The organism is Kitasatospora cheerisanensis KCTC 2395 (genome assembly GCF_000696185.1).
GTDB classification, from domain to species: domain Bacteria; phylum Actinomycetota; class Actinomycetes; order Streptomycetales; family Streptomycetaceae; genus Kitasatospora; species Kitasatospora cheerisanensis.
In genome coordinates, this window is sequence record NZ_KK853997.1 from 4,652,626 (window position 1) to 4,710,296 (window position 57,671).

Below are 57,671 nucleotides of genomic sequence, written 5' to 3' on the forward strand. Positions count from 1 at the left end.
CCCACCACCCCGGCCGACCTGGCCGGCCTGGACGACGCACAGGTCGCGGCCCTGCTCGCGGCCGAGCTGGATGCGTTCGAAGCGGAGGGGGAGATATGACCGCACCCACCGCCGCCGGCCAACGGCGGCTGCTGGAACAGGCGTTGATCAAACTGCAGGACGCGCGGGCCCGGCTCGCCGCGGCCGAGCAGCGCCGCACCGAACCGCTCGCCGTGGTCGGCGCGGCCGTCCGCGCCCCGGCGGCGTCGAGGACCTCGACGCGCTGTGGCGGCTGCTCGACGCCGGCACCGACGCCGTCACCCCGTGGCTCGACGACCCGGCAGGCCGCCGCGACGGCACCGGCCGCCCGACCGGCCTGATGTCCGGTCAACTGGCCCGCGTCGACGGCTTCGACGCCGCCTTCTTCGGCATCGGCTCCGAGGAGGCCGACCGGATGGACCCCCAGCAGCGCCTGGTGCTGGAGGCCGCCTGGGAGGCCGTCGAGGACGCCGGACTGCCCGTGGAACGCCTCCGCGAACGCAGCACCGGCGTCTTCCTCGGCCTGTACGGCGCCGACTACCTGAACGCCCAGCTCGCCGGCCAGGCCGACATCACCGCCTGGACCGCCCCCGGCGGCGCCCACAGCATCGCCGCCAACCGGCTCTCCTACCTGCTCGACCTGCACGGCCCCAGCCTGGCCGTGGACACCGCCTGCTCCTCCTCGCTGGTCGCCCTGCACCTGGCGGCCCGCGCGCTGCGCGCCGGCGAGTGCGACTTCGCCCTGGTCGGCGGGGTCAACCTGGTCCTCGCCGAGTCGATGATGAACGCCACCGGCAAGGTGCTGCCGCTGGCCACCGGCGGACGCTGCCGCACCTTCGACGCCGCCGCCGACGGCATCGTCCGCTCCGAGGGCTGCGGCATCCTGCTGCTGGAACGGCTGTCCGACGCGCGCGCCCACGGCCGGCGCGTCCGCGGCGTGGTCCGCGGCACCGCCGTCAACCACAACGGCCGCGCCAACGGCCTCACCGCGCCCAGCCCCCGCGCCCAGGGCGAACTGCTGCGCCGCGCCCTCGACGACGCCGCCGCCGACGCCGCCGACGTGCTGTACGTGGAGGCGCACGGCACCGGCACCAGGCTCGGCGACCCGATCGAGGTGGAGGCGCTGCGCGAGGTGTACGGCGCCGGCGAACAGCCGTGCGCGATCGGCTCGGTGAAGACCAACTTCGGTCACCAGGAGGCCGCCGCGGGCATCATCGGCCTGCTCAAGGCCCTGCTGGTGCTCGACCGCGGCCAGGTCCCGCCGCACCTGCACCTGGAGCGGCTCAACCCCGAGATCGACCTCGACGGCAGCCGGCTCACCGTGCCGACGGTGCCGACCGCCCTGCCCGAACGGCCCGGACGGCTGGCCGCCGTCAGCTCCTTCGGCTTCGGCGGCACCAACGCGCACGTCATCCTCGAAGGCCCGCCCGGGCCCGCCGCCCCGCCGGAGCCGCCGCCCGCCCCGCCCGGCCGGCTGCTGCTGCCGCTGTCGGCGCGCAGCGCGCCCGCGCTCGGCCGGCTGGCCGCCGCGTACGCCGAACGGCTGGCCGGCCTGGACGACGCGGCGGCGGCCGAACTCTGCGCCGCCGCCGTCCACGGCCGCAGCCACCACGCCTACCGGATCGCGCCGGCCGGCGCCGACGCGGCCGCGCTGGCCGCCGAACTCGCCGCCGTGTGGCCCGAGTTCCTGCGCCCGCACCCCGCCGGGCACCGGGTCGCGTTCGTGTTCAGCGGCCAGGGCACCCAGTGGGCCGGCATGGGCCGCGACCTGCTGGAGCACGAGCCGGTGGTCCGCGCCGAGGCGGAGCGCTGCGACGCCGTGGTCCGCGAACTGGCCGGCTGGTCGGTGCTGGACGAACTCGCCAAGCCCGAACCGCTCAGCCGCATGCACGAGACCGAGATCGCGCAGGTCTGCATCGCCGTCCTGCAACTCGGCCTGGCCGCGCTCTGGCGCTCCTGGGGCGTCGAGCCCGACGCCGTCGCCGGGCACAGCATGGGCGAGATCGTCGCCGCCTGCGCGGCCGGCGCGCTCGACCGCCGGCAGGCCTTCGAGCTGATGATCGCCCGGGCCCGGATCACCGAGGCCGGCGCGCGTGGCGGGGCGATGAGCGGCATCGCGCTGCCGGTCGCCGAGGTCGCCCCGCTGGTCGCCGAGGCCGGCGGCCGGATCGCCGTGGCCGCCGTCAACGGGCCGCGCTCCACCGTCGTCGCCGGCGACCCCGACAAGGTCACCCTGGTCGAGGCCGCCGCCGCCGAACGCGGCGCCCGCACCCGGCGGCTGCCCGTCGAGTACGCCTTCCACAGCCCGCTGCTGGACGGCTGCGACACCGTCCTCGCCGACCGGATGTGGCAGCTCACGCCGCGGGTCGGCGGCCTGCCGCAGTACTCCACCGTCACCGGCGACCGGGTCCGCGCCGCCGACCTCGGCCCCGCGCACTGGGGGCGCAACCTGCGCGAGCCGGTGCTGTTCGCCGGCGCCGTCGACGCGATGGCCCGCGACGGCGTCACCGTCTTCGTGGAGATCGGCCCGCACCCCGTCCTGCAGCGCGACATGGGCGCGGTGCTGGAGGGCCGCGAGGACCGGCACACCGTGGTCGGCAGCCTGCGCCGCGCCGCCCCCGCCCGCGACGCGCTCGGCGAGGCCCTCGGCGAGCTGTACCGGGCCGGCCTGGCGCTGCGCTGGGACGCGGTGCTCCCGCCGCCCGCCCGGCACGTCCCGCTGCCGCCCTACCCGTGGCAGCGCCGCCGCCACTGGTTCGAGCCGCACCCCGTCGTCGGGACCGCCCCGGCCGGGCCGCGGCCCGCCGCCCGGCCGGACGCCGCGGACACCGCGGACGCCGCGCCGACCGCCCGGCAGTTGGCCGACCGCTCGCCCGCCGAACTGGAGGAGACCCTGGTGCGCTACGTGTGCGCCCGGGTCGCCGCCGCGCTCGGACTCGACGCCGACGCCGACATCCCCGTCGACCGGCCGCTGGACGTCCTCGGCCTCGGCTCGCTGGCCATCGTCGAGCTGAAGAACCGGATCGAACGGGACTTCGCCGTCGCCGTGCCGCTCCAGGCACTGCTGGAGGAGGGCACCCCGCTGGCCCTGGCCCGCACCGTCGCCAAGAGCCTGGCCGCCGACGCCGCCTCCGCGGCCGGCCCCGGGCCCGACGACGACCCGACCACCGGAGAGTGAGACCCCGATGCCCATCGCCCCCGACGACCTGCGCCGGGTCACCGCGGAACCGCTCGGCCGCACCCGTCCGGTGCCCGGCGCCCGGCTCCGGCTGATCTGCTTCCCGCACTCCGGCGCCGCACCGGCCGCGCCGCGCTGGGCCCAGGCCGTCGGCCCCGACATCGAGGTGTGGCACGCCGTGCTGCCCGGCCGGGCCGGCCGCGCCGCCGAGCCGTTCGCCACCCGCTGGGAGCCGCTGGTCACCGAGTTCGCCGACGCCGTGCAGGCCCGCGTCGGCGGCCCGTACGCCCTGTTCGGGCAGAGCCTGGGCGCCATGGTCGCCTTCGAGGTGGCCCGCGAACTCCAGCGCCGCGGGGCGCCGCCCGTCCACCTGATCACCGCGGCGAGCGCCGCCCCCGACGACCGGCTGCCCGTCGAGGTGCCCGCCGACGACCAGGAGCTGATCCGCACCGTCGAGCGCCACTACGCCGGGATCCCGGCCGCCGTGCGGGCCGAACCGGACCTGCTCGCCCACTTCCTGCCGCCGCTGCGCGCCGACCTCGAACTGGCCGCCGCCCACCGGTACGCGGCCGGGCCGCCGCTCGGCTGCCCGGTCACCGCGTTCGCCGGCGACCGCGACCGCACGGTGCCGGCCGCCGCACTCGCCGGCTGGCACGGCCACACCGCCGCCGACTGTGAGATCCACCGTCTGGACGGCGGGCACTTCTGCCTCGGCGACCACGAGGAACAGGTGCTGGCGGTCGTCCGCCGGCGCCTGGGCGCCGCCCGGTAACGACCGATGAGGACAGGGGACACCATGACCGCAGAACTGGGGCACCACCCCGAACTGCGCCACAGCCGCATCATGGGGACCGGCTCGTTCCGCCCGCCCCGGGTGGTCGGCAACGCCGAGATCTGCGAACACATCGACTCCAGCGAGGAGTGGATCCTCGCCCGCTCGGGCATCCGCACCCGCCGCTTCGCCGCCCCCGACGAGACCCTCGCCGTGATGGCCGCCGCCGCCGGCGCGGCGGCCCTCGCCGACGCCGGCCTGACCGCCGCCGAGGTGGACAGCGTCATCGTCGCCACCATGTCGCACCGCCTCGGCACCCCGTCGGTGGCGGCCGAGGTCGCCTCCCGGCTGGGCGTCGACTCGCCCGGCGCGCTGGACATCAGCGCCGCCTGCTCCGGCTTCTGCTACGGCACGGCACTGGCCGGCGACCTGGTCCGGGCCGGCAGCGCCGACCACGTCCTGCTGATCGGCGCCGAGCGGATGACCGACATCGTCGACCCCGCCGACCGCACCGCGGCCTTCCTGTTCGCGGACGGCGCCGGCGCGGTCGTCGTCGGCCCGTCCGGGACGCCCGGCATCGGGCCGGTGGTCTGGGGCTCCGACGGCACGCAGGGCGACGTGATCCGGATGTCCCACGCCGGCGCCCCGGCCGGGCAGGAGCAGAGCGGGACCGCGCCCGCGCTGCGGATGCAGGGCCCCACCGTGTACCGCTGGGCGATCTCCGAGATGGGCGACGTCGGCCGGCAGGCCGTCAAGAACGCCGGCCTGACCATGGCCGACATCGACGTGTTCGTCCCGCACCAGGCCAACCGGCGGATCGTCGACGCGCTCGCCAAGTCCCTGGACCTGCGCGAGGACGCGGTGGTGGCCCGCGACGTCGCCGAGTCCGGCAACACCTCCGCCGCCTCCGTCCCGCTGGCCCTCGACCGGCTGCGCAGCGAGGGGTCGGCCGAGTCCGGCGACCTCGCGCTGCTGATCGGCTTCGGCGCGGGCCTGGCCTACGCCGCCCAGGTGGTCCGGCTTCCCTAGCCGCGCCGCGCCCTCCGCACCCCTCAAGGAGTTGTCTTGGCAGAGCAGTTCGACGTGGTCGTGGTGGGCGCACGGGTGGCGGGCTCCCCGCTGGCCGCCTTGCTCGCCCGGCGCGGAGTGAAGGTCGCCGTGCTGGAGCAGGCGACCTTCCCGCAGCCCACGCTCTCCTCCCACATGCTCCAGGCCGACGCGCTGGCGTTCTTCGCCCGCCTCGGCGTCCTCGACCGGATCCGGGCCACCGGCGCCCCGTTCATGACGCGGACCGACACCCGCCTCGGCGACTTCCGGTTCGTCGCGGACTTCCCGACCTTCCCGGGCTCCGTCGGCGGCGCGGCCTGCATCCGCCGCCAGGTGCTGGACCCGATCCTCGCCGACACCGCGGTCGAGGCCGGCGCGGACGTCCGGATGGGCGCCAAGGTGACCGGCCTGCTGGAGGAGCACGGCCGGGTCGCCGGGGTCCGGTTCGTGCACCGCGGCACCGAGTCCCGGATCCGGGCCCGGCTGGTGGTCGGCGCCGACGGCCGGGAGTCGCTGGTCGCCAAGCACACCGGCGCCCGCCGGTACAACGTCACCCGCAACGAACGCTGGTACTACTGGACCTACTTCGAGGGCGCCGACCCGGCCGCGGCGTCGACCTTCGTCTTCCACCGCTGGGACGACCGGCACATCTTCGCCGGGCCCGCCGACAACGGCCTGTACATCGTCGGGGTGTCGCCGCAGAAGGGCGAGAAGGCGGCGTTCCGCGCCGACCGGCAGGAGTCCCTGCTGGACCACGTGCGCAGCTGCGAGCCGGTCGCCGAGGCCCTCGCCGAGGCCAAGGTCGCCGACAAGATCTACGGCATCCTCCGCTTCGACGGCTACTTCCGGGAGCCCTCCGGCCCCGGCTGGGTGCTGCTCGGCGACTCCGGGCACTTCAAGGACCCGGCCGCCGGCCGCGGCATCGCCGACGCCTTCCACCAGGCCGAACACCTGGCGCCCGCGATCGTCCGGGCGCTGCGCGGCCCCGACTCCGAACTCGACCGGGCGACGGCCGCGTTCGGCCGCTGGCGGGACCGCCAGTACGCCGAGTACTACTGGCTGGCCACCGACCTCGGCCGGGAGGGCGACCTGCCGCCGATCGTCGCCGAGGTCGCCGCGAACCTGTACGCCAAGGGCGAGATAGGCGCGTTCCTCGACCTGTTCAGCCACCGGGCCGGCCCGTCGCAGGCGATCTCGCCGGGCCGGGTGCTCGCCGCGACCGCCCGCCGGCTCGCCAGCCCCGAGAGCGGCCGCGGCGCGTTCGTCCGCGAGCTGGGCGCCACCCTGCGCGAGGAGGTCCGCCGGCGGCGGCGCAGCAGCCGACCGGTCTTCGAACCGCCCGCCGAGCCGGCCGACGCCGGCCGGCGGACCCGGGCCGGCAGCGGCACCGGGCCGACCGAGCGAGGAAGCAGGAGCTCATGACCAGCGCACCGCCGACCACCCTGACCTTCGACCGGACCGTGCCGCGCGCCATCGCCCACCGGCGGGCCGTCGGCGAGGTCTTCGTCACCGACTCCGCCGCGCTCGGCGAGGACGAGTTCCTGCTGGCCTGGCAGATCCCCCGGGCACACAGCCTGTGGGGCGACCGCACCGTGCCCTTCCACGACCCGTTCGCGATCGCCGAGGCCGCCCGGCAGGCCTGCTTCGTGGTGGTCCACCGCCACCTCGGCATCCCGCTCGACCTGCCGTTCAGCCTCCAGCGGTTCAGCTTCCGGGTGGTCTCCGGCCTGGCCCCGCTGCGGGACGGCCAACGAGCCCCGCTGCAGGGCCTGCTGCGCTACCGCACCGTCCGCGAACCGCGCGGCGGCGACCTCGGCAGCATGACCCTCGACGGCGAACTGTCCGTCGACGGCACCCCCGTGATGACCATCGGCGGCGACGTCGTGTTCCTGCCGCGCGGCGACTACGACACCCTGCGGGCCTTCCAGCGGGCCCGCAAGCCGCTCGCCGACATCGCGCCCTGGACGCCGGCCGCGGCCGTCCCGCCCGAGCTGGTCGGGCGGCGCGACGCCCGCAACATCGTGGTCGGCGAACAGACCGCGCAGGGGCGCTGCCCGCTGGTGATCGACCGCAGCCACCCCTCCTACTTCGACCACGACTACGACCACGTGCCGGGCCCGTTCATCGTGGAGGGCTTCCGGCAGGCCGGGCTGCTCGCCGCCGTCCGGGCCGGGCTGCTGCCCTCCCCGGTCGCCGCGTTCACCGCGCTGACCACGACCTTCGCCGACTTCGGCGAGTTCGAGGCGCCGCTGGAGTACTCGGCCGAGCCGACGGCCGGCCCGGACGGCCGGGTCGAGGTCCGGCTGGGCCTGCACCAGTTCGGCGCGGAGCTCGCCGAAGGGCGGATCGAGCTCACCCCGTACCCCTGAGGCCCCCGAGGCCCCGAAGGCCCCGAGGCCGCCCGGGACCGGGGCGGTGCCTCGCCCCCGAAGGAGCGTCACAGTGACAGTCCACCCCGACCAGGCCGGGCGGCAGATCGCCCTGGTCGTCCGGAACCAGATCCACCGCTACGGCATTGAGGGCATGATCCGGGCCGCCACCGGCGCCGCCACGCACACCGTGCGCCGGCTGGGCTTCGGCGGCGAGGACGTGCGCGGCTACCGGGGCGAGCGGCTCGACCTGGTGCTCGCCGCCGCGGCCGACCTGGACCTCGAACCGCTGCGCGAGGCGGTCCGCGCGCTGTGCGCCGACGGTCCCGGCCTGCTGCTGCTGGTCGACGGCCCCGACGCCTGCGACGCGCCGTGGCTGGCCAGCTGCGGCGCGCGGGGCTTCCTCGACTCGACGGACCTGGAACCGTGGACGCTCGCCGACGCGATGGCGGACGTGCTGGCCGGCAAGTTCTTCGTGTCGGCGGCCCTCGCCCAGCGCTTCCTCACCGGCGGCCGCACCGCCGCGCCGGGAGCGCCGCAGCGCGGCCCGGCCGTCCCGCGCTGACCCCGCGGGAGCTGGAGGTGCTGCGGCTGCTCGCGGACGGCCTGAGCAACAAGCAGGTGTCCCGCCGGCTGCTGATCTCCGAGCACGGGGTGAAACGGCTGGTCGGGAACGTGCTGGCCAAGCTGAACTGCCCGAACCGCACGCTCGCGGTGGTCCGGGCGATGGACGACGGCCTGCTGGCGGTCTGACCGCGACGGGCGGAGGGGCGGGTGGCGCGAGGACCGCGCCGCCCGCCCCTCCGTCGTGCCGTCAGCCGGTCAGGGCGGCGACCAGCTCCCGCTTCAGGACCTTGCCGCTGGGGCCGAGCGGGAAGGCGTCCACGAACTCGACCAGCCGCGGGTACTTGTGCGCGGCGATCCGCTCGCGGCACCAGGCGACCAGCTCCGCCCCAGCTCCGGCCCGGGCCGGGCGCCCGCCGCGGTCCGCACCACCGCGCACACCTCCTCGCCCAGCCGGCCGTGCGGCAGGCCGACCACGGCGACCTCGGCGACGGCGGGGTGGCGCATCAGCAGCTCCTCCACCTCGCGCGGGTACACGTTGTAGCCGCCCCGCAGGACCATGTCCTTCTTCCGGTCGACCACCGACAGGTAGCCGTCCTCGTCCTTGACGCCGAGGTCCCCGGAGCGGAACCAGCCGTCCACCAGCACCTCGGCGGTGGCGTCCGGGCGGCCCAGGTAGCCGGCCATCACGCTGTGGCCGCGGATCACGATCTCGCCGACCTCGCCGGCCGGCAGCAGCTCGATCCGGTCGTCCAGGTCGGCGCGGGCGATCTCCGCCTCCATGCCCCACAGCGGCCGGCCGACGGTGCCCGGCCGGGTCGGCCAGGCCCGCTGGTTGTAGGCCACCGAGGTGGCGGTCTCGGTCAGCCCGTAGCCCTCGTAGATCGGGCAGCCGAACACCTCCTGGAACTCCTCCAGGACGCTCACCGGCAGCGCCGACCCGCCGCTGTACACCCGGTCCAGCGGGGGCCGGCGCGGGTCCAGCCGGGCCGCGTCGAGCAGCGCCAGGTACATCGTCGGCACGCCCATCAGCACCGTGCACCGGTGCTCCGCCATCAGCGCCAGCGCCCGGGCCGCGTCGAAGCGCTCCATCAGCACCATGGTGGCGCCGGCCCGGAAGCAGGTCGCCATGCCGCAGATCTGCCCGAAGGAGTGGAACAGCGGCAGGCAGCCCAGCAGCACGTCCTCCGGGCGGAAGTCGAACGGCGACTCCATGCCGACGGTGACGTTCATGGTGAGGTTCAGGTGGGTCAGCATCGCGCCCTTCGGGCGGCCCGTGGTGCCGGAGGTGTACAGCACCAGCGCCACGTCCCCGGGCTCCCGCGGGACCGCCGCGCGGACCGGCTCGGCGCGCTCGGCGAGCACGTCGAGCCGGACCGCGCCGGGCCGCTCCGCGGGCGAGCCGACGGTCAGCAGCGGGACGCCGGCCGCCGCCGCGGCCGGGGCGCCCTCGCCGAGCAGGGCGTCGGCGCACACCAGGGCGGCGCAGCCGGCGTCCCGCAGGACGTACCCGATCTCCTCGGCCTTCAGCAGGGCGTGCACCGGCACCACCGCGGCGCCGGCCGCCAGCGCGCCGAAGTAGGCCGCGGGAAAGGCGAGTTCGTTGCCGATCAGCAGCGCCACCCGGTCGTCGGGCCGGATGCCGGCGCCGGCCAGCGCGGCCGCGAACCGGCGGGCCCGCAGCCACAGCTCCCGGTAGCCGACGGCCTCGGCGCCGAGCACCACCGCCGGGTGGTCGGGGCGCCGGCCGCGGACTCGGCCAGCACCGCCGCCAGGGACAGGGACATGGGGACTCCTCTCGTCGGACGGACGGACGGACGGCCGCCGCCCGGCGGGCCGGGGGCAGTGGGCCGGGTGGTCAGCGGGCGACCGCGGCCGGCTCGCGGGGGAGGCCCAGCTCGGTCCAGATCCCGTCCAGCGCCTCGGCGAACTTCTCCACGTCCGAGGTGGTGTGCGTGGCGGACGGCGCGACCCGGAGGATCTCCTCGCCGGCCCGCACGCTGGGCGCGTTGATCGCCTGCACGTAGATGCCGTGCCGGTCCAGCAGCAGCGCCGACGCCCGCTGGCACTGCAGGTCGTCGCGGACCAGCACCGAGACGATGTGCGACTGCGGCGAGACGAACGGGATGCCGTGGCCGTTCAGCAGCCGGTGCAGCAACCGGGCGTTGGCGGCGAGGCGTTCGCGCTCGGTGTCGCTGGAGCGCAGGTGCTGGACGGCGGCGAGCGCGCCCGCGGCCATCGCCGGCGGCAGCGAGGTGGTGAAGATGAACGGGCGGGAGAAGGAGCGGACCGCCTCCACCAGCGCGGCCGGGCCGGCGATGTAGCCGCCCGCGGTGCCGAAGCCCTTCGCCAGGGTGCCCATCACCACGTCGAAGCCGTCCGCGATGCCCTCCCGGGCGGCGATGCCGGCGCCCTCCGGGCCGTACATGCCGACCGCGTGGACCTCGTCGATGAAGGTGGTCGCCCCGTAGCGGCGGGCCAGTTCGGCGAACTCCGCCAGCGGCGCCACGTCGCCGGACATCGAGTACACCGACTCCAGCACGATCAGCTTCGGCCGCTCCGGGTCGGCGGCGGCGAGCAGCTCCTCCAGGTGGGCGGTGTCGTTGTGACGGAAGATCAGCTTCTCGGCGCCGCTGTGCCGCAGGCCGTCGATGATCGAGGCGTGGTTCAGCGCGTCGGAGAACACCAGGGTGCCGGGCATCCGGCCGGCCAGCACGGTCAGCGCGCCGTCGTTCGCGGTGTAGCCCGAGCTGAAGATCAGCGCCGCCTCCTTCTGGTGCAGCGCGGCGAGCTCCTGCTCCAGCAGGACGTGGTAGTAGTTCGTGCCGCCGATGTTGCGGGAGCCGCCGGAGCCGGCGCCGAACGCGTCGACGGTGTTCTTCATGGCTTCGAGCACGGACGGGTTCTGGCCCATGCCGAGGTAGTCGTTGCTGCACCAGACGCTGATCTCCCGGTCGCCGCCGGGAGCGCCGGTGCGGGCGGTGGCGCTGGGGAACCGGCCGGCCCGCCGGCCGATCTCCAGGAAGGACCGCTTGGCCTGGCCGAGCTGCTCCAGCTCGGCGGTGAAGAAGTCCAGGTGCTGGGTCATCGTGGTCAACTCGCTCTCTGCCGGGCCCGGTCCGGCCCCCGCTCGCGCGCGGGGCCGGACCGGCCGAGGAATGGTCGGTCGATCGATCAGTCGAGCGGGTACCGCTCGCGCAGCACGTTCTTGTCCGGCTTGCCGGAGACGCCGAGCGGCAGTTCGTCGAGGAAGCGGATCTCCTCGGGGGCGTGCACGGGGGTGAGCACCGAGCCGATCCGGGCGCGGATCGCCGCGGCGTCGCGCTGCGCGCCGGGCGCGAGCACCACGGCGGCGTGCACGTGCTCCAGGTTGTCGCGGTCCCGGATGCCGTAGACGGCGACGTCGGCGACACCGGGCAGGGTGGCGATCTCCCGCTCCACCACGGCCGGGTAGATCTTGACGCCGTCGGTCTTCACCACGTCGGCGACCCGGTCCACCAGCGACAGGTAGCCCTGCTCGTCGAGGTGCCCGATGTCGCCGGTGCGGTACCAACCCCCTTGCAGCACCTGGGAGGTGAGCGCCGGGTCGCCCAGGTAGCCGGCCATCAGGTTGGGCGAGCGCACCCACACCTCGCCGACCTCGCCGGCCGGCAGCTCGCCGCCCGACTCCTGGTCGACGACGCGGAGTTCGACCTCCGGGAACGGCCGGCCGACGGTGGTGCGCAGCCGCGGGTCGTCGTGCTCGTGCGGCAGCAGGATGGAGATCCGGCCGGCCTCGGCGCTGCCGTACGCCTGCAGCAGCACCGGGCCGAGCAGCGCCGCGGCCTCCTCCAGCTTGGCCGGGGCGGCCATCACGCCGGTGTAGATCAGCGCCTTCAGGGTGGACAGGTCGGTGCCGCCGGCCTTCACCACCTCCATGGTCCGGTACAGGTGCGGGGTGGCCATGAAGGTCCGGGTGATGCCGTGCCGGGCGATCGCGTCGACCGCCTGCGCGGCGTCGAAGCCCTCGTGCAGCACGACCAGCCCGCCCAGCCGCAGCACCGCGTCGGCGACCGGGCCGACCACGAAGCTCAGCGGGGTGGCGACCAGCACCCGCGGGTCGGGCTCGCCGACCAGCGGCAGGGTGCCGAGGACGGTGCCCTCCCACACCCGGGTAGTGACGCAGACGCCCTTCGGCTTGCCGGTGCTGCCGCTGCTGAACGACAGCAGGGCGAGCTCCTCCGGGTCGCGGACCGGGAGTTCGCCCAGTTCGGCGAGGAGGCCGGCCCGGTCCGCGGCGAGCGGCGCCGCCCCGTCGTCGGAGATCGGCCCGTCCTCGGCGAGGACGAAGCGGCCCGGCGCGCGGTCGGCCAACTGCCGGGCCCGGTCCAGGTTCTCGGCGTCGGTGAACAGCACCTGCGCCGCGGAGTCGAACAGGATCCGCAGCTGCGCGTCCGGCGACAGCACGTACGCGGTGGAACCCGGGTTGGTGCCCCGCACGTAGGTGACGGCGCCGCCGAGCAGGTGCGCGGCGTACCGGACGGTCAGCATCACCGGGCTGTTCGGGGAGACCAGGACCGCCACCGTGCTGCCCGGGCCGACGCCCAGCTTGCGCAGCGCGTGGACGGTGTCGGCCACCCGGCGGGCCAGCCGGCCGGCCGGGACGTCCTGCCCGCGCCAGTGCACGGCGGTGCGGTCCGGGTCGGCGGCCAGGGCCGCCAGGATGGCCAGGGCGTAGCAGTCGTCGGCCGGCCGGGTCACGGAACTTCCCTTGTCTGTCACGGTGTCGTCCATTCCTGATGCGGTGTGATGAGGACTGCTGCGGCCCTCGGCCGACCTCCTCCAGGCTCTCCCGGGGCGGCCGCGGCGCACAGGTGCGATCGGGGCGTCCGAACGTCCGCCCCCGGCCTGCCCGATCGGGTACCCCGGTCGGGCACGCCGGTCGGGCAGGCCGGGCCCGGGCCGGCCCCGGGGAGCGGGGGACGGCGTCCGGGCATGCCAACGGCCCGCGGCGGGCGTGCCGCGGGCCGGCTCGGGGCGGCGGGCGCGCCCGGATCGGGGCGCCCGCCGCGGTGGTCAGTTCGCCAGGGCCCCGGGGAACGGGAGGCCGGTCAGCTGCTCGCTCAGCGCCCGCAGCTGCGCCCGCGCGCCGGCGTCGTAGGCCTGCCAGTTGGCCCGTTCGTCGGAGCGCTGGTTGAAGAACCGGCCGCCGCCGGTGGCCAGTTCGGGGTCGACGATCACCCGCAGGACGTTCGACATGCCCTGCGCGATGGTGGCCTGGGGCGCGAACCGGCCGCGCACCATGTTGGTCGGCATGTACGGCGCCGGGTGTACCGCGTCGGCCGTCACGCCCTGCCCGCGCAGCGCCTCGGTGAGGTCGATGGCGTGCATGACCTGGGCCAGCTTGGACTGGCAGTACGCCTGGATGCCGTCGGGGGTGCGGGTGAGCATCGGGTCGTCGAAGTCGATCGGCGCCTGGCCGAAGGAGGTGACGTTGACGATCCGGGACGGGCCCGAGCGGACGAGCAGCGGGGCCAGCCCGGCGGCCAGCACGTAGCCGGCCAGGTAGTTGACCTGGAAGGTCAGTTCGTGGCCGTCCTCGCTCTCCTCGCGGTGCAGCAGGCCGACGCCGGCGTTGTTCACCAGCGCGTCCAGCCGGTCCAGGCCGGCCACCTGCTCGACCATCCGGTGCACGTCGGACATCCGGGCGAAGTCGGCCAGCACGTAGCTGAGTTTGTCGGGGTCGGTGAGCGGCCGCAGTTCGGCGAGCAGCGCCTCGCCCTTCTCCTTGCTGCGGCCGTGCAGGACGAGGGTCGCCCCGCGGGCGGCGAGTTCGTGGGCGAGGGCGCGGCCGAGGCCGTCGGTGGCGCCGGTGAGGAGGATCGTCTGCTGGTCGATCGGGAGCATGCTGCTGCCTTCCGGTGGCGGTACGGGTTCGGTGCGGCCACGCGCGGGTGTCGGCCACCCGCGGACGCGGTCGGCGGGACAGGCGGGCGGGCGGCGGCGTCGCCGTCCGGGGGCCCAGCAGACAATAACCCCGTTTTCCGCGGGAAGTGACGGAGTGTCAGATTCCGGCTGCCCGCAGCGACGCGTGCGTCTCGGCCGCCACGTCGATCAGTTCCGCGGCGTCCCGGGGGGTGATCTGCAGCTCGACGACGAACTCGTCGATGCCCTCGACGGCCTCCGCGTGCGCGGCGATGTCCTCGGTGATCTGGGCGACGCTGCCGTGGAACAGTTGGCGGTCGGGCCCCCCGATCGGCTCGCGGGTCCACTCGGCGGTGACCCGGACGGTGATGCCCAGCGGGCGCTCCCGCCCGCGCTCGGCCGCCAGGTCGAAGATCGCCTTGTGCTCCTGGACCAGCTTGTCGACGCCGCCGGCCACCGGCATCCAGGCGTCCGCCCGGTCGACCAGCCGCCGCTTGGAGCGCGGGCCGAGGCCGGGCAGCAGGATCGGGATCGGGCCGGCCGGCTTCGGGCCCACCTCGGACGGGGCGATGGTGGTGAACCGCCCCCGGTACGACACCGGATCGGGCCCCCACACGGCGGCGCAGACGTCCAGCAGCTCGTCCAGCAGCTCCCCGCGCCGCTCGAACGGGGTGACCGCGGCCGCCTGCGTCTGGTCGGTGGACCAGCCGGTGCCGAAGCCCGCGGTGAGCCGGCCGCCGCTGGCCGCGTCCAGCGAGGCCAGCGCGCGGGCCAGCGGGAACGGCTGGTGCAGCGGGGCGACCAGCACGCTGGTGCCGAGCCGGGCCCGCTCGGTGACGGCCGCGGCGAGGGACAGCGTCACCAGCGGGTCGGCGCAGCTGCGGAAGTACTCCGGCCAGGGCAGGCCGGGCACGCCGTGGAAGCCCTGGGTCATCGGGGTGGGGAACATGATGACCTCGAACACCCAGAGGCTGTCGTAGCCGACCGCCTCCGCGGCCTTCGCCACGGCCGTCACGTCACGGGCGAGGTCGTACTGCTTCATCTGCGGCAGGCCGAGGCCCAGTTTGATCGTCATGGGGGGCTTCCTTCGTCCGTGGGGGGATGCGCGGGCCGGGGAAGGGCGGGGTGCGCGGGGGCGCTCAGGCGTCCTGCTCGTCGAGGAGGATCGCGGCGGCCGGGCAGATGTCGGCGGCCTCGCGGACCGCGTCGTGCAGGTGGGCCGGCGGCTTCTCGTCGATGACGAGCACCAGGCCGTCCTCGTCGCGCTGGTCGAACACCTCGGGCGCGGTGCGCACGCAGCTGCCGGCGCCGCAGCAGAGTTCCTGGTCGATCTGGACGAGCATGCCTGCTCCCTGGGTCGTGGGCCGGCCCGGGCGGGCCGGCGGGGCGTGGGGTGCTGCCGCCGGGCCGGCGGCGGGCGGGTCGGGCGCCCCGGGTCACCAGGTGACCGGGAGGGCGCCCAGCCCGTAGATCGCCTGGTCGTGGCGGAACGGGACGTCCTCGAAGGGGATCGCCGGCCGCAGGCCGGGCAGCCGGCGGAACAGCGTCTCCAGGGCGATCTGCAGCTCGGCGCGGGCCAGCGGCTGGCCGAGGCACTGGTGGACGCCGAATCCGAACGCGACGTGCCGGTTGGCGTCCCGGCCGAGGTCGAGGGTGTCGCCGCCGGGGAACACCCGCTCGTCCCGGTTGGCGGTGTTGACCAGGCAGAGCACGCCCTCGCCGGCCCGCACCGTCACGCCGCCGACCGCGACGTCCTCGGCGGCGACCCGCGGGATGCCGTTGTGGACGATGGTCAGGTAGCGCAGCAGCTCCTCCACGGCGCCCTTGACCAGGGCCGGTTCGGCGCGCAGCCGGGCCAGCTGGTCCGGGTTGCGCATCAGCACCAGGGCGGAGAGCGCGATCATGTTGGCGGTGGTCTCGTGGCCGGCCACCAGCAGCAGCCGGCCGGTGCTGGCGATCTCGTCGAAGTCGAGCTCGCCCTGCGCGACCAGGCGGCTGATGATGCTGCCGTCCGGCTCGCGCTGCTTGCGCTCGGCGATCCCGGCCAGGTAGGTGAGCAGCTCCTGCTGGGAGCGGCGGACCTCCTCGGCGGTGGCCTGCAGGCTGAACAGCGCGGCGGCGCGCTCCTGGAAGAACCGGTGGTCCTCGTAGGGGACGCCGAGCAGCAGGCAGATCACCACGCTGGGCAGCGGCAGCGCGAAGTCGGCGACCAGGTCGGCCTCCGGGCCGTTCTCGATCATCCGGTCCAGCAGTTCGTCGGTGAGCTGCTGGATCTCCGGGCGCATCGCCTCCACCCGCTTGACCATGAAGTCGGCGGTCAGCATGCGGCGCAGCCGGGCGTGCTCGGGGTCGTCCTGGCGGAAGAACGTGGGCTTCATGGTGCGGACCAGTTCGCGGACGCCGGCGACCAGGTAGGGGAAGCCGTCCCTGGTGCCCTCGGCGCTGAACCGCTTGTCGCCGAGCACCTGCCGGACGTGCTCGTGCTCGGTGATCAGCCAGGCGGAGGTGCCGTCCCAGAGGGTGGCCCGGACGACCGGGTGGGCGGCGCGGGCCCGGTCGACGGCCGGCGGCGGGTCGAACGGGCACTTCGCGGACTTCGGAGCGGGGAAGGCCAGGGCGTCGGCGCGGTCCGCGCTCCCGCTGTCGGTGCGTGCTGAGGTCGTCATGGGGGCAGGCCCTTCCGGGAGCGAGGCGCGGTGCTGCGGTGGCGACCAGCACGCGGGGCGGAGGGGCCCGGCGGCGGTGGCCGGCCGGACGGGAAACAGGCGCTTGCCTTGGATCAAGTGGTTGGCACGCTACTCAGCCCCGGCCGGGAATGGGAAGGCTCGGACGGGCCGCGGCCGAGGGTTGGCTCAAAACCGACGGGCCCCGGCCTGGCCCGGGAACCGCCCGGTGCTGCGACGGGGGCGCTTCCCGGGGCGGAAGGGGCGCGGGTGACTTTCCGTCAGGCCCCCGGTGACTTAAGGAATCCCGTCCTGCCCGGCCGCCGCCGAGGTTACGTTCCTCGGTGCGCGTGCCCCCGCACGGCCGGCCGGACCCGTCCGGACCGGCGGCCCGGCCATGCCCGCGGGCCTCCGCCCGCCCCGCTCGCGTGTCCCGATCCACGTCCTCGAAGCAGCACCGGCGTGCGCCGCGCGGCGCACGCAGAAAGCGAGTCGAGCCATGATCAGTCGAAGGAACGTCCTGCTCGCCGGAGCGGGCGCGGCCGCCCTGACCGGCCTGTCGGTCACCCCGGGACAGGCGGCGGCCCCGCGCCGGCCGCGGACCGCCGGCGCCGTCCCCTGGAGCCGGCTGGACGACGCCATGCAGGGCCGGCTGGTGCTGCCGTCCCAGCCGGAGTACGCGCTGGCCCGGCAGCTGGACCTCGGCCAGTTCGACGCCGCGAACCCGCAGGCCGTCGCCTACTGCGCGAACCCCGCCGACGTCGCCGCCTGCCTGCGGTTCGCGCAGGCCGCCGGCCTGCCGTTCGCGGTGCGGGCCGGCGGGCACAGCGGCGCCGGGTACTCCACCTCCACCGGCCTGGTGGTCGACGTGACCGGCCTCGATCAGGTCGCCGTCGGGACCGGCACCGTGACGGTCGGCGGCGGCGCCCAGGGCGTCGACGTGGTCAACGCCCTCGCCCCGTACGGGCTCGCGGTGCCCGGCGGCTACTGCCCGACGGTCGGCGTCGGCGGCTACTACCAGGGCGGCGGCATGGGCGCGCTGACCCGCTCGGTCGGCCTCGGCTCGGACCGGCTGGTCTCCGCGCAGGTGGTGCTGGCCGACGGGCGCAGCGTCACCGCCTCGCCGAACTGCCACAGCGACCTGTTCTGGGCGCTGCGCGGCGGCGGCGGCGGCAACTTCGGCGTGGTCACCTCGTACGAGCTGGAGCCCTCGCCGGTCACCCAGCTGGGCTTCGTCCGGCTGCCGTGGGCCTGGGACAAGGCCGTCGACGTGCTCGACGGCTTCGCGCACTGGTTGGTGGACGCGCCCCGCACGGTCGGCGCCGCGCTGCTGGTCGAGCTGCCGGACGCCGCCCCGGGGAACGCGCCGGTCCCCGCGGTCTACCTGCTGTCCACCGGCACCGCGACCGAACTCGACGCCGAGGCGGCCCGGTTGATCGCGATGGTCGGCTCCGCGCCGCAGTCCCGGCCGGCCGCGGCGATGATGCCGTACCGGACCGCGATGATGGCGCTGTACGGCTGCGCGGCCTACACCACCGACCAGTGCCACCGGTCCGACAACACCACCGGCGGGATGCTCCCGCGCCAGGAGTTCGGGATGGTGCGCAGCCGGATGTTCGGCGCCCCGCCGTCGCGCGCGATGTGGGCGCAGGTGGTGGCGCTGTTCGAGACCGAGCGGCTGGCCGGGCACACCCGGGCGCTGGAGATCTGGCCGTTCAACGGCGCGGCGCAGGACGCGGCCCCGTCCGACACCGCGTTCGTGCACCGCAGCACGCTGCTCAGCATCAGCTTCCTGGCGGCGATCCGGACCGCGGCGGCGGCGGACGCGGCGGGCTGCGCGGCGGCCAAGCGGTTCGCCGACGCCGGGTTCGCGGTCATCGATCCGGAGTCCAGCGGCGCCACCTACCAGAACTTCACCGACGCGGCGCTGACGGACTGGCGGCAGGCGTACTACGGCGCCAACTACGCCCGCCTGGTGCGGATCAAGCAGAGCTACGACCCGTACCGGGCCTTCTCGTTCGGGCAGGCGATCGGCGCGTGACGGCGGCGCGGTGCGGGCCCGGGCCGGGCCCGCACCGCGCGTCGCAATGTGTTCTCGCCAAGTTTTCCGATACGGGTACTACCCGTATCGGAAGTCCCCTAGTCTGATCGCATGACCTCACCCCAGGAATCCACGATTCCGGCGGCGATCCACCGCCGGCGCTGGCTGATTCTGGCCATCCTGCTGTTCAGCGTCCTCGTCGTCGTGCTGGACAACTCGATCCTCAACGTGGCGATGAAGACCATCGCCCAGCCCTCGCCCGAGGGGCTCGGCGCCAGCCAGAGCCAGCTCGAATGGGCGATCAACTCCTACACGCTGGTCTTCGCGGGCCTGCTGTTCACCGGCGGCCTGCTCGGTGACCGCCTCGGCCGCAAGAAGATCCTGATCTTCGGCATGATCGTGTTCGGCCTGGCCTCCGGCCTGTCGGCGTTCTCCGGATCGCCGGGCGAACTCATCGCCTTCCGCGGCCTGATGGGCTTCGGCAGCGCGTTCATCCCGCCGGCCACGCTGGCGATCGTCACCCAGGTCTTCGAGCGCGAGGAGCAGCCCCGCGCGATCGGCATCTGGACCGGCGTCGTGGGCCTGGCCATCGCCCTCGGCCCGATCACCGGCGGCGCGCTGCTGGAAGCGTTCTGGTGGGGCTCGGTCTTCCTGGTCAACGTCCCGATCGTGATCATCGCGGTGGTCGCCATGATCGCGCTGGTGCCGGAGTCCAAGGACACCCGGGCCGGCCGCCTCGACCCGTTCGGCGTGGTGCTGTCCATCGCCGGCATGGTCCTGCTGATCTTCGGCATCATCAAGGCTGGCCAGTACGGCGACCTGTCCCGCCCGGACGCCTGGGGCACCATCCTCGGCGGCCTGGTGATCATGGCCGCGTTCGTGTGGTGGGAGAAGCGCATCGACCACCCCGCGTTCGACATGTCCTACTTCAAGGACCGCCGCTTCTCGGCCTCCGTGGTGGCGATCGCGCTGGTCTCGTTCGGCCTGCTGGGCGTCACCTTCTTCGTGGTCTTCTACACCCAGTCGGTGCGCGGCTACAGCGCCCTGCAGACCGGTCTGCTGCTGCTGCCGCTGGCCGCCGCGCAGATGTACTTCGCCCCCCGGGCCCGGCACGTGGTGCAGAAGTTCGGCGCCCGCGCGGTCTGCGCCGCCGGCCTGACGCTGAGCGCGGTCACCTTCTTCGGCTTCATGCTGCTCGGCGAGTCCACGCCGATCTGGGTGCTGGAGGTGCTGTTCGCGCTGATGGGCGTCGCGTTCGCGCACATCATGCCGCCGGTCACCGTGATGATCATGACCTCGCTGCCGCGTGAGAAGGCCGGCGCGGGCTCCGCCGTCAACAACGTGTTCCGCCAGGTCGGCGGCGCGGTCGGCATCGCGGTGCTCGGCTCGCTGCTCTCGACCGTGTACCGGAACGGCGTGCAGGACCACCTGTCGGTGCTGCCGGAGTCGGTCCGGCACGCGGCGGGCGAGTCGATCGCGGCGACCCTCGGTGCGGCCGAGCGGCTGGGCGCCGGCGGCCAGGACCTGGTCCACGCGGCGAACAGCGCGTTCGTCGACGCCATGCACTGGACCGCCTTCGGTGCGGCTATCGTGTCCCTCATCGGCACCGTGGTCGTCCTCATCGGTCTGCCCCCGCAGCCCAAGCCGGAGTCCCCCGCGGGCGACGCGCCGAGTCCGCAGAAGGTGGGAGCCGAAAAGTGACTGATGCGTCCGGACCGACGGCCGAGCGGCGCGGACGACCCCGCAGCCCGGCCGTCGACCGGGCGGTCATCGACACCGTCCTGCGGCTCCTGACCGAGGGCAGCAGCTTCGCGGAGCTGTCCATGGAGGGCATCGCACGGGCCGCCGGGGTGGGCAAGAACACCGTCTACCGCCGCTGGTCGGGCAAGGACGCCCTGCTGCTGGACGTCCTCGCCACCATCGAGGAGCCGGCCCCCGAACCGACGGGTCGTACGCTGCACGAGGACCTGGTCCTCGCCGTGGAGTGGATCAGGCAGCGCAGCCTGGCCAAACGAGAATCGGCCCTGATGCGGAACATGCAGATGCAGATACAGAGCAGTCCCGAGCTGTGGCAGCGCTACTACGACACCTTCATAGTCACCCGGCGCAAGGTCCTCGCCCAGATCATGGAGCGGGGCCTCGCCAACGGCGAGATCCGGGCGGACCTCGCCGACGACGTGGAACTCCTGGTCGACATGGTCGCCGGGCCGCTGCTGACCCGTGCGGTCCAGCGCCCCGACCAGCCGCTGGAGAACGACCTCGCCGAGCGGCTGGTGGACACCCTGCTCGACGGCCTCCGTCCGCGCGGCTGATCCCGCCGCCGGGCGGCCGGACGCAACGGCCGGCCGCCCGGCGGAGCGGATCCGCTACGCTGTGACGGGTCGATCGGGATTCCCGCCGGCCCCCGCCTCAGTAGCTCAGGGGATAGAGCACGGCTCTCCTAAAGCCGGTGTCGCAGGTTCGATTCCTGTCTGGGGCACAGTGCAGCACCTCACGAAAGGCCCTCCCGGCAGTCGCCGGGAGGGCCTTTCGCGTGGCGGGCGGGGCCGACGGGGCCGCTGGGGCGGGTGAGGCGCGGAGGAAGCTTTGATGACAATGTGTCAAAAGCCGTTCCGTATCGGCATACTGGCGGATTAGCATGCCCTCCCGTGTGCCGTGCGGCGATCCGCCCGCGGCCGAGGACACGAGAGGACGCGTGATTCCGGTGGGGGTTTCCAGTTGGCTGGTGCTCGGCGGCGAGGACGCGGAGCACGCGCTGCCGGAGGCGGCGGGACAGTCCGGGCTGGTCAGTCAGTTGCGGCCGCTGATCCGTGAGCTGAGCGCGCCCGGGGAGCTGGTGTTCGACCCGTTCGCGGGCTGGGGGACCACCCTGGTCGCGGCCTCGGTGGAGGGCCGGCGCGGGTTCGGCATCGAGGTGAACGAGGACCGCGCCGAGGACGCCCGCAAGCGGCTTGCGCCCTACCCGGGCCAGGAGATGGTGTGCGGCGACGCCCGCCGGCCCCCGCTGGAGGACGGCACCGTCGACCTGGTGATGTGCGACCTGCCGTACTTCGGCACCAACCTGGACGTGGACGCCACCGACGGGGCCCAGTTCTACGCGCTGCGCGACTACGACGCCTACCTGGGTGCCCTGGACGAGGCGTTCGGCGCGATCGCCCGCACCATGCGCCCGGGCGCCCGGGCCGTGATCGCCGTGCAGAACCGCCGCCTGGCCGGCCGTTTCGTCCCGCTGGCCTGGGACGCGGCGCGGGTGCTGGGCCGTCACCTGACCCTGGGCGACGAGCGGATCCACCTGTACGAGCGGCCGGCGGACGGTGACGACCCGATGCTGACCAACCGGTCGCACGAGTACCTGCTGATGGCCACCAAGGAGTAGCCGCGGTTCGGCACCGCCCGCCGGGGCGTGCGGCGTGTCAGTTCTGCGCGCCGTACGCCCGGCCGATCTTGCGGGCCAGCTCGGTGATGTCGTCGGAGGACTGCTTCTGCAGGCCGCCGCCGAAGGTGACCCGGGCCGCGCCCAGGCTGCCGAGGCGGCTGGGGGAGGCGGTGCCGGGCAGGTGCAGCGCGTTCAGCGGGCGGCGGATGCTGTTCGCCAGGTCGGGCAGCAGCTCCTCGGGCGCCAGGATCGGGTAGATCACGTCCGCGCCGGCGTCGATGTACAGGCCGGCCCGCTTGGCGGCGGACTCCACCGAGTGGTCGCCGAACAGGAAGGTGTCGACGCGGGCGTTCAGCACCAGCCGGTCGCCGGCCGCCACGCTCACCTCGGACAGCCACTCGGCGTGCTGCACCGGGTCGTTGAGCTGCTTGGTGGCGGCGTCGGAGTCCTCCAGGTTGCAGCCGATCACCCCGGCGTCGAGCAGCCGCTCGACGATCTCGACCGGCGCGAGGCCGTAGCCGTTCTCGATGTCGGCGGTCACCGGGACGTCCACCGAGCGGACGATCCGCTTGAGCGCGCCGAACATCTCGTCGGGCGGGGTGTCCCCGCCGTCGCGGTAGCCGAGCACGGCGGCGACCGCCGCGCTGGAGGTCGCCAGCACGGGGAAGCCCGCCTCGGCGAACGCCCGTGCGCTGACCGCGTCCCAGACATTGGGCAGGACCAGCGGGTCCGAGGGCTCGGTGCGGTCGTGCAGGGCCAGGAACTCCCCGGCCGTCATGGTGGCGACCATCAGGCGGTCTCCTTCTCCTCGTCGATGCGGGTGGGTGATGCGGCCCGGATCACGCCGTCGCCCAGGAGGTCCCGCGGGCAGCGAGCGGGGAGACGGCGTACATGGCCGCGAGCTCGAACGCGACGTCCAGCGCCTGACCGAGGTTCAGCCGCGGGTCGCAGGTGGTCTCGTAGCGGGTCGGCAGGTCCTCGGGACGGATCTCGTAGGTGCCGCCCACGCACTCGGTGACGTGATCGCCCGTCAGCTCCAGGTGCACGCCGCCGGGGTGGGTGCCGAGAGAGCGGTGGACCTCCAGGAACCCCCTGATCTCGTCCAGCACGTCGTCGAGGCGACGGGTCTTGTGGCCGGACGGGGACGACACGGTGTTGCCGTGCATAGGATCGCAGATCCAGACCACCTCGGCCCCGGAGGCGGCCACTTTCGCCACCAGGTCGGGCAGCGTGTCGCGGACCGCGCGCGCCCCCATGCGGCTGATGAAGGTCAGCCGGCCGGGCTCCCGGTCCGGGTCCAGCCGGTCGATCAGCCGCAGCGCGTCGTCCGTGGTGCTGGTCGGGCCGAGCTTGACCGCCACCGGGTTGCGCACCTGGGAGGCGAACTCGACGTGCGCGCCGTCGAGTTGGCGGGTGCGCTCGCCGATCCAGAGCAGGTGGCCGGAGAGCGCGTAGCGGCCGGCCGGGGTCTCGCGGGTCAGCGCCCGCTCGTACTCCAGCACCAGGGCCTCGTGACTGGTCCAGAACTCGCCGCCCTGGACCGAGAGTTCACCCAGCTGGGCGAGGGTGTCGGCGGACGCCCGGTAGACCTGCCGCAGCCGGTCCGGGTCGGGGGTGCGGTCGGCCGCGGTGAAGGCCGGGCCGTTGACCATGTCGCCGCGGTAGGAGGGCAGTTCGACCCCGTCGCGGGTCTCGGTGCCGCTGGAGCGGGGCTTGGCGAACTGGCCGGCGATCCGCCCGAGGCGGACCACCGGGAGGTCGGCGGCCTCGGAGATCACGGCGGCCATCAGGGCCAGCGTGCGGTACTTGCCCGAGGTGGTGGCCGGGCCGGCCTCGGCGAGGGTCTCGGCGCAGTCACCGCCCTGCAGCAGCAGGGCCTCGCCGCGGGCCACCGCGGCCAGCTGCTCGCGCAGTCGGTCGCAGTCCTCGGCGCGGACCAGCGCGGGCCGGCCGGACAGGTCGTCGGCGACCGCGCGCAGCGCGTCGGGATCGGGCCACTCGGGCTGCTGCGCGGCCGGCGCGCCGGTGACGGCAGCGGTGTGGTTCGTCATCAGTTATCGGCCCCTCGGGTCAGACCGGGCGGCCGACGGGGACCGCGTTCCAGCCGACGTCCTCGCCGTCGCCCCACTCGCCCCAGTGGTGCACGGAAACGGTGGACGGAAAGGTGCGGTACGAATTGCAGGGCATTTCGCTGTGCATCATTATTTGTTCCCCCAGTGGAATCGCCGTGAATTTGTCGGCGAGTTCTTCGAGCAACCGATGTGGCGTGCGTGCAATGAACTGGGAATGAATGCGGGCATGCCGTATCCGGCGCTCCTTGGAAACAACTATGCAAGTCGCTCGACCGAACGGACAAGATCGCCGATACTTCGGGTAGGCGCACTGCCGGGAAGCGAGGGATGTAAATGCAAATAAAATGGAGCAAGTCGGACAAGATGGATTTAGTGGCGCTGTCCGCTGTCGACACCGCGGACGGCGCCCTGACGATCACCCTGCCGCCCGACGACCTCGCCTGCCGCGATGCGCTCGTGAAGGTCGGCGACGCCCTGGGCGACCTCTCCCGGGCGATCGCCGCCCGCGCCGCCGACAACTCGACCCCGGTCGTGCGGAGCGCCGAACCGGTGGCTCCGACGCGCGGCGAGGGCTTCGAGACCATTGACGGACTTCCCGAGATCAACGCCGCGATCCAGGACATGCTGGACGGCGTCACCTTCGAGATCCTGACCGCCCAGCCGGACGGCCCCCGCCCCAGCGTGGTGCTCGACGACGCGCTCGACGCGGTCCGCGCGCAGATCTCCGCCGGCATCTCGATGCGCACCCTCTACCAGCACAGCACGCGTTTCGACGAGCCCACCAAGGAGTACGTCCGCGCGGTCACCTCGTACGGCGCGCAGGTGCGCACGCTGGCCGAGTTCTTCGAGCGGATGATTATCGTCGACCGGCGGACGGCGTTCATCCCGGCGAATGCGGCCCGCACCTCCGCGGTGAAGATCACGAATTTGGCGGTGGTGCAGTTTCTCACCGACATCTTCGAACGGGCCTGGGACCGGGCGGAGTCCTATCCGTTTCTGCCGGTCCGCGCGGCCGACGCGGCGCCGGAGGTCATCCCGGCGATCCGCGGCTCGATCCAGAAACTGCTGATCGAGGGCCGCTCCGACAAGGAGATCGCCCGAAGACTCGGGCTCAGCCTGCGATCCCTGCAGGCACACGTCGCCCGGCTCAAGGAGGAGCACGGCGCCGAGCACCGGCTCCAGCTCGGCTACCTGATGGGCCTCCAGGAACGCTGCGCACTGGCCCGCGAGAGCGGCTGCAGCCCGGCCTGACGACCGGGCAGCCCACGGACGCGGCCCGGTCGGCATCCAGCGCCGACCGGGCCGCGCGCCCGTGGGGAGAGGACGGCTCAGGCCTCCCGCGGCTCCTCTGCGGGAGCCAGCTCCAGTTCGCCCAGGAACCACCCCTCCAGAACCCGCAGCCGGGCCTCGCACTCGGCCCGGTCCGCGCCCGACACCAGGGCGGTGACCAGGAAGTCCGAGGAGAACGCGGCCGTCGACATGGTCTGCCCGGGCTCCACGAACACCTGGAACTTCTCCACCCAGGGGAAGTCCGGCGGCCCGTCCGGCACCCGCACCACCCGGCCGGGGCGCTTCATCAGCACCAGCTGGCCCACCATCCGCTCCGGCGTGCGCTTCTCCGCGCCCAGCCACTCCGGCAGCGGAAGCCCCAGCTGGGCGCGCACCCACGCCTCGCTCGGGTCCACGCCGAACATCAGCCGGACGATGTCGCGGATCGCCGCGCCGCCGGTGCGGCAGGCGATCTCGCACAGCACCAGCTCGTCGTCCGGGGTGTGGAACACCTCCAGGTGGAAGGCGAAGCTCTCCGGGCCGCCGAGCGCCGCCAGGGTCCGCTCGGTGAACTCCAGCAGCCGGCCGGTCAGCGGGTCGTCCACGTCCAGCGTCAGGTCCAGCCGGCCGCCGGTGTCGGTCTGGAACGAGGCCAGCGCGTACTGGTACTGCGAGGGCCAGGCGAACACCGTCCGCCCGTCCACCACCAGGCCGTCGACGTGGCACATCTTCCCCGGCACGAACGCCTCGGCCAGCACGTTCGGCAGGTTCGGGCCGTACAGGTCGTAGCCGTCGGCCAGGTAGGCGTCCAGCTCCGCGCGGGAGTCCAGGATGTGCAGGCCGACCGAGCCGGCGCTGTCCTTCGGCTTCAGCACCAGCGGGAAGCCGTGCCGCTCGGCGAAGGCCAGCAGGTCGGTCGCGCAGCGCGCCTCGGTGTACGGGGCGACGGCCAGGCCCGCCGCCCGGGCCAGCCGCTTCATCACCGCCTTGTCGCGGTACGGCAGCACGGTGTCCATCCGCTGGCCCGGCAGGCCGAGCACCTCGCGCAGCTCGGCGGCCCGCTCCAGGTCCCGCTCCTGACAGGCGATCACGTGCGTGACCGGGAGCTCGCGCGCCCAGTCCAGGGCCTGCGCCTCCAGGTGGCCGCCGGTCTCGTAGTCCTCCACGGCCGCGGTGCGCAGGTACGCCCCGCCCTCCGGCGGCAGCTGCTCGGAGACCAGCGCCAGGTGCTCCCGGGAGGCGATCAGCAGCACGTCGCCCGGGTGGTCCGCCAGCCACTCGTGGTACGGGGTGCCGGCCAGCGAACCCCGGTGGTGCAGCACCAGCACGGTCATCGGGACACCTCCAGAAGATCCAACCCGGCCTGCGCGCGCAGCAGTTCGCGCACCGGACGGGCCGCAGGGCGGTAGTGGACGGCGTGCACCGGACGGCCGCCGTCCGGGGCGCGGACGGTCTCCACCGTGTACGGGTGGCCCGGGTCGGCGGGCAGCACGCCGGCCAGCGGCTCGCCGTCCGCGACCTCCACCGGGCCGGCCGGCGGCGGCTCCACGGTCAGCGCCGCCACCTGCGCCGGGTCGTAGGGCAGCAGGCCGCCCGCCACCGCGGCCCGCAGCGCCGCCTCGTCGGCGAGCTCGACCAGCACCGGGTGCCCGGCGGCCAGGCGCCGGCGGACCGTCAGCGGGTAGCCCCAGCGGTGCGCCCACAGGTACAGGTCGGCGATCCGCCGGACCTCCTCGCGCGGGGTGGTGGCGATCCCGGCCGCGGCCAGCAGCTCGCCGGCCGTGATCGGGTCGGCCAGCGCCTGCGCCGCGGCCGGGCGCTGGCCCGGCAGGCCGAGGTGCTCGCGCAGGCCGGCCGCCCGGACCTGGTCCACCGGGTCGAGCGCGATCAGCGCCCGGACCTCGGTGCGGGCGGCGGCGTCCAGCACCGCCAGCTCGACGGCGGCGCCGTGCTCGTACCGCTCCACCACCGTCACCTGCGCGAAGCCCGGGCGGGGCCCGGCGGCGCCGGTGACCAGCCACAGGTCCTGGCCGGCGTCGGCCAGCGCGGCGGGGCAGTCGGCCGCGTACCGGCCGTCCGGGTCGAGTACGACCAGCGTCATCGGGCCACGTCCTCGATCCGCACCGTCAGCACGTCCCGGAGCAGCTCCTCGCAGAGCGCGACCGCGGCGTCGGTGTCGGCGGCGGAGACGGCCAGCAGGCCGAGCCGGTCCCAGTTGTCCTGGATCGGGCGGATCACCGAGCCGGGCCGGGCCGCCAGGTCGAGGGCCAGCACCGCCGGGTGGGCGCGGAGCTCGTCCGCGCCGGAGATCTCGGCGACCCGGCCGGGGCGGCCGACGATGCCGCGCACGCAGCCCGCGCCGACCGCCTTCGGACGCTCCGTCAGCGGCTCGACCAGGCCGAACGGCCAGGCCAGCGCGTACCGGGTCAGGTCGATGCCGTACGAGGCCTGCACCAGGTCGGGGATGTGGTCGCCGCCGAGCCGGTTGTGGCCCTCGATGATCAGCGGGCCGCGCGAGCTGAGCCGCAGCTCGGTGTGGCTGGGGCCGTCCTTGATGCCGACGGCGTCCAGGAACTCGGCGACGGCCGCGGTGATCCGTTCCTCGTCGACGGCGTCCAGCCGGGCCGGCTGGGCGTGGCCGAGCTCCACGAAGTGGTCGCCGCCGGTGAGCTTCTCGGTGATCGCGACCACCGTGTGGTGCCCGTCGAAGCTGAAGCCCTCGATGCTGAACTCGGGGCCGTCGATGTACTGCTCCATCAGGAACTCGGTGACGGCGTACATCGTGGAGCCGCGGTCCATGCCGGTGCGGCGGGCCGCGCCGATCCGCTCCCACACGCCGTCGACGTCCTCCGGGCCGGACACCATGAACAGCGCGAAGCCGGCCGTCAGGTCGACCGGCTTCACCACGAACGGGTAGCCGTGGGCCTCGCCGAACGCGGCCAGCGAACCCCGGTCGGTGAGCGGCTCGGCGGCCACCGTGGGCGCGCCGACGGCCGCCAGGTGGCGGCGCATGGCGAGCTTGTCGCGCAGCAGCCGGGCCGGCTCGTGGCCGGTGCCGCCGAGGCCGAACAGGTCGTTGATCCGGCCGGCCGGCTCCAGGCCGGGCTCGGTCAGCGACAGCGCGGCGGAGAAGTTCCAGATGGCGTGGGCGGCCCGGGCCAGCGGCTCCAGCACCGACCAGTCGGTGAAGTCGGCGATCAGCGTGACGTCGGCGAGCTCGGCCTGCTCCGGCTGGAACTTCTCCTTGTGCTGGATCAGCACCACGTTCAGGCCGAGGTCCTTGGCGATCCGGACCGGCTCGGTCTGATGGCCGATCAGCAGCAGGGTGCGCTCCGGGCGCATCGGCGCGGCGGGCGCGGCGTGCACCGCGTTCAGGACGTCGGAACCGGTCTCCACGTGCAGCAACTCCTTCGTCTCGGCAGCCAGTTGTTCGGCCTCCTCGGCAGTGCCGGCGGCCACGATCAGGTGGCCGTGCCGGGTGCTGGAGTGCCGGGTGCGCGGCAGCACGTCGCCGACCGCGAACGGGAACCGCACCTCGTGCACGTGCTCCAGCGCGGCGAGCCGCTCCAGGCCGTCCACCCGGGTGATCACGCCCGGCTCCAGGGCGAAGTACGAGACGGCGGCGGCCCGGGTCGGCTCGGCGGGCTCGGCCCGGCCGCCCACCAGCAGGTCGAAGATCGCGCCCTCGATGTCGAAGCCGGTGGCGATCCGGATCAGCGCCGGGATCCGGTCGCCGCCGAGGCGGGCCTGCGACTCCACCACGCGCGGCCCGTCCGCGGTCAGGATCACCTCGGTGTGCGCCGGGCCGAACCGGTAGCCGGAGGCGTCCAGCAGCGCGGTGACCAGCCCGCCGATCGCCGCGGCGTCGGCGGCCGGCAGCGGCGCGGGGAAGACGTGCCCGGTCTCCACGAACGACGGCGCGGGCGTCTTGCGCTTGGCGGTGATGCCGACCACCAGGTGGCTGCCCTCGCAGCTGAGCGTCTCCACGCTGAACTCCGGGCCGTCGAGGAACTCCTCGACCAGCACCGGGCCCCGGTAGGAGAACGCGGCGACCTCCTGCTGCCACTGCGCCAGGTCGTCCGGCCCGGCGACCAGCCGGACGGCCGCGCTGCCCTGCAGGCGGGTCGGCTTCACCACGGCGGGCAGGCCGAACGCCTCCAGCACGGCCGGCACCTCGTCCGGGCCGGCGGCGAGCGCGGTGCGCACCGGCGACAGGCCGTGCTCGGCGAGCAGTTCGCGCAGCGCCGCCTTGTCGTTCAGCAGCCGCAGCGCCCGCGGCGGGTTCACGGCCAGCCCGAGGGCCTCCGCCTCCTCGGCGACGGCGACCATGGTGGCCTCCTCGCCGAGGTGCAGGACGCAGCCGACCTCGTGCGCGATCGCGGTCTCCCGGACCAGCCGGCGCAGCCCGTCCAGGTCGGAGAAATCCGTCCACAGCATCGCCGTCGAGGCTTTCTCGACGCCCGCGAGATAGGAGGCCGGCTGCAGCGTCGGATCCCAGATCGACCACACCTCGAAACCGAGGGAGACCGCTTTCTCTACGAACTGCGTGTACGGCTGCACCATCAGCAGCCGATTGTTCGCCGGCGCTGCTCGCTCAATCACGGCGGGCCATCCCTTTCGTGGCGTTCGGGGCGGGGGAGTCGTCGGTGGGCCGGGCGGACGGCCCGGCGGGGGTGGGGCCGTCGGCGCAGGAGCGGACGGCGAGGGCCCGGCCGCCCTTGGGCACGTCGTCCATCACCAGGGCGCGGGCGCCGATCAGCGCGCCGTCGCCGACGCTGATCGGCCCGAGCAGGGTGGCGCCCGCGCCGACGGTCACGCCGTCGCCGAGCCGCGGGTGGCGGCGCGCGCCCCGGTCGGCCCTGGCCCGGTCGTGCCACCAGCCGAGCGAGCCCAGCGTGACCTGGTGGAACAGCGAGACGTCGTCGCCGATCAGCGCGGTCTCGCCGATCACGGTGCCGCTGCCGTGGTCGATGAAGAAGCGCCGGCCGATGGTGGCGCCCGGGTGGATCTCGATGCCGCCGGTGAGCACCTTGGCGACCGCGGACACCAGCCGCGCCGCGATCCGGTGCCGCCGCAGGTACAGCGCGTGGGCGAGCCGGTGGCCGGCCAGGGTCAGCGCGGTGGGGTGCAGCAGCGCCTCGCCGCGGCTGTGCACCGACGGGTCGCGGGCCACCACCACGTCCAGCGTCTCGCGGACCCCGCGCAGCGCGGCGCGCAGCCGGGGCAGCGGCCCGCGCGGTGTCATGCGGCGGCCCCGGCCGGCTCCCCGGCCGGCGCGGCGGCGGCCCGGGCGTCCTGCACCCGGAACAGGTACCGGTACAGCTGGATCGCGGTGGCGCCGAACGCGGCGTACAGCAGGGCCATCACCCAGGAGTCGACGACCGAGCCGAGGATCACCGACAGCGAGCCGACCAGGTAGCCGAGCCGGACGTGCAGCCCGTACGCGGCCATGTACTTGGTGCGGGACTCGGCGGGCACCAGGGCCGCCACCAGGGACTGGTTGACCGGCTGGTTCATCAGCTCGCCGAGGGTGACCACCACGGCCGCGCCGATCATCAGCCAGGCGTTGTCGCCCAGCGCCCAGGCGACGTACCCGGCGGTGAAGACCACCACGCCGGCGATCAGCCGCAGCCGGTCGCCGAGCCGGCCGAGCAGCTTGCCGACCCACAGCCCGCAGACCACCACCAGCAGGGTGTTGACGGCGCGCAGGATGCCCAGCACGTTCACGCCGTCCACGGTGACCTGCCAGGAGCCCCAGGACAGCAGCTGCTGGCGGGGGAAGTCGGAGCCCAGCCGGACCGCCAGGTACGAGGAGATCTGCACCTCCACGCACCACACCAGCAGCGCCGCCAGCACCAGCCGCAGGAACACCCGGTCGCGGGCCACCGACAGGTAGCCGAGCAGCGCCGGCCGGATCCCGCGCGGGTTCTGCGCGGCCTCCGGCGGCGCGGTCTCCGACAGCGCCAGGAAGGTCACCAGGAAGATGCCGCCGGTGGCGACCGCGGCGGCGGCCAGCAGCTGGAAGAAGTAGTCGTTGTACAGGAAGCCGCCGACCAGCGAGCCGAGCATGAAGGCGACGTTGATCACCCAGTAGTTGATCGTGTAGACGGCGGTGCGGCTCTCCGGGGTGGCGACGTCGACGATCATCGCCTCGTTGGCGGGCAGCGCGACACCGGCCATGCAGGTGGCGCTCAGGTACAGCAGGTAGGTCGCCCAACCGGAGTGCAGCAGGGGCGAGTTGACCAGCGCCAGGCCGATGTACGACAGGCAGACGCCGACCTCGCCGGTCATCAGCACCCGGCGGCGGCCGTACACGTCGGACAGGTGGCCGCCGACCAGGTTGCAGGCCACCGTGGCGACCGCGACGACCAGCGTCATCAGGCCGGCGGTGGCCGCCCCGTACAGCCGGGAGAAGTGGATGACCATCAGCGGGACGAGCATGATGTCGAAGAACCGCTGGAAGAAGCCGACCCCGATGCGCAGCTTCAGGTTCCGGTGCAGCGCACGGAAGTTCACCCCTCCTCCTCCGGCCACCAGCTGAGGTAGCGCTCGCCGCTGTCGGGGAAGACGGTGACCACGGTGGCGCCGGACAGGTCGCGCCGGCGGGCGAGTTCGCGGCAGCCGTGGGCGGCGGCGCCGGCCGAGACGCCGACCAGCAGGCCGGTGGCGGCGGCGATCTCCCGGGTGGCGGCGGCGGCGTCCGCGTCGGACACCACGACCACCTCGTCGATGCACTCGCGGTCGGTGACGGGGCTGATGAAGCCGCCGTTCAGGCCGGGGATCCGGTGCGGGCCGGGCGCGCCGCCGGACAGCAGCGGCGAGCCCTCCGGCTCGACCGCGACCACGTGCAGCGCCGGGTTCCGCTCGCGCAGGTAGTGCGCGATGCCGGTGAGGGTGCCGCCGGTGCCGACGCCGCACACCAGCACGTCGACCTTCCCGCCGGTGTCCCGCCAGATCTCCGGGCCGGTGGTCTCGTAGTGGGCGCGGACGTTGGCCGGGTTCTCGTGCTGCCGGGCGTACCAGGAGCCGGGGATCTCGGCGTGCAGCTTCTCGGCGCGCTCCACGCAGCCGGTGAAGCCCAGCGCCGGGTCGGTGAACTCGACCGTCGCACCGAGCATCCGCAGCGTCAGGACCCGCTCCCGGGAGGCGTTCTCGGGCAGCACGATCAGACAGGGGTGCCGGCGGGCGGCGCAGATCGCGGCCAGCGCGATGCCGGTGTTGCCGGACGTCGACTCGATGACGGTCGCCCCCGGCAGCAGTTCGCCGGACTCCACGGCGGCCCGGAACATGTGCAGCGCCGGCCGGTCCTTGATGCTGGACAGCGGGTTGGCGGCCTCCAGCTTGGCCAGCACGGTGGCCTCCGCCGGCAGGCCGTCCAGGGCGAGGCGCAGCAGGGGGGTGTTGCCGACCAGGTCCTCGAAGGAGGAGGCGATCCCTGCGGGCTGTCGGTCGCTCATCGGGTGCCTTCCGCCTGCTCGGTGACGATGGAGAGGGTCTCGCGGACGTGCTTCAGCGCGTCCTCCCGCTCGGTGGGGGAGGGGGCGTTCACCAGCACGTGCCCCATCCGCTGCGAGGAGGAGGTCAGCGGGCGGACGGTGTCGCCGGCCTTCTTGCGGAGCCGGACCCGGACCACCGACGGGTGGGCCGCGGTCTGCTCGACGCCGCCGATCCCGGTGATGACGCCGGGTGCGGTGGTCGGGAAGACGGTGGCCGACCAGCCGACCGGCTCGCGGCGGACCAGCTCGTCCACCGGCATGCCGAGGGCGAGCCGGACCACGGCCTCGTACAGGTCGAAGCCGTAGGCCAGGCCGATCGCGTCGGGCAGGTAGTCGCCCGGGGTGCGGACGGCGATCTCCATCAGTGCGGGGCCGTTGCCGTCCACCTTGAACTCCAGGTGCACCAGGCCGGTCCGCATGCCCACCGCGGCCAGCACGCCGCGGGTCAACTCGTGGACCTGAGCGGCGAGTTCCTCGTCCTCGAAGAGGTGGGCGCAGCGGTGGGCGAGTTCGACGAAGTACGGCGGGGCGGTGGTCTCCTTGGCGGTGACGTTCTCGAACAGCACCTCGCCGTCGCGGACCAGCGCCTCCCAGCTGAACTCCGGGCCCTGGATGGCCTCCTCGACCAGCACCTTGCCCTCGCCGGTGCGCCGGGCGACCAGCTCGGCGGCCTCCTCGGCCGTGCGGACCAGCTCGACGCCCTCGCTGCCGGCCCGGGTGAGCGGCTTGACCACCACGGGCAGCCGCTCCAGCATCCAGTCGCGGGCCTCGGCGACGTCCGGCACCAGCAGGTGCTCGGGCTGGCGGACGCCGTGCGCGGCGAAGGTGGCGCGCTGCAGCGCCTTGTTGCGGGAGATCACCGCGGCGTGCAGCGACGGGCCGGGCAGGCCCAGCCGGTCCTGGGCGAGCGCGCCGGCCAGCACGTGCGGCTCGGCGAACGCCACCAGGCCGTCCGGGACGCGCTCGGCGACGGCCTGCGCGACGGCGGCCGCCCAGTCCTCCTCCTGGTGTCCGTCGACCCGGTAGAAGGTCTCGGCGAGGTCGGTCGGCCGGGAGTCCCAGCCGGCCGCGGCCTCCACGGCGCGCACCCGCAGGCCGAGCCGGGCCGCCGCCTCCAGGTAGGGCCGGCCCATCACGCCGACGCCGACCACCAACAGGTCCTTGGGGGCGCTCACGACGCCACCTCCTCCACGGGAACGGGCGCGGACTGGTGCCGCAGCATCCGGGTGACGGGTGCGACCAGCAGGCCGGCGGCGGCGAACACCACCGCCAGCCCGATCCACCCGGCGGGCCCGGCCGCGATCACCACGGAGGTGAGCAGGGCCGGGCCGACGATCCGCTGACCGGTGCCGCCGAGGCTGAACACCGACAGGTGCACGCCCTTGCTGTCCTCGGGCGCGAACTCGTAGCTGAGCTCCCAGCCGCCGACGGCCTGCCACATCTCGCCGAAGGTCAGCAGCACGCACGCCGCCAGCAGCACCGCCCCGGCGACCGGCGCCGAGGACGGCGCCTTCGCCAGGGCCAGCGCCAGGCAGCACGCGGTGAGCGCCAACCCGCCGAGCAGCAGCGCCCGTTCGGCGCCGCCCTCGCGGTCCACCAGCCGGGAGATCGGCACCTGAAGCACGATCGACATGACGGTGTTGACCAGGATCAGCACCGGCAGGAACCCGGCGGAGACGTGGGTGGCCTGCAGCGCCCACAGCGAGAGGCCGACCGACAGGATGGTGGTGTGCAGGTTGAGCACGCCGTTGACGGCGGTCAGCAGCAGGTAGCGCCAGTCGCGGAAGTCGCGCAGCGCCGTCAGCGGGCCGACCTTCTTCTGCACGGTCGCGGCGGTGGCGGTCCGCACCCGCGACAGCATCGCGGCGGACAGCACGAACGCGGCGGCGGTGCCCAGCACGATGCCCCGGTAGGTCCACACCCGGTCGGCGGCCAGCAGCGGGGCGGCCAGCAGCGCGCCCAGCGAGAAGCCGAAGTTGCGCACCGTGCGGACGATCGCCATGGTGCGGGTGCGGTCGGTGCCCTCGGTGGTCGCCGAGGCGACCGCCTGGGTCATCGGCTGGGTGGCGGCCTCCGCCGCCGCCAGGCAGCAGGAGACCAGGGTGAAGCTCAGCATGCCCTGGGCGAAGGCCAGCGCCACGAAGCCGCCGGCCCGCCACAGCTGCAGCAGCACCAGGGTCGGCTTGGCGCCGAAGCGGTCGGCGAGCGCGCCGATCGGCACCGTGGTGAGGAAGCCGACCACGCCGGAGATCGCCAGGCCCAGGCCGACCTGGGCGTTCGTCAGGCCGACCGAGCGGACGAAGAACACCGCCGAGCCGGCCAGGTACAGGCCGGTGCCGACCGCGTTGATCAGCGAGGTGACGGCGAAGGACCGGCCGGCCGGGGTGGCCGGCACGTACTCCTTCGGCGAGGGCAGCTTCACCGCTCGCCCCCGGCGGTGCGTATGTCGATCAGCGACAGCGCGTGCTCGGCGCGGCGGCCCGCCTCGGCGGCGTCCGCACCGGTGGTGACGACCAGTCCGGCCCGCTCCCAGGAGCTGACGGTGGTGCGGACGGTGGCGCCCGGCGCGACCGACAGGTGCAGCTCGGCGACGCCCGGCGCGGCCTCGGCCCGCTCGGCGCCGGTGACGGACTCCACCACGCCCGGACGGGCGATCAGGAACCTCACCGCGGAGCCCCGTCGGGCGGTCAGCGGGCCGACCGGGCCCTCGCCGGTGAGCACCCGCAGCAGGTTGGCCAGGATGTCGGTGTCGTAGGTCAGGTCGATCAGGATGGTGATGCCGCCGCCGGGCAGCCGGCCGGCGCACTCGACCAGGTGCGGGACGCCGTCGACCAGGATCCACTCCGAGTGCAGCACGCCGGAGCGGAAGCCGACGGCGGCGGCCAGCCGGGCGATCGCCTCGCGCAGCGCGTCCGCGGTCGCGGCCGGCAGGTCGGCGGGCACGGTGTGGCCGGTCTCCACCGGGTGGCCGGTGTCCTGCACCAGCTTGGCGGTGATGTTGGTGAAGCCGACCTCGCCCTCGTGGACGACGGCCTCCACGCTCACCTCGGGGCCGGTCAGCCGCTGCTCCACCAGGAACCGGGCGGTGTCGGCGTACTCGGCGCGCAGCGCGGGCTCGTCGGCGGCGGTGGTGTGCGCCCACGCCGCGTCGACGTCGTCGGCCGGGCCGAGCAGCCGGACGCCCAGGCTGGCCTGCCGGTTGGCGGGCTTGAGCACGCAGCTGCCGCCGTGCGCGGCGCGGAACGCGGCGACCTGCTCGGCGGACTCGACCACCGCCCACTCGGGCTGGGCGATGCCGCTGCCGGCCACGGCGGTGCGCAGCTCGCCCTTGTCGCGCAGCACCCGGGCGGCGGCGGGCCGGCGCCGGGCAGGCCCCAGGCCTCGGCGAGCGCGGCGGCGACCACCACGCCGTACTCGACCACCGGGACGACGGCGCGCACCGCCGGCGGGCGGGGCACCGCCTCGGCGATCCGGTCGGCGCCGGCCTCGTCCTGGCTGGGTGCCGGGAACAGCGCGGCCACGCAGCGGTGGCGCTCGGCGAGCGCGGTGATGCCGCGGGCCTCGATGACGGCGGGCTCCTCCAGCACCAGCACCGAGTCGGCGGGCAGCTGCTCGTCGAGCTTGGCCAGCATGACGGGGCTGTAGCCGACCAGCACGTGGGTGACGCTGTCGGGCACGGCGGGCACCGTGTGCACGGTGACGGCGCGGCGCACCCGGGCCTCCAGCGCGTCCAGTTCGGCGACGGTCGGGGCGTCGATGAAGAACGAGACGGCGCGGTCCTCGGAGCTGCGCAGCGGGCCGAGTTCGGTGCCCCGGTCGTGGTGCACCAGGACGGCGCGCAGGGTCGGCGGGTCGGCGGGCGCGGACGGCTTGAGCGCGGGCCACAGGCCGCCCTCGCCGATCCACGCGGGCTCCACGTCGAAGCCCCGCACCCGCACGTCGGCCAGCACGCCGGGGGCGTGCTCCAGGTAGACCTGGCGGGCCACCCGGGACGGCGTCGGGTAGGAGGCGGGCTCGCCGAGCGCGACCCGGACGATCTCCGGCTCCAGCGGCGCGCCGGTGGCGAGTTCGTACAGGGTGCACAGGCCGTCGCCTGGGGTACGGGCGGCGACCTCCATCAGGTAGGCGCGGCCGTCGGGGCCGATCCGCCACTCGGCGTGCGCGACGCCGTCCTGGAAGTCGAGGGCCTCCAGCATCCGCCGGTTGGCGTCCAGCAGCACCGGGTCGGCGTCGGGGCGGTCGCTGGGGACGGTGTGCGACAGCTCGACGAAGGTGTTGGCGTGCGCGTCGGTGGTGGCCTTGCGGGTGGCGGAGGCGAACACGATCCGGCCGCCCTGCACCAGGCTCTCGACCGAGTACTCCTGGCCCTCGACCTTCTCCTCGACCAGCACCGTCTCGTGCTCCGGGTAGGAGCGCAGCAGCTCCAGCAGCGGCTCCGGCCCGGTGACCGTCTCCACGCCCGAACTCGAGTGCCGGCTGGCCGGCTTGACCACGACGGGGTAGCGGACGGCGGCCGGGTCGAAGTCCTCGCGGGCGTCGGCGGGGACGGTCACCGACACCGGGCTGAACTCCGGCAGGTACCAGCGCTGGAGGTACTTGCTGCGGCAGGCCCGGGTGGCCCGCAGGCCGGGGGTGCGCAGGCCGAGCGCGTCGGTGAGCAGGCCGGTCGGCTCCACCTGGGTCTCGCCGACCGCGTACGCGCCGACGATCCGGTACTGCTCGCGCCAGCGGCGGGCGGCCGAGATCACGCCCGGCAGGTACGAGTTCTCGCGGCTCACGTCGCCGTCCACGAACGCCACGTCGTCGATCACGTACGCGGGGTGGCTCGGGTCCTCGGCGGCGGCCAGCGCGTCCTCGCGCCAGTACGAGGGGGTGATCAGCAGGATCTTGAGGCCGCGGCGGGCCAGCTCCTCCAAGTAGAGCGGCGCCCGGCAGACCACCAGGAACGACCCGGTGAGGATGAAAGCGTCCGGACGTTGCCCCGGAGCCGGCTGAGTGTCCATCAGAGTGTGTGTCCGTCCGTCCGCATGGGTGCGAACCGCTCCCGCCGGGCAGGCGGGAGCGGTCCGTTTTCAACAGGGGTGCCGCGGGTGGGCTCAGTCGAAGTTGAGCTTCCCGGTGCGGGTGCGCTTCAGCTCGAAGAAGTCCGGGTAGTTGGCGAGCGCCCGGGCTCCGTCGAAGATGGCGGCGGCCTGCTCGCCGCGCGGGATCGAGTTCAGGACCGGCCCGAAGAACGCCACCCCGTCGATGTGGATGGTCGGCGTGCCGACGTCCTCGCCGACCGGGTCCATGCCCTCGTGGTGGCTCTTGCGCAGCGCCTCGTCCCACTGGTCGCTGTCGCCCGCGGCCAGCAGCTCCGCGGGCAGGCCGACCTCGGCGAGGGACTCGGCGGCGACGACCGGGAAGTCCTTGTTGCCGTCCTTGTGGATGCGGGTGCCCATGGCCGTGTACAGCGCCGGGAGCACCTCCTCGCCGTGCTGCGCCGCCGCGGCGGTGCAGATCCGGGTGAGGGACAGCGAACGGTCCACCAGGTCCCGGTACCAGTCCGGGAGTTCGCGGTTCTCGTTCAGCACGTACAGGCTCATCACGCGGAACCTGAGGTCCAGGTCCCGGAGCTGCTGGACCTCGAGGATCCAGCGGGAGGTGATCCAGGCGAAGGGGCAGGCGGGGTCGAAGTAGAAGTCGACCTTCGCGGTGGTGCTCACGCGGCGTCTCCGGTCTCAACTGCGGCGAAGGACTTGCCTTCTGCCGTCTGACGGTAGTCGGACAGCGAAGCGTACTTCTCGCGCAGCTGCCGCTTCAGGACCTTTCCGGTAACTCCCACCGGGAAGTCCGCGTCGGAGGAGGCGATCTCCAGGAAGCCCAGCTCGGGGTGCCCGGCGGCGCGCAGCGCCTCGTTCGCCCGGACCAGCAGCTTCGCCGGCTCGGCGTCCCCGGCGGCGGTCACCACCGCGACCGGCACCACGGTCTCGCCGTCCCGGCCGGCCACCACCGCGACGTCCTCGACCTCGGGGACCTCCAGCAGCACGACCTCCTCCATGAAGACCGAGTAGCCGGTGCCGTGGGTGGTGTGGATGGCGTCCGCCGCCCGGTCCACCAGGTAGAAGTCGCCGTTCTCGTCCCGGTACGCCATGTCGCCGGGCATCCAGTAGCCGGCCAGCTTGAACGAGTAGGTGGTCGCCGAGTCGCCCCAGTAGCCGGGGGTCACGGCCGGGCCGCGGGCGGCCAGGTGGCCGACCTCGTTCGCGTCGGCCAGGGTGCCGTCGTTGCGCAGGATCGCCACCTCGGCGACGCCGACCGGCTTGCCCGCGCAGCGGTTGGCCGGCTTGGTGTCCAGGGTGTGGATCTGCAGCAGGCAGCCCCAGCCCAGCTCGGTGGTGCCGAGCCGGTCGTAGAACGCCGACGGCGGCAGCTCGGCGCTGCGGTTCGACAGCACCTTGTCGATGTGCGCGCGGTGCACGGCGTCGCCGATCGACACCCACACGTGCACCGAGTCCAGCTGACCCGGCTTCAGCTCGGCCGACGCCAGCTCGGCGTAGCCGTGCGAGAACGACATCACCGAGGTCGGCTTGAACTTCTCCACCGCGGCGGCCAGTTCGTCGCCCTTGCGGTCGCTGAGCGCGACGATCGGGGTGCCGCCCAGCACCGCGTACGTGGTGTACGCGACGCAGCCCAGGTGGGACTGCGGCAGCGCGGTCATCATCAGCGCGCCCGGGGTCTCGGTGTGGTCCACCAGACGGAACTTCGGGCCGGCCACGATGGTGCTGTGGGTGTGGATGGTCGGCTTCGGGCGGCCGGTGGTGCCGGAGGAGTGCAGGATCACCACCGGGTCGTCGGCGTGGTGGTTCCAGAACTGGCCCTCGGCGAGCTTCGCGGCCGGCGGCGCCGGCAGCTCCTCGACGGTGCGGGTCCAGGCGATGGACGGCAGCTGCGCCAGGTCCAGCAGCGCCAGGCGCTCCGCGTCGGCGTACAGGCCGACCGGGGCGGTCTGCTCCAGCAGCGAGTGGGCGATGGGCTGGGTCGCGTTGGAGTTGATCAGCACCGCGACGGCGCCGATCTGGGCGATCGCGTAGTAGTGCACCGAGTACGCGAAGGAGTCCTCGAACCAGACCGCGACCCGGTCGCCGCGCTGCACGCCCTGCGCCAGGTAGTACGCCGACCAGGACTGCGCCAGGTCGTCGATGTCGTTCAGGCTCAGGTCGTGGGTCTCCTCGCCCGAGGTCAGGGTGACCGCCCGGTACGAGTGGACGAACGGCAGCTCCGGGTGCGGGTTGGCGGCGATGGCCGACCGCACCAGGTTGCCGCCGCCGACGGTGGTGTCGGCGGCCAGTTCCGCACGCTGCTCCGGCGTCAGGACAGTCGCGGCGAACGTTGCCATGTGGGGCACCTTCCGAGTCAGAGAGACGTGAACATCCGCGCGCACAGCTCGCGGTAGTGCGGGGCGTGCTCGCCGAGCTGCGCATCCAACTCGCCCAGCAGGGCGGCGAATTCGTGCTCGGATCCGTGTTCCACCAGGTCGGCGACCCGGCGCACGCCGTCGGCCAGTTCCTTGCGCACCGCCGCCGCCTCCGGATTGGCGGCCTGGACGTCCCAGTACACGGCCGGGGCGCCCGAGGTGATCCGGGCGAGCAGCGCGAGCAGCGCGTTGTGCGGGGGAGGGGCGATCTCGCGGATCTTCCCCAGGTCGGCGTCGAGCCGGACCAGCGCCGCGCCGAAGCCGAGCACCGCGGCGTGGGTGAGCGCCTGCGAGGTGCCCGCCAGCCGGTCGTGCTCCGCCTCGTCCAGGCGCACCACGCGGGCGCCCCAGCCGGCCACCAGGTCCAGCAGCGCCCCGACCCGCGGCCCGTCGTTGACCACGACGGCGGCCACCGGCCGGCCCTCGAAGCCCAGCGAGGGCGCGAACATCGGGTTCAGGCCGACCGCCTGCACCCCGGGCAGGTGGGTCCGGACCGCGGCGGTGACCGGCTGCTTCACGGACAGCGTGTCCACCAGCAGGGCGTCCGGGCGCAGGGTCCCGGCCAGGCCGGGCACGGCGGCCAGCGCGACCGCGTCGGGCACCGCCAGCACCACCAGGTCGGCGTGGCCGAGGTCGGCGGCCGCCCGGAAGCCCAGGTCGGTGATGTCGCCGCGGACGTAGTGGGTGCCGGCCGGCTCCGCGCCCGGCTCGACGGTGTCGATCACCGCGACCCGGGCGCCGTCGGCCAGCAGCCGCTCGGCGAACAGCCGCCCGACCGCGCCGGCGCCGCCGACCACCACGCAGCGCCGGATCACGCGGGACCTCCGGCGGGCTCCAGCGCGGTGGCGAGCACCGCGGAGACCACGGCCCGGGACTTCACGGCCGTCTCGGTGTACTCCTCCTCCGGGTCGGACAGCGCGATGATCGCGCCGCCGACGCCGAAGCTGACCCGGTCCTCGGTCGCCACCAGGGTGCGGATGACGATGTTCAGGTCGGCCGCGCCGCTCAGCGAGAACCAGCCGATGGAGCCGGAGTACACGCCGCGCGCGCCCTCCTCCAGCCGGTCGATGATCTCCATGGTGCGCAGCTTCGGCGCGCCGGTCATCGAACCGCCGGGGAACGCCGCCCGCACGCAGGACACCGCCGACTCGCCCTCGCGCAGGGTGCCGCGGATCGTCGACACCAGCTGGTGTACCGGCGCGTACGTCTCCACGTGGAACAGCGCGGGCACGTGCACCGAGCCGACCTCGCAGACCACGTTCAGGTCGTTGCGGATCAGGTCGACGATCATCAGGTTCTCGGCGCGGTCCTTCTCCTGGGAGAGCAGGTCCTCGCGCAGCGCCGCGTCCTCCGCCGGGGTGGCCCCGCGCGGGCGGGTGCCCTTGATCGGCTTGGACTCGGCGACCCGGTCGGTGCCGATCGTCATGAACCGCTCCGGCGAGGCGCTCAGCACCGCGACGCCGGGGAAGTCCAGCAGGGCGCCGTACGGCACCGGCGAGATCTTCCGCAGGTGGGCGTAGGTGCGCAGCGGATCGACGGTGGCTTTCAGGGTGACCGCGTTGGTCAGGCAGACCTCGTAGGTCTCGCCGTTGCGGATCTCCTCCAGGCTCTCGGTGATCCGGTCGAGGTAGGCCTGCTTGTCGAAGCGCTGGTCGACGATCGGGGCGGCGTCCGGGTCGGTCATGCCGACGCCGCGGAAGCCCGTGCCGTCGTCGTCCGGCCCGTCGCCGGCCCGGGGCAGCGCCCGGACGGCGGCCTCGGTGCGGTCCAGCCAGGACAGCGCGGCGGCGTCGTCCGGGCCCTCGGAGAGCGCCAGCAGCCAGGCCGTGCCCTCGGCGTGGTCGAGGGCGAGCAGCCGGTCGGCGAACAGCACCGCGGCGTCCGGGGTCTCCGCCTTGTGCGCGGCCTGCGCGCCGGCCTCGGCCTTCAACTCGTAGCCCAGGTAGCCGACGTAGCCCAGGTTGAACTCGAACGGCAGGCCGTCCGGAGCGGGCACGGCGCGCAGCCGCAGCTGCTCGTCCAGGTAGTCGAAGAAGCCCTGCTGGACCAGCTCGTCGCCCTCGCCGGGCCGGCCGGGCCGGCTGATCCGGACGGCGCCGTCCGGCACCCGGTAGGTGACGTACTCGGCCAGCGGGCCGGAGCCGTCGCCGAGGAAGCTGAACCGGGACAGGCCGTCGATGACGCTGCTGCTGTCCAGCCAGAACGGGGTGGGGCCGTCCGCGAACAGCTCGCGGTAGGCGGCCTCGGCGTCCGGCTCGACGGCCAGGCGGCGGACGTGCACGGTGTAGCGCCCGGAGGTCTCGGCGGTCTCCGCGGTCGCGCCGGCGGCGGTCCCGGCGTGGTGGGCCAGCGCCAGGTCGCGGAAGTTGGCGAGCAGTTCGCGGCCGTACTGGCTGCTGATGGACTCGGGGTGGAACTGGACGCCCCAGATCGGCAGGGTGCGGTGCCGCACGCCCATCACGACGCCGTCCTCGGTCCAGGCGATGGCCTCCAGCACGTCGGGCAGCCGCCCGGCGGCCAGCGAGTGGTAGCGGACCACGTCGTACGGGCTGGGCAGGCCGGCGAAGATGTCGGCGCCGGTGTGGCGCACCGGCCAGATCCGGCCGTGCATCGGCTCCGGCGCGTGGACGACCTCGCCGCCGAACAGGTGGCAGATGCCCTGGTGGCCGAGGCAGACGCCGAGCACCGGCAGGCCGCTCTCCAGGATCGCGCGGCGGCTGATGCCGAAGTCCCGCTCCCGGTCGGGCCGGCCGGGCCCGGGGGAGATCACGATCGCGTCGAAGTCCTCGAAGCGGAGCTCGGAGAAGTCGGCGCCGTTCTTCACCACCGTCGGCGGCCGGCCGTTCACCTCGCCGAGCAGCTGGTAGAGGTTGTAGGTGAACGAGTCGTAGTTGTCGATCAGCAGGGTTCTCACGGGGCGCTCCCGATGACCATGTCCTCCACCCGGCAGGTCTCCTTGATGATCAGGTCGTAGAGCTCGCGCAGGAAGTCCTGGCTGATGCCGTGCTCCTCGCCGAAACGGGCGGCGCGGTCCTGGACGATCCTGATCCGGTGCGGCTGCATCATGCTGACGTCGTTCTCGCGCTTGTAGTGCGCGATTTCCACACAGGTTTCGATGCGGGCCCGCAGTTCTTCGAGAAAACGTACGTCAATGCTGTCGAGCTTTGCCCGCAGCGATTCGAGTCCAGCATCGGCCGGAATGTCCGGCATGGGCTTACCTCCCCCGCTTGCCGCCCCTAATCGAAAGCGCCGGAACTATCTCCCTCGGCGCCCCGCTCACGGCGACGACTCTGCCGCCCGGCCCTGCCCGGGGCCATGGCCGCGATGGTTCGGATCGCCGCAGTGCGCGAAACTCAGGGGTGCACAACAGGACGAAACGGGACAGATGGTTTCGGGTTCGGCCGACTCGGCCGGGCTACCGGACCGTAGTGTCGAACATCCGTCCATCCGGTCCCTTGCCAAAAACGCCGACCTGAACTCATAGTTTCGGACTGTCTGGCGAATGCGGATCCATTCGAACGGGGGACGTCATGGAAATCCTGACCGCGGGCGGTCCGGATACTCCGAAACGCGGGACGGACGAAGTTCCGTGCCTCACCGACCTGCTCGTCGAGCAGGCGCGGATCCGACCCGACGAAATAGCCGTCGAGTACCGGGGCGGCACCCTGACCTTCGCCGGGCTCGCCGAGCGGGCCCGCGCCCTCGCGGGCCGCCTGCGCGCGCTCGGGGTCGGCCGCGACGACTGCGTCGGCGTCTTCCTGGAGCCCTCCGCCGAGCTGCCGGTCGCCGTCTGGGGCGTGCTGTTCGCCGGTGCCGCCTACCTGCCGCTGTCGCCGGACTACCCCGACGAGCGAATCCGCACCATGGCCGAGGACTCCCGCGCCCCCGTGCTGCTCACCACCGGGGCGCTGCGCGACCGGCTCGCCGCCCTCGCCCCGCCCGGCAGCACGATCCTCACCCCGGCCGACACCGGCGACGGACCCTGCCTCGACCCCGCCGAACCGCGGGGCGGCGACCTGGCGTACGTCATCTACACCTCGGGCAGCACCGGCCGGCCCAAGGGCGTCATGGTCGAGCACCGCAGCATCGTCCACCAGATGCGCTGGCTGGCCCGGACGTACGGCCTGGGCCCGGCGACCACCGTGCTGCAGAAGACGCCGATGAGCTTCGACGCCGCCCAGTGGGAGATCCTCGCGCCCTGCGTCGGCGCCCGCATCGTGCTGGCCGCGCCCGGCGCCTACCGCGACCCGGAGACCCTGGTCGACACCCTGGCCCGCCACGAGGTGACGGCCCTGCAGTGCGTGCCGACGCTGCTCCAGGCCCTGCTGGACACCGACCGGCTGCCCGAGGCGAAGGCGCTCAGCCAGGTGTTCTGCGGCGGCGAGGCGCTGCCCCGCCGGCTCGCCCAGCGCTTCGTGGAGACCCTGCCGAAGTGCGAACTGGTCAACCTGTACGGGCCCACCGAGTGCACCATCAACGCCTCCGCCTGCACCGTCGACCCGTCCTCGGTCGCCGACGGCCCGTCAGGAGTGCCGATCGGCAGCCCCGTCGACGGCACCGCCTTCCACCTGCTCGACGAGCAGCTGGCGCCGGTCGCCCCCGGCACCGCCGGCGAACTGTACGTCAGCGGCATCCAGGTGGCCCGCGGCTACCTGCACCGCCCCGACCTGACCGCCGAGCGCTTCCTGCCCAACCCGTTCTCCACCGACCCGGCGCACGCCGTGCTCTACCGCACCGGCGACCTGGTCGTGCAGGCCGACGGCGGCTACCGGTTCGCCGGCCGGGTGGACCGGCAGGTCAAGCTGCGCGGCTACCGGGTCGAACTCGACGAGATCCGGCTCGCCGTCGAGGCCCACGACTGGGTCCGCAACGCCGCCGTGCTGGTCAAGGACGACCCGGCGACCGGCTACCAGAACCTGGTCGCCTGCATCGAACTCAGCCCGCGCGAAGCCGCGTTGATGGACCAGGGCAACCACGACCGGCACCACGTCTCGAAGGCCGGCCGGTTCCAGGTCCGCGCCCAGCTGTCCGACGCCGGCTGTCGCCCCACCGCCGACCTGGCCGGCCGCCGCCGCGTCGACCTGCCCGGCGCCACCCCCACCGCCGAGCAGCGCCGACGCGTGTTCGCCCGCAAGACCTACCGCTTCTACGAGGGCGGCGAGACCCGCCCCGAGGACCTGCTCGCGCTGCTCGCCGCCCGCACCCCGGGCGCCGCCCCGCGCCGCCCCGAACAGCTGGACGCCGCCGAACTCGGCCTGCTGCTGCGCTGGTTCGGCCAGTACGGCAGCGAGGAGCGGCTGCTGCCCAAGTACGGCTACGCCTCGCCCGGCTCGCTGTACGCCACCCAGCTGTACCTGGAGGTCGGCGGCCCGGACGGCTGCGCGGGCCTCGCCCCCGGCCACTGGTACTACCACCCGGTCGAGCACCGGCTGTACCTGATCGAGGCCGCCGACGGGCGCGGCAGCGGCCCCGGCATCCGGTTCCACTTCCTCGGCCACCGGCAGGCCATCGAGCCGGTGTACCGCAACAACGTCCAGGAAGTGCTGGAGATCGAGGCCGGCCACATGGTCGGCCTGCTGGAGGAGGTGCTGCCCGGCCACGGCCTGGACGTCGCCCCCGCCCCCTTCCGCCCCGAGACGGCCCGGCTGCTGCACGCCGCCGAGGACGACCACTACCTGGGCGCCTTCGACCTGGTCCCGTTCGACCCCGCCCGGCCCGAGATCCCGGTCGACCTGTACCTCCAGGTCCACCCCGGCCGAATACCCGGTCTGATCGCCGGTCAGTACCGGTACCAGGACGGCGCACTGGAGCGGATCGCCGACGAACTGGTGCTCAAGCGCCACGTCATCGCCATCAACCAGCGGGTGTACGAACGCGCCGCGTTCGGCATCACCGTGGTCGGCCGCGAACCCGAGACCTGGCGCTCGTACCTGGACCTCGGCCGCAAGCTCCAGCAACTCCAGCTGAACGGCCTCGGCTTCGGCTTCATGGCCTCCGGCTACAGCTCGAAGACCGGCAACGACCTGCCCGCCGCCAAGCGGATGGCCGCCGTGCTGGGCGCCGCCGGGCAGCCCGTCGGGCCCTCGTACTTCTTCGTCGGCGGCCGGGTCAGCGAGGAGCAGCTCGCCCACGAAGGCATGTACGAGGACAGCGTCCACATGCAGGGGCCGGCCGAGATGATCCGCGCCGACCTGGTCGAGCTGCTGCCCGACTACATGGTGCCCAACCGGCTGGTGGTGCTGGACCGGCTGCCGCTGACCGCCAACGGCAAGGTCGACCTGCGGGCCCTGGAAGCCTCCCCGGAGACCGACTTCACCGCCGCCGAGCGCCCGTTCGTCGCCCCCGCACCACCACCGAACGCCTGGTCCGCGAACTCTGGCAGACCATGATGGGACGTCAGTCCGCCTCCGTGCAGGACGACTTCTTCGAGTCCGGCGGCAACTCGCTGATCGCCGTCGGCCTGGTGCACCGGATCAACCGGGAGTTCGGCTGCGCCCTGCCGCTCCAGGTGCTGTTCGAGTGCCCGACCGTCGAGGAGCTGGCCGCCCGGGTCGACGGGCAGCGCGGCGCCTCCTCCTCCCGGCTGGTCCCGCTCGGCGCCGCCCGCACCGGCCGCCCCGTCTACTGCTGGCCCGGCCTCGGCGGCTACCCGATGAACCTCCGCCCGCTGGCCCGCCGGCTGGACGGCGACCGCCCCTACCTCGGCGTCCAGGCACACGGCATCAACGCCGGCGAGCAGCCGTACGCCACCATCGCCGAGATGGCCGCCGAGGACGTCAAGGCCATCACCGCCCGCCAGCCCGAAGGCCCCTACACGCTGTGGGGCTACTCCTTCGGCGCCCGGGTCGCCTTCGAGACCGCCCACCAGCTGGAGGCCGCCGGCCACCAGGTCGACCAGCTGCTGCTGATCGCCCCCGGCTCGCCGAAGCTGCGCACCCCCACCACCGGCCTGGCCTCGTACGACGACCCGTCCTACCTGACCATCCTGTTCTCGGTCTTCACCGGCACCGTCACCGGTCCCGAACTGGAGGCCTGCCTGCGCGCCACCACCGACGAGGAGAGCTTCGTCGCGCACCTGGTCGAGCACGTCGACGGCCTGGACCGCGACCTGGTCGAGCGGATCACCGCCGTGGTCCGGGAGACCTACGAGTTCAACTACACCTTCGCCGAACTGCGCACCAGGACCGTCCGGGCGCCCGTCACCGTCCTCAAGGCCGACGGCGACGACTACTCCTTCCTGGAGGGCAGCACCGGCTGGTCGACCACCCCGCCGAGGATCCGCCAACTGTCGGGCGACCACTACGGGTTGCTCCGCGAACCCGGCGTCGCCGAACTCGCCGACGCCATCACCGACCGCAGCTGAGGAGAACCGCCGTGCCGCACGTCAACATCAAGCACTTCCCGACCCCGGTCGACGCCGAGCAGTCGGCCCGCCTGGTCGCCGCGATCACCGCCGCCCTGCAGGAGAACCTCGGCTGCACCGAGGACGCCGTCTCCATCGCCCTGGAGCCCGTCGACCCGGACCAGTGGAACGAGCGCGTGTACCAGCCGGAGATCGTGCAGCGCGCCGAACTGCTGCACAAGCAGCCCAACTACTAGCCCCCATTGCGTTCCGAACGGCGACGGCCCGCCGCGGCCGGAAGTCCCGCGCGGGGCGGGCACTTCGGGGCGGGCGGGCCGGTCGGAGGAGGGGGGGTCAGCCGCGGCGGGGCTCCCAGCGGAGGAAGCGGCGGGAGAGGGCCGCGGCGGCGGCCAGCCAGGCGGCCACCAGCAGCAGGGACGGGGCGGCGGACGCCCAGCCGTGCAGCAGGTCCAGCTCGGGCAGCGGGCCGCCGACCCAGCTCTCCGCGCCGAACTCGCGGCCGAACCAGGCGGTGCGCAGCCCCCGGACCACCGGCGACAGCGGCAGCGCCGAGGACGGGCCGTGCAGCCAGCCGGGCAGCGCGGAGACCGGGGTGAACACGCCCGCCCCGAACATGCACAGCACCAGCACCGGGGTCGCCACCAGCGGCGCCGTCTCGGCGGACGGGGTCAGCCCGGACAGCGCCACCGCCAGCACCGAGAACAGCAGGTAGCCGCCCAGCAGGGTGAGCAGCAGCAGGCCCGGATCGGCGGGCAGCGGCGCGCCGAACCAGCCCACCGCGACCCCGCCCAGCACCAGCGCCTGGATCAGCACCACCACCGCGCCCACGCCCAACTGCCCCGCGAAGACGGCACTCGGCGGGCACTCGGTACCGCGCAGCCGCTTCAGCACCAGCTCCTCGCGGCGCGCCACCACGCTGCCCAGCAGGTTGACGAACGAGGTCACCAGTGCCAGCCCGAGCAGCCCCACCGCCACGTACCCGGCCGCGTTCACCCCGCCGATCTCCTGGTTCCGCAGCGGCGCGGCGATCACCAGGTTGAGCAGCACCGGCAGCAGGAACCCGATGAAGGTGGAGCGCCGGTTGCGCCAGAACACCTTCCAGGACAGGCCGAACTGGCCCTTGGCGTACCTGAACCAGCTCATCGGGAGGCTCCCTCGGGGACGGCGCGGGCGGCGCGCCCGGTGCGGTCGGTGTGCTCGGTGTGCCCGCGGTCGGAGTCGACGGCGCGGTCGGCGTGCTCGGCCGTGTGGTCACGGTGGTGGGCGGCCAGGTCGAGGAAGACGTCCTCCAGCGAGCTGGAGCGCACCTCCAGGCCGTCCAGTTCGATGCCCTGCGCCGCCGCCCAGGCGTGCAGCGCGGCCAGCGCGGGCGCCGAGCGCGGCACCCGGTACACCGCCCGGCCGTCGGCCAAGGACGGGGCGGCGCCGGTCAGTTCGGGGAGGGCGGCGAGCGGGCGGCCGGGCGGCAGCGGCAGAGTGATCAGGTCGCCGCGGCCGGACAGCACCTCGCCGACGGTGCCGGCGGCGGCGATCAGGCCGCGGTCCATGATGGCCACCCGGTCGGCCAACTGCTGGGCCTCCTCCAGGTAGTGGGTGGTCAGCACCACCGCGGTGCCGGCCGCGCGCAGCTCCTCGACCAGCCGCCAGGTGGTCCGGCGGGCCTCCGGGTCCAGGCCGGTGGTCGGCTCGTCCAGGAACAGCAGCTCCGGGTCGTTCAGCACCGCCAGCGCCAGGTCCAGCCGGCGGCGCTCGCCGCCGGACAGCTGGCCGACCCGGGTGCCGGCCTTCGGCTCCAGGGCGACCCGGGCCAGCACCTCGGCGGTGGGCCGGGCCCCGCTGGTGAAGGTCCGCCAGCAGTCGACCGTCTCCCGGACCGTCAGCTCCTTGAAGAACCCGCCCTCCTGGAGCATCGTGCCGGTCCGCCGGCGCACCCGGGCGCCCGCCGTGAACGGGTCCAGGCCGAACACCCGGACGCTGCCGGAGGTCGGCGGGTGGTAGCCCTCCAGCACCTCCAGGGTGGTGGTCTTGCCCGCACCGTTGGTGCCGAGCAGGGCGAGGAGTTCGCCGCGGGCGAGGGAGAAGGAGATGCCGCGCACCGCCTCGTAGTCGCCGTAACTGCGCCGCAGATCCACTACCTCCACGGCCGGGGAATTCTCGGAAAGAGGTGTCATGAATGCAGCGTGACGGGTGCGTGCGAGGATCTGCAAGCAGCACATCGCCGCAGGTCGGAGTATGTGCAAAATGTCATCCGGGGCGATGACATTTACGCTCCGGCGGAACTGACATCTCCTACTGCACGGATATTCGGAACCCGGTCATAGTTGAGACATCGCCGAGAGCGGAACCGGAGAAAAGCGAAACCGGGAAAGCAGGAGGCGAGCGAGAACCGAGGCGGCCGACCCGAACCGCGGGCCGGCGCCCCGAGACCGAGGGAGATTCCCATGGCTGAGAACCAGATCAACAAGGACGAGCAGTTCGACATCGAGGTCGAGGAGCTGGACACCGTCAACGGCGGCGTCTCCGTCTCCTCGCTGCTCTCCGCCGCCTGCCCGGTGTCGAGCTTCAGCTCCGTGTCGAACTCCGTCGCCGAGGTCGCGGCCGAGTAATTCGGGTCCTGTGCGGGGGTGGTCCGTTCCGGCGGCCCACCCCCGCACCCCACCCGGCCCCAACGCCGTTGCCCCACCGTCGGATTGAAGGAGAGCCGGGCATGGACAGCCTCCGGCACGAGCTGACGCGGTTCATCCAGCAGCCCACCGCGCAGCAGGACCCACCCGCGCTCTACCGCAGGCTGCTGGCCGAGGCGCCCGTCCTGGACCTCGGCCCGCTGTACGTGGTCTCCGGGCACCAGGAGATCCTCACCGTCCTGATGAACCCCGGCACCACCGTCGACCCGACCACCGTCGGACTGCCCCGGGCCGGCAACACCGCCCTGCTCAAGGTGGTCAACCGGATGCTGCCGATGCGCGACGGCGCCGACCACACCCGGCTCAAGCGGCTCGCCACCGCCGCGTTCAGCCACCGCCGGCTGGAGCAGATGCGCGAGCGGATCGAGACCACCGCCGCCCGGCTGCTCGCCCCGCTGGTCGCCGCCGGCTCGTTCGAGCTGGTCGCCGACCTCGCCGTGCCGCTGCCGGTCGCGGTCTCCTGCGCCGTCCTGGACGTCCCCGACGCGGAGCACGACCGGATCACCGGCTGGGCCTCGCTGGTCGCCCGCTCGCTGCTCGATCCCTTCGGCAACGGGCCGGAAGCCGCCGCACTCGACGCCGAGTTCGCCGAATTCCGCAGGTACGTCGAGGAGTTGTGCGCGGAACGGACCGCCCGCCCCGGCGACGACCTGATCTCCCGGCTGACCGCCGCCCGCGGCGAGGGCCGGCTCGACACCGAGGAGCTGCTCGCCTTCGTGGTCATGCTGCTGGCCAACGGCCTGGAGACGCTCACCTCCGGACTCGCCGTCGCCGCCTGGGAGTTGATCCGCACTCCCGGCCTGGCCGCGCGCGTCCGCACCGAACCCGCCCTGGCCGCGGCCGTGTTCGACGAGGCCCAGCGCCTCGGCAGCCCCGTCCGGGCCAGCGCCCGCGCACTCACCCGCGAGGTCGTCCTCGGCGACACGGCCGTCCCGGCGGGCAGCGTCGCCATGCTGCTGTACGCCGCCGCCAACCGCGACCCGCGGCGCTTCGCCGACCCCGACCGCTTCGACCCCGACCGCCCCGAGCGCCAGCACCTCGCCTTCGGCCACGGCCCGCACCACTGCCTCGGCGCCCCGCTCTCGCTGATCGCCGGCGCCGCCGTCCTGCGCGGCCTCGCCGAGGCCGACGCCGCACGCCACGTGAGCACCACCCTGACCGAGGCCACCGCCCGCCACCGCGACCAGTTCGCCTTCGGCGGCATCCGCGAACTCCCGGTCGACTGCCCGCCGCGCCACACCCTCGTGGGGGCCGCGGCATGAGCGCCACGACCGAGCACCGGGCAGGCCCGGGCCGCGACGCGACGGCCGACGTCGGCTGGAACCCGAGCCGGCACGAGGAGACGCGCGAGGAGGACGCGGCCGAGCCGGCGCAGGGCGACGAAGACGGGCCGGAGGGCGGCGAGGAGAGCGGCCCGACGGAGCGCCAGGAGGACCACGACGCGGAGGAGGGCGGCGAGGACGCGGCCGGACCCGAGCAGGACGCCGAGGGGGAGCCGGAGGCAAGCAACATGACGGAGCGTCAGGACGGCGCGGGGAGCGCCGGCCGGACGCAGGCCGTCGCCGTCGCCGCCGCGCGGGCCGCCGCCGTGCTGGAGCCCGGGCTCGACCAGCCGGTGCGGGTGCTCGGCGCGCGGCTGTGGCTGGCCGGCGCCGCGCTGCTGCTGGCCGTCGGCGCGGGCGCGGGCTGGGCGGTGTGGGGCACCCTGCCGAACACCATGACGGTGCACGCCGTCGTCGCCCACGGCCCCGCGCCGGTACGGGTCTCCGCCGAGCGGGCCGGCAGCGTGCTCGCGTTCCGGGTGGCCCGGGCGAGCCGGTGACGGCCGGTCAGGTGCTGGCGCAGCTGGCCGGCCCCGACGGCACCACCGAGCTGACCGCCCCCGCCGCCGGCACCGTCAGCGCCCTGCTGACCGCGCCCGGCACCCCACTCGCGCCCGGCGCACCGGTGCTGGCCCTGGACCCGGCCGACGCGCCGGCCACCGTCCGGCTGCTGCTCGCCGACCCGGCGGACGCCGCGCGGCTGGCCCCCGGCCAGTCCGTGCTGGTGCCGACCCCCGGCGGGGGAGCGGTGCACGCGGTGGTCGAGCGGATCGACCCGCTCCCCGTCCGCGCCGACACCCTCGACGGCACCCTGCCGGTGGCCGTCCCCGGCCTGCCCGCCGGCTCCGCCCCCGTCCGGGTGGCGTACGCCCGGCTGCCGCAGGACGTCCGGGTGGCCGGCCCGCTGGCCCTGGACGTCCGGGTCGACCTCGGCAGCCGCCACCCGTACCAGGCCGTGCTCGGAAAGGAGGCCGGGCGATGAGGCCCAGCCCGCTCGGAACGGCGGAACGCCCGACCGTTCCCACCGATCGGTCCGCCGGTCGCACCGGGCCCGAACCGGCGCCCGGCCCGCCGAAGGCCGCCCCGCCCGCGGCCGCCGAGGGGTCGACGGCCAAGCGCCGTACGTACCTTCGCACGCCCGTCGTGCCGCAGATGGAGGAGCAGGACTGCGGGGCGGCGTGCCTGGCCGTGGTGCTGGGGGCGTTCGGGCGGCGGGTGACCCTGCAGGAGGCGTCCCGGGCGTGCGGGGTGAGCCGGGACGGCGTGAGTGCCGCGGCGGTCGCCCGGGCGGCCGGGCGGTACGGGCTGGTCGCGCGGGGGCGGCGGGTGGTGCGCGGGGAGGACCGGCTGGCCGGTCTCGGCGCGGTGCCGGTGCCGTCGATGGTGCTGGTGACGGGGCCGCACTTCGCGGTGTTCGAGGGGGTGAAGCGCGGCCGGGTGCACCTCAACGACCCGTCGCTGGGCTCCTATTCGGCGACCCCGGCGGAGTTCTGGGACTCCTTCGCGGGCATCGCCGTCGGCTTCGAGCCGGGCCCGGACTTCGAGCGCGGCGGCCGCCGCTTCCCGCTGCTGCGGGCGCTCTCCGCCCGGATGCGGCCGTACGCGTGGCCGCTGCTGGCCGCGGTGCTGGTCGGCATGCTGATGACGGTGCCGGGCGTGGCGGGCGCGTTCCTGCTGCGGACGTACCTGGCGGCCGTGGTGAACGGCGGCGCGGAGGGCTGGGCGGTGCCGCTCACCCTCGCGGGCCTGTCGGTCGCCGGGCTGGTGCTGGCCGGGAACTGGCTGCGGTCGGCACTGGTGAACCGGGTGCTGGAGGCGATGGCGGCGCGCTCCTCGGCCGCCTTCCTGTGGAAGATGCTGCGGCTGCCCGGCGCGTTCTTCCACCGCCGGCAGCTGGGCGGCCTGGTCACCCGGGTGCAGCTCAACGACGGCCTGGCGAACCTGCTGTCGTACCGGGTCGCGGGCGCGGCGTCCTCGCTGGCCGCTGCGGTCGTGCACCTGGCGGCGCTGGCCCGGCTGGCGCCGGAGCTCGCCGCGATCCCGGTGGCGGTCGCCGCGCTGGACGCGCTGGCGCTGCGGTCCGCCGACCGGCGGCGCGGCGGGATGATCCACCGGCTGCACGCCGAGGGCCACAAGCGCGACGGCGTGGCGTTCGCCGGGGTGTCGGCGATCGAGACGGTGAAGGCGGAGGGCGCCGAGGACGCGCTGTTCCGGTCCTGGGCGGGCTGGCAGGCCCGCGCCGCGCACACCGGGCAGCGGATCGCGGAGGCCGTGCTGGTGCCGCTGTCGCTGCCGGGCGCGCTCAACTCGGCGGCCGCGGCCGTCGCGGTGGTCGCCGGGACGGCGCTGCTGCTCTCCGGCTCGCTGTCCTTCGGCACCCTGCTGGCGTTCCTGCTGCTGCTCAACGGCTTCCTCCTGCCGGTGTCCCAACTGGTCGGCACCGGGAGCGAGTTCACGGCGGCGCGGGCCCAGAACGCGCTGCTGGAGGACGTCGGGACCAGCGAGGTCGACCCGTACCTGGTTCCGGTGCTCGACGGCCCCGCCGAACCGGTCCGGCTGCGCGGCGAACTGGAGCTGCGCGACCTGGAGTTCGGCTACGACCCGAACCGCCCGCCCGCGCTGTCCGGCATCTCGCTGCGGATCGCCCCCGGCGAGTGGGTGGCGGTGGTCGGCGGCTCCGGCAGCGGCAAGTCCACGCTGGCCCGGCTGGCCGCCGGCGTACTGCGCCCGTGGAAGGGCGAGGTGCTGCTCGACGGCCGGCCCCGCGACGACTGGCACCGGGCCGTCGTGACCGGTCAGGTCGCCTACGTGGAACAGCAGTTGAGGCTCTTCGAGGGCACCGTCCGGGAGAACCTGACGCTCTGGGACCCGGCCGCCGACGAGGACGCCCTGCACCGGGCGCTGGCCGACGCGGAGGCCGCCGAACTCGTCCGTCGGCGCGGCGGACTGGACGCCCGGATCGACGAGGACGCCCGCAACTGGTCCGGCGGCGAACGCCAACGCCTGGAGCTCGCCCGGGCGTTGGCCCTCGACCCGGCACTGGTCGTGCTCGACGAGGCGACCAGCGCGCTGGACGCGCACACCGAGGCCGCCGTCAACGCGCACCTGCGCCGACGGGGCGTCAGCTGCCTGGTGCTGGCCCACCGGCTCAGCACCATCCAGGCCGCCGACCGGGTCGTGGTGATCCGGGCCGGCCGGATCGTCCAGCAGGGCCCGCCCGCCGAACTCGCCGAACAGGACGGCCCGTACCGGGAGTTGCTGCGCGAGAAGGCCGCCGTACCGACCACCGACGAGAACCGGCCCGCCCGGACGGAGGAGCAGGCATGAGCACCGCCACCGCCGCCCACCCGGGCGGCACGAAGACCGCCGCGGCGGACACCGAGCGCGACCCGGCGACCCGGGCCGACGCCACCGCGGCCGCCAACCGGACCGCACTCGCGGCCGCGTTGGCCGAGTTGGGAACCGCCGCCACCCCCCGTCCGCACACCTTCCCGCACCGCGGCGAGCAGTCGCCGGCCGAGCCGCGCCACCGCGCGGACCAGGCGCGGGAGGTGCTGCGGGCCCTGGGGGTGGACGTTCCCGAGGAGATCCCCGCCGCCGTGCGGGACGCCGCCGATCCGGTCACCGCGCTGCTGCGCCGGGCCGGGGTGCGCTGGCGTCCCGTCACCCTCGCCGACGGGGACGAGCGCGGCACGGCCGGTCCGATGGTGGCGTTCGCCGCCGCCGACGGCCGGCCGATCGCCCTGATACCCCGGGCCGGACGGCACCGCCGTCACGACCCGGCCTCCGAACGGGCTTCGGCCCGGCCGGAGTTGAGCCGCCAAGCGCTGCTGCTGTACCCGCCGCTGCCACCGGGGAGTCCGACCCCGGGAGCCCTGCTGCGGTTCGCCCTCTCGGTGCCCGGTGCCCGCCGGGACCTGGGAGTGCTGACCGCGGCCGGACTGGTCTCGGCGCTGCTCGGCCTGCTCGTCCCGCTGTCCACCGGAGTGCTGCTGCCCGGCCTGCTGCTGGCCGAACGGCACCCGGTGCGCTGGCTGGCCGTGCTGCTGGGCTCCGCAGTGGTGGCGTCCTGGCTGCTCACGCTGGTCCGCAACCTCGCGGCCGTCCGGCTCACCGGCCGGGTGCAGCACGCGCTCGAACCCGCCGTCTGGGACCGGCTGCTGGTCCAGGACGCGCGGTTCTTCCGCGACTTCACCACCGGCGACCTGGTGCACCGGGCGAACGCGGTGGCGCAGGCCCGCCAGGCCCTCTCCGAGGTGCTGGTGGGCGCCGTGCTCGGCGCGGTGTTCGCCGTCACCGGGCTGACGGTGCTGCTGCTGGTGGACCTGCGGCTCGGCGGGCTGCTGCTGCTCGCCGTGCTGGCGGTGACGGCCGTGCTGCTGCTGCTCGGCCGTCGCCGCCAGAAGTTCGAATCGCAGGTGTTCGAGGCGCACGGACAGCTCCAAGGGGTGCTGTACGGGCTGCTGCTGGGCATCGACAAGATCCAGACCGCCGGCCGGGAGATCCAGGCCTTCGCCCGCTGGGCGACCCCGTTCGCCGGGCAGAAGCGCGCCGACGCCGCCGCGATGCGCTCCGACGCCGCCGCCGGGGCACTCACCACGGCGCTCCAACCGCTGCTGCTGGCCGTGCTGCTGGCCGGCGCGACGTTCGGCCCGGCCGCCGAGGCCGGGCACCTGATGGCGGCGGGCGTCGCGGCCGGCCAGGTCGCCCTGGCACTCGGCCAGGTCACCCACGCGGCGGCGAGCGCCTACGGCGTCGCCCCGGTGCTGGAGCGGCTGCGACCGATCCTCGCCGAGCCGGCCGTCGCCGAGTCCCACCGCACCGGAGAGCTCACCGACCCGGGCCGGCTGAAGGGCCGTCTCGACCTCGACGACGTGACGTTCAGGTACCCGGGCAGCGCCCTGCCCGCCCTCGACGGGGTGTCGCTGCACGCCGGCCCCGGCGAGTTCGTCGCCGTGGTCGGCCCGTCCGGCGCCGGCAAGTCCACCCTGATCCGGCTGCTGCTCGGCTTCGAACGGCCGGAGTCCGGCGCGGTCCGCTACGACGGCCGCGACCTGGCCGCCCTCGACGCCCGGCTGGTGCGCCGCCAGATCGGCTCGGTGCTCCAGCACGGCCGGATGCTGCGCGGCTCGCTGCTGGAGAACCTGGCCGGCGCCGACCCCGACATCGACCCGGACCGGATCTGGCGGGCCGCCGAACTCGCCGGCATCGCCGAGGAGTTGCGCGCCCTCCCGATGGGCCTCGGCACCCGGGTCGGCGAGGACGCGCAGGGCTTCTCCGGCGGCCAGGTGCAGCGCCTGCTGCTGGCCCGCGCCCTGGTCCGCGACCCCGCCGTGCTGCTGCTCGACGAGGCCACCTCCGCGCTCGACAACGCCACCCAGCAGCGGGTCGCCGACGCCGTCGCCGGCCTCGACCGCACCCGCCTGGTGATCGCCCACCGACTGAGCACCATCCGCACCGCCGACCGGATCCACGTGCTGGACGGGGGACGGGTGTCCGCCGTGGGCACCTACCGCGAACTGCTCGGCTCCGACCCCCTGTTCACCCGCCTCGCCCGCTTCCAGGAGATGTGAGATGTCGCTCGACGTGCAGACCTGGCTCCGCACCGCCGGAAGCCCCGGCGACCCGAACCCGGCGAACGCCCTGCTGCCCGGCCTCCCCGGCGCCGACGAACGGCTGCACGCCGTGATCGCCGCCGCCGCGAGCTTCGAGGAACGCGCCGCCGCCCGCCCGGACGGCCAGGCGCTGTTCACCCCCGACCCGGACGAGGACCGGCGCAGCCGCGCCGCCGCCGTGGAGACCTGGCTGCGCCGCGCGGCCGGCGACCAGCGGTCGGCCGGCGTGCTGCTGGACCACCTCGCCGAGACCGGCCGCCCGCTCGGCGAGGGCCTGCGCCGGGTCCGGCTCACCGACCCGGCCCGGCTGCCGTCCTGGGCGTACCCGCTGGCCGTGTTCCTGCGCGCGCAGAGCGCCGCCCCGGCCACCGGCCCGGGCGCGATCGCGGCCGGCTTCCGGGCCGCCGCCGACGCGCTGCTGCCCACCGGCCCCGGCACCGTGCTCGGCGTCGCGGTCACCGC

The 57,671-nt window shown here is 74.3% G+C and carries 49 protein-coding genes and 1 tRNA gene (2 of these 50 only partly in view); 23 read left to right on the top strand and 27 right to left on the bottom strand.

Features of this window, described 5'->3' with window-relative positions; all coding sequences use genetic code 11:
• The 7 genes from KCH_RS47275 to KCH_RS44735 all read left to right on the top strand — a co-directional run.
• Positions 1-3,196, top strand: partial view of a type I polyketide synthase gene (locus KCH_RS47275; RefSeq protein WP_425268911.1) — the 3' portion only. Its footprint begins 266 nt before the window's first position; 3,196 of the gene's 3,462 nt are visible here — the last part of the coding sequence; the start codon falls outside the window, past its left edge; its stop codon occupies positions 3,194-3,196.
• A gap of 7 nt (positions 3,197-3,203) precedes the next feature.
• On the top strand, positions 3,204-3,968 hold the full coding sequence (locus KCH_RS21210) for a thioesterase II family protein (RefSeq protein ID WP_051653294.1): 765 nt from the start codon (positions 3,204-3,206) through the stop codon (positions 3,966-3,968).
• Between the two features lie 24 nt (positions 3,969-3,992).
• Positions 3,993-4,997 carry a beta-ketoacyl-ACP synthase III gene (locus KCH_RS21215; RefSeq protein WP_035865191.1) on the top strand — a complete coding sequence of 335 codons (1,005 nt, stop codon included), beginning with the start codon at positions 3,993-3,995 and terminating at the stop codon, positions 4,995-4,997.
• 36 nt (positions 4,998-5,033) lie between these two features.
• Positions 5,034-6,437 carry an NAD(P)/FAD-dependent oxidoreductase gene (locus KCH_RS21220; RefSeq protein ID WP_051653295.1) on the top strand — a complete coding sequence of 468 codons (1,404 nt, stop codon included), beginning with the start codon at positions 5,034-5,036 and terminating at the stop codon, positions 6,435-6,437.
• On the top strand, positions 6,434-7,384 hold the full coding sequence (locus tag KCH_RS21225; RefSeq protein WP_051653296.1) for an AfsA-related hotdog domain-containing protein: 951 nt from the start codon (positions 6,434-6,436) through the stop codon (positions 7,382-7,384). Before KCH_RS21220 ends, KCH_RS21225 begins: the two co-directional genes overlap by 4 nt.
• A 73-nt stretch (positions 7,385-7,457) precedes the next feature.
• Positions 7,458-7,949, top strand: coding sequence for a hypothetical protein (locus tag KCH_RS44730; RefSeq protein WP_035865194.1), 492 nt, complete (start codon positions 7,458-7,460; stop codon positions 7,947-7,949).
• Between the two features lie 17 nt (positions 7,950-7,966).
• Positions 7,967-8,137, top strand: coding sequence for a response regulator transcription factor (locus tag KCH_RS44735; protein ID WP_244305385.1), 171 nt, complete (start codon positions 7,967-7,969; stop codon positions 8,135-8,137).
• A 93-nt stretch (positions 8,138-8,230) separates the two neighbouring features.
• Here the strand turns inward: KCH_RS44735 and KCH_RS21240 are convergent, their stop codons facing one another.
• From KCH_RS21240 to KCH_RS21270, 7 genes are all read right to left on the bottom strand, one after another.
• Complete coding sequence (locus tag KCH_RS21240; RefSeq protein WP_341865398.1) at positions 8,231-9,673, bottom strand: AMP-binding protein; 1,443 nt, start codon at positions 9,671-9,673, stop codon at positions 8,231-8,233.
• 133 nt (positions 9,674-9,806) lie between these two features.
• A complete protein-coding gene (hemA, locus tag KCH_RS21245) occupies positions 9,807-11,036 on the bottom strand; it encodes a 5-aminolevulinate synthase (protein WP_035865196.1) in 1,230 nt (409 codons plus the stop codon).
• A gap of 86 nt (positions 11,037-11,122) precedes the next feature.
• Positions 11,123-12,688, bottom strand: coding sequence for a class I adenylate-forming enzyme family protein (locus KCH_RS21250; protein WP_035865197.1), 1,566 nt, complete (start codon positions 12,686-12,688; stop codon positions 11,123-11,125).
• Positions 12,689-13,003: 315 nt separating this feature from the next.
• Entirely contained in the window at positions 13,004-13,834 is an 831-nt protein-coding gene (locus tag KCH_RS21255; RefSeq protein WP_035865198.1) for an SDR family NAD(P)-dependent oxidoreductase, read from the bottom strand.
• Between the two features lie 157 nt (positions 13,835-13,991).
• Positions 13,992-14,927, bottom strand: a complete 936-nt coding sequence (locus tag KCH_RS21260) for a TIGR03619 family F420-dependent LLM class oxidoreductase (protein WP_035865199.1) — start codon at positions 14,925-14,927, stop codon at positions 13,992-13,994.
• Between the two features lie 64 nt (positions 14,928-14,991).
• Complete coding sequence (locus KCH_RS21265) at positions 14,992-15,195, bottom strand: ferredoxin (protein ID WP_035865201.1); 204 nt, start codon at positions 15,193-15,195, stop codon at positions 14,992-14,994.
• A gap of 93 nt (positions 15,196-15,288) precedes the next feature.
• Positions 15,289-16,518, bottom strand: coding sequence for a cytochrome P450 (locus KCH_RS21270; protein WP_035865203.1), 1,230 nt, complete (start codon positions 16,516-16,518; stop codon positions 15,289-15,291).
• 496 nt (positions 16,519-17,014) lie between these two features.
• Here KCH_RS21270 and KCH_RS21275 point away from each other — a divergent pair, with 496 nt between their 5' ends.
• The 5 genes from KCH_RS21275 to KCH_RS21295 all read left to right on the top strand — a co-directional run bounded on the left by KCH_RS21275 (position 17,015) and on the right by KCH_RS21295 (position 21,932).
• Positions 17,015-18,556, top strand: coding sequence for an FAD-binding oxidoreductase (locus KCH_RS21275; RefSeq protein WP_035865206.1), 1,542 nt, complete (start codon positions 17,015-17,017; stop codon positions 18,554-18,556).
• Between the two features lie 111 nt (positions 18,557-18,667).
• Complete coding sequence (locus tag KCH_RS21280) at positions 18,668-20,257, top strand: MFS transporter (protein ID WP_035865208.1); 1,590 nt, start codon at positions 18,668-18,670, stop codon at positions 20,255-20,257.
• Positions 20,254-20,868 carry a TetR/AcrR family transcriptional regulator gene (locus tag KCH_RS21285; RefSeq protein ID WP_035865210.1) on the top strand — a complete coding sequence of 205 codons (615 nt, stop codon included), beginning with the start codon at positions 20,254-20,256 and terminating at the stop codon, positions 20,866-20,868. The genes KCH_RS21280 and KCH_RS21285 overlap by 4 nt, the downstream gene beginning before the upstream one ends.
• A 94-nt stretch (positions 20,869-20,962) precedes the next feature.
• Positions 20,963-21,035, top strand: a tRNA-Arg gene (locus KCH_RS21290).
• Positions 21,036-21,260: 225 nt separating this feature from the next.
• A complete protein-coding gene (locus KCH_RS21295) occupies positions 21,261-21,932 on the top strand; it encodes a DNA methyltransferase (RefSeq protein WP_167574089.1) in 672 nt (223 codons plus the stop codon).
• 37 nt (positions 21,933-21,969) lie between these two features.
• On the opposite strand, the gene KCH_RS21300 is transcribed toward KCH_RS21295, so the two are convergent.
• The 3 genes from KCH_RS21300 to KCH_RS43425 are packed head-to-tail and all read right to left on the bottom strand — an operon-like array spanning position 21,970 to position 24,188.
• A complete protein-coding gene (locus KCH_RS21300; RefSeq protein ID WP_244305386.1) occupies positions 21,970-22,722 on the bottom strand; it encodes an isocitrate lyase/PEP mutase family protein in 753 nt (250 codons plus the stop codon).
• 49 nt (positions 22,723-22,771) lie between these two features.
• Positions 22,772-23,983 (bottom strand): 3-deoxy-7-phosphoheptulonate synthase, encoded by a 1,212-nt coding sequence (locus KCH_RS21305; RefSeq protein WP_035865212.1) that lies wholly within the window; start codon positions 23,981-23,983, stop codon positions 22,772-22,774.
• A gap of 19 nt (positions 23,984-24,002) precedes the next feature.
• Positions 24,003-24,188, bottom strand: coding sequence for a hypothetical protein (locus KCH_RS43425; protein ID WP_157032144.1), 186 nt, complete (start codon positions 24,186-24,188; stop codon positions 24,003-24,005).
• 149 nt (positions 24,189-24,337) lie between these two features.
• Here KCH_RS43425 and KCH_RS37640 point away from each other — a divergent pair, with 149 nt between their 5' ends.
• Positions 24,338-25,255 (top strand): hypothetical protein, encoded by a 918-nt coding sequence (locus KCH_RS37640; RefSeq protein WP_167574091.1) that lies wholly within the window; start codon positions 24,338-24,340, stop codon positions 25,253-25,255.
• Positions 25,256-25,332: 77 nt separating this feature from the next.
• Here KCH_RS37640 and KCH_RS21315 read toward each other — a convergent pair whose 3' ends face one another.
• From KCH_RS21315 to KCH_RS21390, 15 genes are all read right to left on the bottom strand, one after another.
• Positions 25,333-26,607 (bottom strand): ATP-grasp domain-containing protein, encoded by a 1,275-nt coding sequence (locus KCH_RS21315; protein WP_035865215.1) that lies wholly within the window; start codon positions 26,605-26,607, stop codon positions 25,333-25,335.
• Positions 26,604-27,374 (bottom strand): ATP-grasp domain-containing protein, encoded by a 771-nt coding sequence (locus tag KCH_RS21320; protein ID WP_035865216.1) that lies wholly within the window; start codon positions 27,372-27,374, stop codon positions 26,604-26,606. The genes KCH_RS21315 and KCH_RS21320 overlap by 4 nt, the downstream gene beginning before the upstream one ends.
• Positions 27,371-29,875 carry an ATP-grasp domain-containing protein gene (locus tag KCH_RS44740; RefSeq protein WP_244305387.1) on the bottom strand — a complete coding sequence of 835 codons (2,505 nt, stop codon included), beginning with the start codon at positions 29,873-29,875 and terminating at the stop codon, positions 27,371-27,373. The genes KCH_RS21320 and KCH_RS44740 overlap by 4 nt, the downstream gene beginning before the upstream one ends.
• Positions 29,868-30,518, bottom strand: coding sequence for a serine O-acetyltransferase EpsC (gene epsC / locus KCH_RS21335; protein WP_051653299.1), 651 nt, complete (start codon positions 30,516-30,518; stop codon positions 29,868-29,870). The genes KCH_RS44740 and epsC overlap by 8 nt, the downstream gene beginning before the upstream one ends.
• A complete protein-coding gene (locus KCH_RS21340; protein ID WP_035865226.1) occupies positions 30,515-31,789 on the bottom strand; it encodes an MFS transporter in 1,275 nt (424 codons plus the stop codon). The genes epsC and KCH_RS21340 overlap by 4 nt, the downstream gene beginning before the upstream one ends.
• A complete protein-coding gene (locus tag KCH_RS21345; protein WP_084223815.1) occupies positions 31,786-32,730 on the bottom strand; it encodes a PLP-dependent cysteine synthase family protein in 945 nt (314 codons plus the stop codon). The genes KCH_RS21340 and KCH_RS21345 overlap by 4 nt, the downstream gene beginning before the upstream one ends.
• A complete protein-coding gene (locus tag KCH_RS21350) occupies positions 32,727-33,944 on the bottom strand; it encodes an ATP-grasp domain-containing protein (protein WP_035865228.1) in 1,218 nt (405 codons plus the stop codon). The genes KCH_RS21345 and KCH_RS21350 overlap by 4 nt, the downstream gene beginning before the upstream one ends.
• A complete protein-coding gene (locus KCH_RS21355) occupies positions 33,941-35,191 on the bottom strand; it encodes an MFS transporter (RefSeq protein ID WP_035865230.1) in 1,251 nt (416 codons plus the stop codon). Before KCH_RS21355 ends, KCH_RS21350 begins: the two co-directional genes overlap by 4 nt.
• Entirely contained in the window at positions 35,188-35,943 is a 756-nt protein-coding gene (locus KCH_RS41560; RefSeq protein ID WP_244305675.1) for an ATP-grasp domain-containing protein, read from the bottom strand. The genes KCH_RS21355 and KCH_RS41560 overlap by 4 nt, the downstream gene beginning before the upstream one ends.
• Positions 35,826-37,772: an ATP-grasp domain-containing protein gene (locus KCH_RS41565; RefSeq protein WP_244305388.1), complete on the bottom strand. Its 1,947-nt coding sequence runs from the start codon at positions 37,770-37,772 to the stop codon at positions 35,826-35,828. Before KCH_RS41565 ends, KCH_RS41560 begins: the two co-directional genes overlap by 118 nt.
• Positions 37,773-37,865: 93 nt before the next feature.
• Positions 37,866-38,474 (bottom strand): mycothiol-dependent nitroreductase Rv2466c family protein, encoded by a 609-nt coding sequence (locus tag KCH_RS21370; protein ID WP_035865233.1) that lies wholly within the window; start codon positions 38,472-38,474, stop codon positions 37,866-37,868.
• The gene (locus KCH_RS21375) at positions 38,471-40,147 is read right to left on the bottom strand and encodes a class I adenylate-forming enzyme family protein (RefSeq protein WP_035865235.1); all 1,677 of its coding nucleotides are present in this window, start codon (positions 40,145-40,147) and stop codon (positions 38,471-38,473) included. Before KCH_RS21375 ends, KCH_RS21370 begins: the two co-directional genes overlap by 4 nt.
• 17 nt (positions 40,148-40,164) lie before the next feature.
• Entirely contained in the window at positions 40,165-41,040 is an 876-nt protein-coding gene (locus KCH_RS21380; RefSeq protein ID WP_035865237.1) for a prephenate dehydrogenase/arogenate dehydrogenase family protein, read from the bottom strand.
• Positions 41,037-43,139 carry an aminodeoxychorismate synthase component I gene (gene pabB, locus KCH_RS21385; RefSeq protein WP_035865239.1) on the bottom strand — a complete coding sequence of 701 codons (2,103 nt, stop codon included), beginning with the start codon at positions 43,137-43,139 and terminating at the stop codon, positions 41,037-41,039. The genes KCH_RS21380 and pabB overlap by 4 nt, the downstream gene beginning before the upstream one ends.
• Complete coding sequence (locus KCH_RS21390) at positions 43,136-43,435, bottom strand: chorismate mutase family protein (RefSeq protein WP_035865242.1); 300 nt, start codon at positions 43,433-43,435, stop codon at positions 43,136-43,138. Before KCH_RS21390 ends, pabB begins: the two co-directional genes overlap by 4 nt.
• 320 nt (positions 43,436-43,755) lie before the next feature.
• Between KCH_RS21390 and KCH_RS21395 the strand changes: the two genes are divergently transcribed.
• Genes KCH_RS21395 through KCH_RS21400 form a run of 3 tightly spaced genes read left to right on the top strand, consistent with a single transcriptional unit; the run spans position 43,756 to position 47,824 of the window.
• Entirely contained in the window at positions 43,756-46,614 is a 2,859-nt protein-coding gene (locus tag KCH_RS21395) for an amino acid adenylation domain-containing protein (RefSeq protein WP_244305389.1), read from the top strand.
• Entirely contained in the window at positions 46,611-47,588 is a 978-nt protein-coding gene (locus KCH_RS44745; RefSeq protein ID WP_244305390.1) for a thioesterase domain-containing protein, read from the top strand. Before KCH_RS21395 ends, KCH_RS44745 begins: the two co-directional genes overlap by 4 nt.
• An 11-nt stretch (positions 47,589-47,599) precedes the next feature.
• Positions 47,600-47,824: a tautomerase family protein gene (locus KCH_RS21400; RefSeq protein ID WP_035865244.1), complete on the top strand. Its 225-nt coding sequence runs from the start codon at positions 47,600-47,602 to the stop codon at positions 47,822-47,824.
• 97 nt (positions 47,825-47,921) lie between these two features.
• On the opposite strand, the gene KCH_RS21405 is transcribed toward KCH_RS21400, so the two are convergent.
• Positions 47,922-48,731: an ABC transporter permease gene (locus tag KCH_RS21405; RefSeq protein WP_035865247.1), complete on the bottom strand. Its 810-nt coding sequence runs from the start codon at positions 48,729-48,731 to the stop codon at positions 47,922-47,924.
• A complete protein-coding gene (locus KCH_RS21410; protein WP_084223817.1) occupies positions 48,728-49,759 on the bottom strand; it encodes an ABC transporter ATP-binding protein in 1,032 nt (343 codons plus the stop codon). The genes KCH_RS21405 and KCH_RS21410 overlap by 4 nt, the downstream gene beginning before the upstream one ends.
• 270 nt (positions 49,760-50,029) lie before the next feature.
• Between KCH_RS21410 and KCH_RS41570 the strand changes: the two genes are divergently transcribed.
• From KCH_RS41570 to KCH_RS21440, 7 genes are all read left to right on the top strand, one after another.
• Complete coding sequence (locus KCH_RS41570; protein ID WP_157032145.1) at positions 50,030-50,194, top strand: hypothetical protein; 165 nt, start codon at positions 50,030-50,032, stop codon at positions 50,192-50,194.
• Positions 50,195-50,295: 101 nt separating this feature from the next.
• Entirely contained in the window at positions 50,296-51,534 is a 1,239-nt protein-coding gene (locus KCH_RS21415; RefSeq protein WP_051653300.1) for a cytochrome P450, read from the top strand.
• Positions 51,531-52,094 (top strand): hypothetical protein, encoded by a 564-nt coding sequence (locus KCH_RS42635; RefSeq protein WP_035865249.1) that lies wholly within the window; start codon positions 51,531-51,533, stop codon positions 52,092-52,094. The genes KCH_RS21415 and KCH_RS42635 overlap by 4 nt, the downstream gene beginning before the upstream one ends.
• On the top strand, positions 52,091-52,576 hold the full coding sequence (locus tag KCH_RS39910; RefSeq protein WP_035865252.1) for an HlyD family secretion protein: 486 nt from the start codon (positions 52,091-52,093) through the stop codon (positions 52,574-52,576). The genes KCH_RS42635 and KCH_RS39910 overlap by 4 nt, the downstream gene beginning before the upstream one ends.
• 161 nt (positions 52,577-52,737) lie before the next feature.
• Complete coding sequence (locus KCH_RS21430; RefSeq protein WP_208865974.1) at positions 52,738-54,921, top strand: ATP-binding cassette domain-containing protein; 2,184 nt, start codon at positions 52,738-52,740, stop codon at positions 54,919-54,921.
• Positions 54,918-57,167, top strand: a complete 2,250-nt coding sequence (locus tag KCH_RS21435) for an ATP-binding cassette domain-containing protein (RefSeq protein ID WP_051653302.1) — start codon at positions 54,918-54,920, stop codon at positions 57,165-57,167. The genes KCH_RS21430 and KCH_RS21435 overlap by 4 nt, the downstream gene beginning before the upstream one ends.
• 1 nt (position 57,168) lies before the next feature.
• Positions 57,169-57,671: the start of a DUF4135 domain-containing protein gene (locus tag KCH_RS21440; RefSeq protein ID WP_035865254.1), read on the top strand. 1,894 nt of this gene lie beyond the right edge of the window; the window shows 503 of its 2,397 coding nt (coding positions 1-503); its start codon is at positions 57,169-57,171; the stop codon falls past the right edge of the window.

Excerpts from the sequence above, each read along its gene's own strand:
- KCH_RS21210 (WP_051653294.1), top strand. The coding sequence starts at position 3,204 with ATGCCCATCGCCCCCGACGACCTGCGCCGGGTCACCGCGGAACCGCTC.
- KCH_RS21215 (WP_035865191.1), top strand. The coding sequence starts at position 3,993 with ATGACCGCAGAACTGGGGCACCACCCCGAACTGCGCCACAGCCGCATC.
- KCH_RS21225 (WP_051653296.1), top strand. The coding sequence starts at position 6,434 with ATGACCAGCGCACCGCCGACCACCCTGACCTTCGACCGGACCGTGCCG.
- hemA (WP_035865196.1), bottom strand. The coding sequence starts at position 11,036 with ATGACCCAGCACCTGGACTTCTTCACCGCCGAGCTGGAGCAGCTCGGC.
- KCH_RS21255 (WP_035865198.1), bottom strand. The coding sequence starts at position 13,834 with ATGCTCCCGATCGACCAGCAGACGATCCTCCTCACCGGCGCCACCGAC.
- KCH_RS21260 (WP_035865199.1), bottom strand. The coding sequence starts at position 14,927 with ATGACGATCAAACTGGGCCTCGGCCTGCCGCAGATGAAGCAGTACGAC.
- KCH_RS21265 (WP_035865201.1), bottom strand. The coding sequence starts at position 15,195 with ATGCTCGTCCAGATCGACCAGGAACTCTGCTGCGGCGCCGGCAGCTGC.
- KCH_RS21270 (WP_035865203.1), bottom strand. The coding sequence starts at position 16,518 with ATGACGACCTCAGCACGCACCGACAGCGGGAGCGCGGACCGCGCCGAC.
- KCH_RS21275 (WP_035865206.1), top strand. The coding sequence starts at position 17,015 with ATGATCAGTCGAAGGAACGTCCTGCTCGCCGGAGCGGGCGCGGCCGCC.
- KCH_RS21280 (WP_035865208.1), top strand. The coding sequence starts at position 18,668 with ATGACCTCACCCCAGGAATCCACGATTCCGGCGGCGATCCACCGCCGG.
- KCH_RS21300 (WP_244305386.1), bottom strand. The coding sequence starts at position 22,722 with ATGGTCGCCACCATGACGGCCGGGGAGTTCCTGGCCCTGCACGACCGC.
- KCH_RS21305 (WP_035865212.1), bottom strand. The coding sequence starts at position 23,983 with ATGACGAACCACACCGCTGCCGTCACCGGCGCGCCGGCCGCGCAGCAG.
- KCH_RS37640 (WP_167574091.1), top strand. The coding sequence starts at position 24,338 with ATGCAAATAAAATGGAGCAAGTCGGACAAGATGGATTTAGTGGCGCTG.
- KCH_RS21315 (WP_035865215.1), bottom strand. The coding sequence starts at position 26,607 with ATGACCGTGCTGGTGCTGCACCACCGGGGTTCGCTGGCCGGCACCCCG.
- KCH_RS21320 (WP_035865216.1), bottom strand. The coding sequence starts at position 27,374 with ATGACGCTGGTCGTACTCGACCCGGACGGCCGGTACGCGGCCGACTGC.
- epsC (WP_051653299.1), bottom strand. The coding sequence starts at position 30,518 with ATGACACCGCGCGGGCCGCTGCCCCGGCTGCGCGCCGCGCTGCGCGGG.
- KCH_RS21345 (WP_084223815.1), bottom strand. The coding sequence starts at position 32,730 with ATGAGCGACCGACAGCCCGCAGGGATCGCCTCCTCCTTCGAGGACCTG.
- KCH_RS41565 (WP_244305388.1), bottom strand. The coding sequence starts at position 37,772 with ATGGACACTCAGCCGGCTCCGGGGCAACGTCCGGACGCTTTCATCCTC.
- KCH_RS21375 (WP_035865235.1), bottom strand. The coding sequence starts at position 40,147 with ATGGCAACGTTCGCCGCGACTGTCCTGACGCCGGAGCAGCGTGCGGAA.
- KCH_RS21390 (WP_035865242.1), bottom strand. The coding sequence starts at position 43,435 with ATGCCGGACATTCCGGCCGATGCTGGACTCGAATCGCTGCGGGCAAAG.
- KCH_RS21395 (WP_244305389.1), top strand. The coding sequence starts at position 43,756 with ATGGAAATCCTGACCGCGGGCGGTCCGGATACTCCGAAACGCGGGACG.
- KCH_RS44745 (WP_244305390.1), top strand. The coding sequence starts at position 46,611 with ATGATGGGACGTCAGTCCGCCTCCGTGCAGGACGACTTCTTCGAGTCC.
- KCH_RS21405 (WP_035865247.1), bottom strand. The coding sequence starts at position 48,731 with ATGAGCTGGTTCAGGTACGCCAAGGGCCAGTTCGGCCTGTCCTGGAAG.
- KCH_RS21410 (WP_084223817.1), bottom strand. The coding sequence starts at position 49,759 with ATGACACCTCTTTCCGAGAATTCCCCGGCCGTGGAGGTAGTGGATCTG.
- KCH_RS41570 (WP_157032145.1), top strand. The coding sequence starts at position 50,030 with ATGGCTGAGAACCAGATCAACAAGGACGAGCAGTTCGACATCGAGGTC.
- KCH_RS21415 (WP_051653300.1), top strand. The coding sequence starts at position 50,296 with ATGGACAGCCTCCGGCACGAGCTGACGCGGTTCATCCAGCAGCCCACC.
- KCH_RS42635 (WP_035865249.1), top strand. The coding sequence starts at position 51,531 with ATGAGCGCCACGACCGAGCACCGGGCAGGCCCGGGCCGCGACGCGACG.
- KCH_RS21435 (WP_051653302.1), top strand. The coding sequence starts at position 54,918 with ATGAGCACCGCCACCGCCGCCCACCCGGGCGGCACGAAGACCGCCGCG.